We start from the raw sequence: 41,076 nt of genomic DNA, 5'->3' as shown, positions 1-41,076 counted from the left end.
AGACCGAGCGTGAATCTGGAGTTCATTCGGGGGAATGAACCGCTCACCTGCTCCTGTCGGAGCAGCCCTCATCGTCACTTACCGTTCATCTGTCATGCGTCTCGCCTCACTCGGAGGCTCAGAAACAATACCCCCCTTTCCCATTCTTGTCAACTGTTTGTCACTTACAGTTCCACGAGGTGCTTAGGGAAACCCAAAATCCGGCTGTGAAACAGCGCTCAGTCAGCTTTGAGCGCCACGTAAATGCTCTGGCAGAGGGTAGAGATGCCACAACGCTTCGACCCGCCGAACCACCTCTGCGTTCATGTTAATTTTGGGCGGCCAGACGCGCACAAAGCCTTCCTCAGGAAGCTTGGGGGTGCCGTCCCAGACGAGCAAATCACCTTGCACGCTGACGTCGCGTTCAGGATCAATGTTGTTGAGAATCGTCCACCACACATCGCCCGCATCGTGAACGTCGGTCTGGTCGTCGGTGATGAGCAGGTGGCGCACGCCTGCTGCCGCCGGATCAGCGGCAAATGCAGCGGCCAACGCTGCCGTTTGATATGGGCGGGTTTTGGTCAGTGAGACGTACCAGTACCCATCTGGGGTTTGAAGCTGATCTTTGACGCCTTCAAAGCTGGGGAGCTCGCGGTTCAGCTGCACAGCGGGAATGCTGGCTTCCTCTCCCAGCTGGTCTTTCCCCGCCTGATCGCCCTGCTGTTCCCGGCTGCTCAGGGCCGAGCCAAGTTCTTCGGGGAGTTTACGGGTGGCGTCGAGAATCAGTTTGCCGCCGTAACTCCAGGTCCGACTGGAATGGTCGAGAGCGTCAATCGGGCCGCGTGACACGAGGCTGTCTCGGCCCGGCTCGACCAGTTGCGCCACCCGCTGCCACACGGCAGACATCTCATTGACCGTCACATCGTCGTCCACCACCACGATGACTTTGGCAAACATCATCTGACCAAGGCCCAGCAGACCGTTGGCGACTTTGTAGGCGTGACCGGGGAAAGCCTTTTTGATGCTGACCACCACCAAGTTGTGGGCTACGCCGACGGGCGGCATGTGGTAATCGCTGATTTCCGGCAAGATCAATTGGGCGGCGGGCAAAAACAGGCGCTCGCTGGCTTCGATCAGGTAAGCGTCTTCCATCGGCGGGCGGCCCACGATGGTCGCCGGGTAGACCGCTCCCCGGCGCATGGTCACGGCGGTGACGTGAAAACGCGGGTAGAGGTCAGGCAGGGTGTAAAAGCCGGTGTGGTCGCCAAACGGCCCTTCCATCACCCATTCTTCTGCCGGGTCGACGTAGCCTTCCAAAATAAACTCGGCGTTGGCCGGCACCTCCAAATCAACCGTGACGCCTTTGATGACCGGGTAGCGCTGGCCGCGCAAGTAACCCGCCAACGCAAATTCGTCCAGACCCGGAATCGGCGGCAGTGGCGCGGTGGCGGCGTAGATCAGGGCCGGGTCACCGCCGAGAGCCACCGCCACTTCCAAGCGCTGGCCCAGCTTCTTGGCTTTCTCCAGATGCTTGGTGCCGGTTTTGTGGCGCTGCCAGTGCATCCCGGTGGTGTTTTTGCCCATCACCTGCATCCGGTACATGCCCATGTTGCGCTCGCCGGTTTCGGGGTCTTTGGTGATGACCAGCGGCAGCGTCACGAAGGGGCCGCCGTCGAGGGGCCAGCACTTGAGGACGGGCAATTTGGTCAAGTCCACTTCGTCGCCGGTCCAGACGACTTCTTGCACGGCGGCGCGGCTCACCCGCTTGGGCAGCAAATGAGCGGCGTCGCCCAGTTTGGGCAAGTTGGAGAGCAGGCCGCGCAGCCCGCCGCTGCCTTTGATGTCGATCAGGGCGCGGACCCGCACCGCCAGTTCGTCGAGGTCGCTGACGCCCAGTGAAAGGGCGGTGCGCTCGCGGGTGCCCACCAAGCCGATCACGACGGGAAAAGCGCTGGGGCTGCCGTCCATCAAACGGACGTTCTCGAAGAGCAGAGCCGGGCCAGCGCCTTTGACCATTCGGTCGGCGATTTGGGTGATTTCGAGGTCGCTGCTGACGGGGGTGCTGATTCGCAGCAACTCACCCCGCGCTTCGAGGAGGGCCATGAACGAATGAAGGTCAGGAAAAGCCATGAGCGCAGTCTAGGGGCTATCCCGCCAACTTCTGTCCGCTCGCTTACCAGATGCATCCAGTTCAAAAATCAGCTTGTAAACTTACATTCCTTGAGTGTGGTTGTGTTAGATTTGGACGATGATGAATCCTTACGTGGAATGGTTTGAGAATCTGCGGGCCGAGTACGGCGAGCAGCTCAAGCAAATGCCTTTGCCCGAAGGCTTGCCCGAACACCTGCGCGATTTGATGGCCAAAGGTGACGACGAAGCGGTTTTGTTTATGCTCAAACTGGCTTGGCAGCTCGGCGCTCAGGCGGGCTTCAGTGCGGGCCACCAGCAATCGGGAGCAGAAATGCCGCACAAAAAGAGCACCAACGTTCAAGCTTGAAGACATGAACTTAAAAGAAGTGCTGCCCACGGTAACGGGCGGCACTTCTCTTAATCACAGATTCAAATACTTGTGCCACTCGTTGCGGTCCTGGGCAAACTGACCCTGCGCGTAAAAGCCGAAGCTGGGGGCGCGTGGTCGCAGTCTCAGCGGCATAGCGGCCTGCTCGGGGGTACGGTCGCCCTTGCGCTGGTTGCAGGCGCGGCAGGCCACCACCACATTCTCCCAACTGTGCCGCCCGCCTTTGGAGCGCGGCTGCACGTGGTCGAGCGTCAGATCACCCTTCTCACCGCAGTACTGGCAAGTGTAAGCGTCGCGCCTCAGCACGTTGCGGCGGTTGAAGGGAATCGGGTGGATGCGCGGGCGGCGGATGTAGCGCCGCAGCCGGATCACGCTGGGCACCGCCAGAACCGTGCTGGGTGAGCGCACCACGTCGTCGCTGTTTTCCAGGACTTCGGCGACACCGTACTGAATGAGAGTGATGGCCCGCTTGGCACTGGTGACGTGCAGCGGTTCGTAAGAAGCGTTCAGCACCAGCACGCGCGGCACGTTCAGATTCGTGGCCACCCGTAAAGGCGCAGCAAAAGTCTCTGGCCCGTTCATTGAATTATTTTAAACGCAAATCGTCAGCAAAATGTTGCGCCGAACAGCTTAGGCGGCCTAAGCGTCAAGGCGCAGGTGTAAGCCGCAGCTTTCGCGGATTAGGCGAGAAATCCCTTGACTCCATCGGCGACGTACTGCACCGCCAAAGCTGCCAGCAGCACGCCCAATACTCGGGTGATGACGTGAATGCCCGACTCGCCCATCAAGCGGGCGATGGGCCCCGACAGCCGCATAGCGAGGTAGCACAGCACCAACACCGCCGCCGTGACCACGAAGACCCCGCCGAGCAGCAGCGCCTGTCCGTGCGCTCCGCCCGCCAAGATCATGATGCTGGCCAGCGTGCCGGGGCCAGCGATCAGCGGAATGGCCAGCGGAAACACGCTGATGTCGGCGGCGCTGCTGAGGTGGGCCTGAGCAGTCGGAGTCGGCGCAGCCTTAAGGGCTTCTGTCTTGGGAGCTTCCGTTTGAGCAGCTTCTCCCTGCGCTTCGTGCGGATCGGGCATCTGGTCTTTTTGCGACGGCTCGTGGCTGAGGTTACCGCGCCCAAAGACCATATCCAGCGCGATCAGAAACAGCAGCACGCCGCCCGCCACTTTGAAAGCGTCGAGGCTGATCGCCAGATAATCGAGCAGCGGTTTGCCGATCAGCCCAAACGTGAAGATGATTCCGCCGGCCACCAGTGAGGCTTTGAGGGCAATCGAGCGGCGATCTGCTCTGGAACGGTTGCTGGCCAGGCCGATGTAGAGCGGGGCCAGCCCGATAGGATCCATGACCACCACCATGGTCAAGAAGGTTTGCAGGGCAATACTGGTGAGGGCAACCGTGTTCATGGCCCTAGCCTATGACAGCGATCCTGGCAGCCGCTACACTTGGCGCATGAGCCAGCCGAGCCTACCCGTTTTCCTCGCCCTCGATGTCAGTAAAAATCGGGTGGGCTACGCCGTCAATAAAGGCGCGTTGGTGTTCGGGCGCGGCAGCTTTGACCGCACCCGGCTGCCCCGCGATCTCAAAGCCATTTTGCACAAGCAGCGCCAAGAGGCCGCCGCCGTGTTGGTCTTGGGCTTGCCGCTGAGCATCGACGGCTCGGCCAGTCCAACGGCTGACCGGGTGCGCTCGTTTGGGCGCGAGCTGCAAAAGGTGGGAGCCGAGGTGGTGTACCAAGATGAGCGCTTCACCACACGCCGCGCCCGCGAGCTTGGCGCAACCGACTTGGATGAAGCCGCCGCCGTGCAGATTTTGGAACTGTACGTGCAGGGGCGTGTGGCGCAGCTACAAACTCAAGCAGAATAACGAAGCTGCAGCATAAAGAAGCTCTAGACTGAAGCATGAACCTACTTTCAGCTGTGCGTTCGCTGCTGATTCGCTTGTTTGCTCGGCCCACCCGTCCCGACGATCAGCAGGGCGACCACCTCGCCGCCGTGACCGCTCCGCACGGCCCCCGCCCGCGCAAGGGCGGAGCGCACGCGCCGCTCCCGAAGGTGGACGAAGAAGTGCTGCGGTAAGCTGCCGAGCTCCGAGTGGTGTACTTCCCCGCCCGACTACACCACTTCTCCGGTGTACGCCTCAAATCAGATAACGCTGTCCAGCACGGGTACAACACGCCCCGAAGCAGCTCAGCTCTGCCAGCATGAGACATTCAAAAGAAGGCCCGACACTTCAGAGAACGGCTCTGAAGGCAGGGACTTCTTTCCCTCACAAGGAGAGCCGACCATGACCAATCCCCGCACGCCCGCCGAGATTTTGGAAAAGACCTGGAAAACCAAAGAGCGCTGGCAAGGCATTCAGCGCAACTACAGCGCCGCCGAAGTGGTCAAGTTGCGCGGCAGCCTCCACATCGAGCACACGCTGGCCAAGCACGGCGCACAAAAGCTGTGGCAACTGATGAAGCAAGAAGACTTCGTCAATGCCCTCGGCGCACTGACTGGCAATCAGGCCATGCAGCAGGTCAAAGCCGGCCTCAAGGCCATTTATCTGAGCGGCTGGCAGGTGGCGGGCGACGCCAACAACGCGGGCCAGATGTACCCGGATCAGAGCCTTTACCCGGCCTCGTCGGTGCCGGACGTGGTCAAGCGGATCAACAACACCCTGCGCCGCGCCGATCAGATTCAACATTCTGAAGGTGAGGGCGAGATCGATTACTTCGCGCCCATCGTGGCCGACGCTGAGGCCGGATTCGGCGGGCCACTCAATGCCTTCGAGCTGATGAAGGCGATGATCGAGGCGGGCGCGGCGGGCGTTCACTTTGAAGACCAACTCGCCTCCGAGAAAAAATGCGGGCACCTGGGCGGCAAAGTTTTGGTGCCGACCAGCCAATTTATCCGCACGCTGAACGCCGCCCGCTTGGCCGCCGACGTGTCGGGCGTGCCGACGGTGCTGATCGCCCGCACCGACGCCGACGCCGCCAACCTCCTGACCAGCGACATCGACGAGAACGACAAAGCCTTTTGCACTGGCGAGCGCACCCCCGAGGGCTTTTTTTATGTCAAACCCGGCATGGAGCAGGCCATCAGCCGCGCCTTGGCATATGCACCCTACGCCGACGTGATCTGGTGCGAAACCAGCGTGCCGAACTTGGACGACGCCCGCCGCTTTGCCGAGGCCATTCACGCTCAGTTTCCCGGCAAACTGCTGGCCTACAACTGCTCGCCCAGCTTCAACTGGCGGAAGAACTTGGACGACGAAACGATCGCCAAGTTTCAAGTCGAACTCGGCAAGATGGGTTATAAGTTCCAGTTCATTACGCTGGCGGGCTTCCACAGCCTCAATCACGGGATGTTCGAGCTGGCTTACGGCTACGCCAGAAACCAGATGAAAAGCTTCGTGGAGTTGCAGGAAAAAGAATTCGCGGCGCAGAAGCGCGGCTTCACGGCGGTCAAGCACCAGCGCGAGGTCGGAACGGGCTACTTTGACTTGGTGTCCAACGCGGCGGCGGGCGGCAAAAGCAGCACCACCGCGCTGGCGGGCAGCACTGAAGCGCAGCAGTTTGGCGAGAGCCATAAGGAGCTGGCCGCCGCACACGACTAAATTTTGAGTAGATAACACAACACAGAAGCGGGAAGGGCCTTTACCGGTCTTTCCCACTTCGACGTGCTGATTCTCAGAGTGCAAAACAAAAACCCCCCGCCAAAAGACGAGGGAGTTTGAGATGGTGGCAAAGGCCGGACTTGAACCGGCGACCCAACGATTTTCAGTCGTTTGCTCTACCGACTGAGCTACTTTGCCATCTGGCGGTCCGGACGGGATTTGAACCCGCGACCTTCTGCGTGACAGGCAGATATGCTAACCGCTACACTACCAGACCAGATATTTCGCGCTTCGGAACTGAACTTCAGACCTCGGCGCAGCCGCTTTCGCAGCGGGTTAAAGGATAGCCGCGCCCTGAGGCATTGTCAACCACGACACCTCCGCGCCGCAAAGAGGGCTTTACCTTGCGCTCCTGTGCCCTTATACTTCTGAGGTTGCCCCGGCGAAGGCCGAGCGGCGAGGACAGCAGCACCCGCGACTGTGAACACATCTGCTTGCCGCGTGGCAAGAGGTGGTGTGATCCGCCAGCGCAAAGGAGAACCAACCATGACCAAGAGCAGCATCCCCAGAATCAACCGTGGCGCTATTTTGCGCTCCATCGAGCAGCCGCACATCAAAGCCGATGCGCCGGATTTCCAAGCGGGCGACACCGTACGCGTGGAAACCAAAGTGGTCGAAGGCACCCGCACCCGCGTGCAAGCCTTTGAAGGCGTCGTCATCGCCATCAATGCTGGCGGCAGCCGCAAAAGCTTTACGGTTCGCAAGATTTCTTTCGGCGAGGGCGTGGAGCGCGTGTTTCCCTTCAACACCCCGCTGATCAGCAAAATCACCATCTTGGAGCGCGGCAAAGTGCGCCGTGCCAAGCTGTATTACTTGCGCGAACTGCGTGGTAAAGCGGCCCGCATCAAGAATGACCGTGGCCGCGTAATGAAAGACGCCGCCCGCGATCAGCGCACCAAAGCCGCCGCCGCCGAACAAGCAACGCTGGACAAAGCCGCGCAGGAAGCCCAAGCTGCCAAGGACGCCGAAGCCGCTGCCAAAGCTGCCCAAGAAGCTGCCGCCGCTCAGGAAGCTGAAGCCGCTGCCCAGGAAGCAAAGGCCGCAGAGCAAGCTGCCGCTCCGGAAGCAGCCGAAACCGAGCAAACTGCTCCCGAAACCAAAAGCGAATAACCGCTTGCGGGCTCAGCTCCACTCTCCACGTGAGGGTGGAGTTTTTTGTTGGCGCTACGCCACGCCGCCGTTACCCACAAAGGAACCTGAACCCGCTGACCTCGCCGGGTGGGGTAGCATAAACGCGCATTCAAATTCCTACGCAAGAACTCAGGAGGAACCATTCATGAAAGAACCTGTACGTGTGGCCGTCACCGGCGCAGCTGGACAAATCGGCTACAGCTTGCTGTTCCGCATCGCGGCGGGCGACATGCTCGGCCAAGATCAGCCGATCATTTTGCAACTCCTCGAAGTCACGCCCGCCCTCAAAGCGCTCAGCGGCGTCGTGATGGAACTCAACGACGGCGCGTTTCCTTTGCTGCACGGCATTGTCACCAGCGACGACCCGATGGTGGCCTTCAAAGACGCCGACTACGCGCTGTTGGTCGGCGCAATGCCGCGTAAGGCCGGTATGGAGCGCGGGGACTTGCTGTCGGCCAACGGCGGCATCTTCAAGCCGCAGGGCGAAGCGCTCAGCGAAGTGGCCAGCCGGGGCGTGAAAGTCTTGGTGGTCGGCAATCCCGCCAACACCAACGCCCTGATCGCCCAGCAAAACGCCCCCAAACTGGACGCCGGGCAGTTCACGGCGATGGTCAGACTCGATCACAACCGCGCCATTTCGCAGCTCGCCGCCAAAACGGATTCGCTGGTCAGCGACGTCAAGAACCTGACCATCTGGGGCAATCACAGCTCCACCCAGTACCCTGATTTGTCGCAGGCCACCGTCGGCGGCAAGAAGGCGCTGGACTTGGTCGATCAGCAGTGGTACGAAGAAGAGTACATCCCCACGGTGGCCAAGCGCGGAGCCGCCATCATCGAGGCGCGGGGAGCCAGCAGCGCGGCGAGTGCGGCGAGCGCGGCCATCGACCACATGCACGACTGGGCGCTGGGAACCAAAGACGGCGAGTGGGTCAGCATGGGTATTCCTTCGGACGGCAGTTACGGCATTCCCAAGGGCCTGATCTACGGCTTTCCGGTCACCGTCAAAGGCGGCAAATACGCCATCGTGCAGGACTTGCCTGTCAGCGACTTCAGCCGCGCCAAAATGGACGCCACTGCCAAGGAACTGGAAGAAGAGCGGGACGCCGTGCGGGATCTGGGCTTAGTCAAGTAACCCAATCCACCTGAGCAGCAAAGCAGCGCCAAGCGGCTTCCAAAGTGGGGCCGCTTTTTTGGGCTTGCAACTCTGAACGCCCTTCACGCATAGTCGTAAGCATGAACAAGTTGCTTCTCACCGCCCTCCTCGGCATCACTTTTGGTTCTTCTACTTTGGCTCAGACGACCACAGCTCAGACGACCGCCCAAACTGCTGCGCCAGCGACCAGCACCGCCGCTCTCACACCGCAGGCCGCACTGACCCGCTTGGCAGCGGCGGACAAAGTGGAAGCTGGTTGGTTTACGCCTGATTTTGCCAGCGCTCTGCCGCAAGTGGCGGGCGGCTTTCGGAGCTTTAAAGAGCAGTACGGCGCGTTCCAGAGCGTGGACGACCTCGGTAGTAATCGCTACCGCCTGCGCTACGTGGGCGGCACAGTCACGGTGGAGACCCAGCTCAACGCGGCAGGCCAATTCACCAGCTTGTTTTTGCGGGGACAGCAGGCCAACACCGCGCCCACTTCAGCTGCCCCCGCTCAGCCCGCGCTTGCAACCCCCACGGCCCCGCCCACTTCAGCCGCTCCGACTTCAAACGCGGCAACCACTGTGCAAGCCGCCCTCACGCGCCTTTTGTCAGCCAAAACGCTCAGCCCCGAGTGGTTTTCTGCTGACTTCCTCAAGCAGGTGCCGGTGACGCAGCTCTCCCCCATTTTGGCGAGTGCCAGCAGCGGCCTCGGCACCTTTCAAAGTGTGGAAGCGGGCAAGGACGGTGGGTTCACTGCCAAATTCACTGACGGGACTTTACCGATCAAGGGAGCGAGTGTGGACGCGCAGGGCCGCTTCACTGGACTTCTGCTCGGCGCGGGCACACCCAACCAAAAACCGAACTTGGCTGAGTCCATAAGCGCTTTTGGCAAACTGGCCGGGCAAAACAGCGTGGTGGTCGTCGAAAACGGCAAGGTGACGGGCAGCCTCAATCCAGATCAAAAACTGGCGGTTGGCTCGGCCTTCAAACTGGGCATCATGGCCGAGTTGCTGGCCCAGATGAAAACGGGGCAGCACCAGTGGTCGGAAGTCACTACGGTGCAGGCACAGGATAAAGCCTTGCCCAGCGGCTTCTTGCAGACGTGGCCCGACAACGCCCCGCTGACCTTGCAGAGTTTGGCGACGCTGATGATCTCACAGAGTGACAACACCGCCACCAACGTGCTGCTGCGTTTGGTGGGGCGCGGCGGCGTGGCCAAGCGGCTTGGACAAGCAGCCTTGCCCAACACCCGCGAATTTTTCGCCCTCAAGAATCCGGCCAACAAAGCGCTCTTGGACGCCTACCTCAGTGGCAACGACGCCCAGAAGCAAGCGGTGCTGGAGCAAGCCGCCGCCGCGCCGCTGCCGAGCGTGAGTTTGTTTGCCGCAGACGCCATCACCTCGCCGCAAGTGGAATGGTTTGTGCCGGTCACGACGCTGTGCGGCCTCATGAACGAAGTCGCTGCCCTGCCGCTGATGCAAGTTGAAGCGGGCGTGGCCGATCCCAGCTTGTTTAAGACGGTCAGTTACAAAGGCGGCAGCGAAGGCGGCGTGCTGAACTTGACCACGCAGGTGACGACGCAAGACGGGCGCACGGTTTGCGTGAGCGCCACCAGCAACGACAGCAAGTCGATTGACCAAGCCGCCTTTGCAGGGGCGTACAGCAAGGTGCTGCAAGCGGTGCGGTAAATGGATATGGGGAGCAGGCTTGCCACTCGGCCCGCTCCCCACTTCTATGCGTCCACTGCTCAGGGACGTCTACAGCCCCAAATACCCCTGATAAGCCTCAATAATCGCCGCGCCCCACAGCAAGGCCACCACCGCGCCTATCGCCAAATACGGCCCGAATTTGAGTTTGTTTTCGCCACCGGTAAAGCGCTGGATCAAGCCCAGCACCGCGCCCGCCACCACCGCCACTGCCAGGGCCACCAGCAAGCGCTCGAAACCCAGAAATGCCCCGATGACGGCGGCCAGCTTCACGTCCCCAAAGCCCATCGCGGTGGGGTCGCTGGGGCTGTCGTCGTCCTCGGCGGTGTCGTTGGAACTGCTCAGCCACCAGTACGCCCCCGCCAGCAGACTGAGAGCCCCCGCAGCGGCGAGGCCACCTTGAAGACCCGTCAGCAGCGAAAGGCTGCCACGTGCGCTGAAAAAAGCCAGACCCAGCAGTGAGCCGCCCAGCGTCAGCAGTTCGGGAACGCGCACGACTCGCCGGGCCGCGACATTGATGACAGTGGAAATGACGCCCAGTGCCGCGCCGCCCGCCAAAGCCGCCCACCAACTGCCCCACAGTCCGCCGAACAGCACGCCGCCAAAGAGGGCCAGCGCGATCTGCTGATAGCCAATCGGCACCTCGGGGTACAGGCGCTCACGAAAGCGCCGCAGTACCCAACCGCCCAGCAAGCTGATGACGACCAGCACGCCCGCGCCCATCAATGCTCCGCGTAGGGCCGCTTCAAAATTGGGCAGAGGGGAGAGGGCCGCGCCGTTGACCGCGCCAAAAATCAGGCCGATGGCGGTGCCGGGGATGGTCAGCTCATCGGGAATGGTGTAGGTCTCAAAGTCAACGATAGAGGCGACCAGCAAAATGGTAAACAGCAGGCACAGCCCGACGACGCCCGCGCCGAAGCTGCTGAGCGGAAACAGCAGGGCGATGGCCGCATAACCGAAGCCGCTGATCAGCTCGATGATGGGATAGCGGGCACTGATCGGCGCTTTACAGTAGCGGCACTTACCGCCCAGCAAGGCCCACGACACCACCGGCACCAGATCTTGCGGGCCGAGCTGGTGGTTGCAGTTGGGGCAGTGGCTCGGCGGAAAAGCCACGTTTTCGCCTCTGGGCAAGCGCCAGATCAGCACGTTGGAAAACGAGCCGATCAGCAGGCCCAGGACAAACAGAACGATGACGACGTACACATCCAGATTCACGGGTGAATTCTAGGGCGTGAAGTCTTACAGACCACTTGTGTGGCGGGCGGCTTAGATGAAAAGTGGCGACCCCACCTGTGAAAGTGGAGCCGCCGGGGCATTCGGGGAGGGTGGAAGCTTAAGGGACTTTGGTCTGGAAGCAAACGGTACCTTTGCCGCCAGCCGCCAATCCAGCTGTGCCGAGGTCAAGCGTCATGATGCCTTTGCCCAGGCCAAGAGTAGTGGTCAAGCTGCCCTTATCGGTGTCAGTGTCAATGCTAGTCAGGTCGCTGCCTGTGGGGGCAGCAGTCGCGCCCACCGCAATGACAGTCCCGTCGGCCCAGCGGACACCTCGGCCTGTGGCGTACCCATCAACTAAAGCGTTCAATTCGGCAGGCACGTTGTCGGTCAGTTTGAAGTTGGGTGCTGCGCCGCCCGTGTTGCTGTAGACGACGCAGTATTCCACTGTATCGCCAGGTTTGGCCCCGATGCTGCCCACGCTGCCAATGAAAGGTTGAGAGGGCGATGCGCTGACATTGCGCCCCAGCTTGAGCAGGGTGATCACCGGGTACTGAGCACAGGCATTGATCGACCTGATGATCACGCCGCCGTCGTCGTCGGAAGAGCTTCCGGGGGCCACACCAAGAACCCAGCGAACCTGCACCGACGAGATGGCGGTCACACTGGTGGGCAGCGTCACGTAAGCGTTGGCAGCAGCGGCACCGAGCCCAGCGGTCCGTCCCATCTCGCTGCCCGCGATGGTGGCTCCATTAAGGGCAGCAAATGTGGCGTAGCCGCTGTAACCGTCGTTGGTGGTCAGGGTGGCGTACACGGTGCCGTTGATTAGCAAGGAAACGGTGCCTTTGGGTGATAGGGCGTTGCCAGTTCCGTTGTTCCACCCCCAGGACATGTCGACCACATAAGCCTTTCCAGCACCTGAACCCCGACTCACATAGTTGGGCGAGTTGGCGATCAGCGGAACATTCCGCGTGATGTTCTGTCCATTGACGGAATCATAGAAGCTGTACGTCCCTGTCAGCAGGTTGGTGGTCTGAGCAGGAGTCGTGCAGACCGGCGGCGACGCGACGTCGGTCACGGTAACGGGGTTCGAGGTACACAGCTCTGTGGGCGTGCATGTGGCACTGGGGGTCGGGGCCGCGCCAGCGTTGCGCGAATCGCCGCCGCCGCCCACCGAGGCGTAGTTCACCGCAGAGCCGACCGCGTTGGGATTGACTTCGACCGGCAGAGTGATGGTTGCGGTTCCGCCGGACGCGATAGTGGCTGAGCTGGTACACGTCACTGCGTAGGTCTGGTCTGGGGCGGGCGAACCCGTCGCCAGTTCGTCAGGGTAGGTACAGGTGAAGGTGCCGCTCGTGAAGCCACTGATGCTGCGCGGCGTGATGCCGACCGGCAACTGGTCCTGCACGGTGATCACACCGCTCGTCGCGCCGGGACCAGCGTTGCTCACCGTCAGGGTGTAGGTCGCGCCCGCCTGATTGGCCACCCACGGCCCGTTGTTGGTCTTGCCGATGCTCAGGGAAGGCAGTTTCGCAGTGTTGGTCAGGGTGCAGTTGATGACGTCGCCCAGTGCTGGTGTGAGCGTGAAGCTCTGACCAGCGCCGGTTGGCAGGGTGGTGAGGCCGCCAACCGTACTATTGGTGCAGGAGGCTGCGGTGGTGTAGGAGGTCAGGGACGAGATGCTACCGGCTGCCATGACCTCGGTCAGCGTATAGCTGGTTCCACTCAGCAGGGAAGTGATCCCGGTGGCCGCTGTGGTGCCGGTACCGGTAGTATTTGCACTGGCTGTGACGGTAGCCCCGTTCTTGATCTGCACCGTGAACTGGTCGGCAGGGTTCACGCGGCCAGGAGCGGCGATGGTCTTGCTAAGCGTGAGGGTCGGCAGACGGCGCACGTTCACTGTCGTCGGATCAACGCTGGCCACTTGGGTCTGGGCCACGCTGCCCGCCGGAACCGTACCAAAGCCGGTGGTGGCCGCCGTGCTGGGCGGAAAGACTGTGGTGGAATCTACGTTGTCGGAGTCGGCTGCCGGGGCTGGCAGCGAGGTTCCAGCGGCATTGGTGTAGCTGCCGCTGCTGTTCGTCTGATTGCTCAGGACAGTGTTGTCAGCGGCGACCGCATTCACGGTGACCGGAATACTCACGCTGACCGTACCGCCCACTGGGAGGGTGCGCCCCGCCGCCAGCAGGCCAGTCTTGCCTACTGCCCCGGTGTAGCCGGTGTTGCGTGCGCCCGCCGTGACCGTGCCGTTCAGGCGCACCGTCTGAGCGCCCGCCGCTGTGATGGTCACGCCCGCAGGAAGCGCGTCGGTAATCTGAAAACCCGTCTCGGCGGCGTTGCCGGTGTTGGTGTAAGTCACGGTGTAGGTCAGGGTGTCGCCGGGGCTGACCACCCCGTTGCCGTCGGCGTCGGTGGTCAGTTTGACCGACTTGGAGCCGTCTACGCTGGGATAGAGCACGACCGAGTCGGCCACCTGAAAGCTGTAGGCGCTCAGGCGTTCACAGGCATCAGAGCAACTTGATGCGCCCTGCCGCGCACCCACCGCGAACTTGACGATCCCCGGTGTAGCGAACTGAGCGCTGGCCTTGTAGGCCGCGCCGCTCCCGATGGCCGCCTGATTGGCGTCAGTAATGGCTTCGTAGTTGGTCCCACCGTCTACAGCGGCCCCCAGCTGATCGGCGCTCGCTGGATTGGACGAAATACCGCTGGCGCTCGGGCCCACAAATTCGATGAACTCGCGCAGCGTAGAGGTATTGCCGTCGGTGTCGAAGCTGGTCATGTAGAACGTGCCCGGAAGTGGGGTGGTGGTGGTGCTCACACCCCCCGTAGGCACGAACTGGAAGGTGAATTCGGCCCATGCAGTAGCGCCTGCCGTATTGGGAGACGTCACAGTAGGCGTGAAGAACTCCGGACGAAAAGCTCCGACTCCGTCAAGCTGCAACTTGTCGTTGTCCCAGGCGTCCGGATTGGTGGTCGTACCTGCAACCACCGCGCCGCCTGTCAACTTGCTCAGCGTCACGATCACGTCGCGCTGGTAGATGGACGCTGCCGGAAGCGGAGTGCCTGCATTGTCGACCACCACGTTGGTGTAGCGGCAACTGCTGTTCAAGGCTGCGTTGGCACCGTTGACATTGGCAGGGCAATTTCCGGGATTGACAAACCTGAGGTTGTAGTTGGCCGCGCCCGACATGCCGGAGGCCAGCCCCGAAATCACCGCCAGCAGGATCAACAAGCGTCGGAGAGGTCGTCTTTTGTGGTGCAGATTCACTTCTTTTCCCCCACGCTGTCGTCCAAAGTCATATCAAGCCGCACGTAAGCTCCCTTTTTGGTGTATTGATTGCCGATCCCATCGAAGCCGGTAGGGTTGTAGCCCAAGGTGGCCCAGGTACCGGGCGGAACGCGTACCGAGCCTCTGATGCCGTAGCCGTAGACGGCGCTGCCACTGCCATGAAGTTGCGACGCGGCGCGGACGCGGGCCGCCGGGCAAAGAGGTTCAGATTCATCGGTTGTTCTCCTGAAGCAGCAAGTCGAGGCGCAGGTAAAAGCCCTGGTGGGTGTCGCTGCCGATGCCGTTAAAGCCGGTGGGATTGTAGCCCAGGGTGGCCCAGGTGCCGTCGAAGACCCGCACGGTGCCTTCCAGACCCAGGCCCCACTGCACTTGCTGCAATCCCGGCTGATAGAGGGCGCGGCCATAGACTCCCATGCCCAGCCAGTCGGTGAGGTAGAGCGTGCCGCCGAGTTGCGGCTGAATCAGCAGGCCGTGATCCACCCCCAGCGTATCGAGGGTATTCAGCGCCCCACGCACCTGAAACTGCGGCTTGCGGTAGGTCAGGCCAAGCTGCGAAGTCACTTCGCCGCTGCCGGTGCTGTTTCCTTTGAGGCTGCCGTCGGCGTAACGCACGTAAGCCAGTCCTTCGAGCAGGCCGTCACGCAGCGCTGCCGAGACGGTCAAGCGGTTGCCGCTGACGGCTGAGCGCTCACTGGTGGCGTCGGCGGCCAGGGTCCAGACCCGGCCAATCGAGCTGCTCAGGCCGCCCTTGTAGACCAGCTTGGCGTCGCCGTCGCTCGGCAAGTTGGCACTGATCCCGGCGCTGGCCGTGAACTGATCGCCCCGGTAGCTCAGGTCGACGCCGCCCTCGGTGGTGTTCTTGCCCTGGGCCAGATCTGCCGAGTAGGCTGCCTGGACATTGGCGCTCAGGCGGTCGGTGATCGGCACCTGGGTATTGGCCCCGAAGCGGGCGCGGTTGCCCTGGCCGCCGCTGCTGGGCAATTCGTAGTTGGCGCTGAGGGTGGTGTTGCCGAATTTGTTTTCCACACCCAGGGCGGCCTGGTTGCTCTTGCCCCAGGTCAGCAGATCAGTCAGCTTGAGGCTGAGTTGAGGTGTCAGGGCGTAGCGCACACTGAACTGCGTCTGCGGATCGCCCTGGCCGCTCAGCACCTGAGCGTGACTGACCTCGGCTCCCAGCTTCGGGCCGTTGTAAGCAGCCTTGGCGGTCACGAAGGTGGCAGGACTAGACAGCAGTTGCTGGCGTAACCCGGCTCCCACCGTGAAGGGCGCGAGCGTGTAATTGGCCGACGCCGCGAGCGAGGCGTTGTTGCCCGAAGGGGTCTGTCCGTAGAGGCCTGACGCCTGCACGCTGAACTGCGGCGTGACTTTGTAGCTGGCGTCTACCGCGACGTCCGTGCCGATGCTGCCCTTGCCGACACCGTCGTAGCCTTCCGACTGGGTGCGGGCACGGGCGCTGACCGACAATGCCTGGGTCTGGGTCTGGGCGCTCAGCGTCGCCTGCACCCCGTGGGCATAGGCCAGATACGCCTCGGCGGTATTGGTACCCTGGGTGTAGTTCAGCCGCGTGCCGAAGGTAACGGTGTTGTGGTCAGCGTCCTGGCGCAGCGAGACGATGGCCGCCGAAGCACTGAAAGGCCCCTGGGTGGTCTTGACCTGCGCGCCGCCGATCACGTAGCGGTGGCCCAGCGCGTCGGTCGTGCGGTAGGTCAGTTCCAGCGACTGTGGATTGAGCTGTTCGTCCGTCGAGGTCAGTGGGCGCACAAATTCCAGCACGCCTGAATCGGCGTCGAGGGTGTACTCCACCAACCAGGTGAGTGGCTTGCGCGAAAGTTCGACCCCGGTGGTGCGGTCGGTGGTGACCAAGACCAGATGCTCTGAGCCGTACTCGACGGCCTCGCCAATCTTGAGCAGGCGGGTGCCGTCTGGCGTCAGGGTTTTCTGGACGGTGCTCGAAGGCACGGCGGCAACAAAACCGGAAACCTGCACAGCGCCCTTGGTCTCGGCCGTCAGGGCCGTGTAGCCGCCGCCCGCCGCCAAAGTCGTGATGGGCAAGGCCACCTGGCCGTAGCTCACCTGGAAACGGGGATGCTCGTAGCGCAGCGCCAGCGGGTCGATGCCTTGCAGCGGCACCGAGGCGCTCGAAGAGTCGCCGTAGACCGTGTAGCCGTCCACCGTCGTCTCGTTGGTGGGCAAACGGCCCCCCGAGGTGGTGGTCTGCCAGCTGCCAGCTGCCGAGCGGGCCTGGTATTCGGCGGCTCCGGCCACGTAAAGCTTGCCGCCAGCCAGCGGTCCCTCGTAGTAGCCGCGCCCGGTGACGCCCACCGAGAAGGGCTGGAGGCCCACCGTGGCGCTGAGGGTGCCAATGCCCACCTGGGTGGCGTTGGGCCGCACGTCAAAGCTCACGTCGCGGCGCAGTTCACCGATGGCCAGCTTGAGGTTGAGGCGGGTCGGTACGGCTTGGGGGCGCAGATGCAGAATGCCCACGCCGTTGACCAGTTGGACCTGGTAATTGGATTCGGTGGGATTGGCATCGGGGTCGAGGACTTCGAGGTTGCTGTCGACGGTCATGAAGCCGTCGCGTCCGGTGGTGCCGCTCTTGTCCACTGCGCTGACCCTGATCTCCAGCGGCGTGAAGCCGTCGGCCACGATCTGCTTCGGCTCGGCTTCCAGGCGCACCGGCGCACCAGCCAGAAACACCGTCACCTGTTCGCCGCCGACTTCCAGCACATTCTTGCCTTCCTGAAGTGGCAGGCCGAAATATTCCAGGTGCAAGCTGTGGTTTTTGGGGTCGGTGACGGTCTTGCCCAGCGCGTCTTCCGGCAGCGGCTGACCGTTGAGGGTGGCGCTCAGGTCGGTGGTGTCGCTGCCTTCGAGTACCACGCTGATACGGCTGCGGTCACGGAACACCGTACCGTCCAGCGGCAACTTGATAACGCCGGGGTTGACGCTGGCCGCCTCGGACTGGCTGGCCTTGGCCAGGTCCTGGGCATCAATCTGCCCGACCAGGGCCACATCGGTGTTACCAGGAAAGCGGGCTTGCAGCGCCGGAGCAGACAGGGCCGGAAGATCGCCGCTATGCGACACCTTGTAGCGGAGCACGAAGGAACGCTGTGCTCCCCTGGGAAGCGCCGGGTCGGCAGGCGGTAGGCTGACGGTCCAGTACAGCATATTGTCCTGGCCCACTTTCGGATCGGTCAACGGCGCTTCAGCAAGTGTGCTTGAGCCGGGCCGGTAGACAGTGCCCTGCGGCAGACGCTGGGCCACCACCACGCTGAGCGCTTCCTGGGAGACCCTGAACGGCAGCGAGAGATCAGATTCCCGCGCCGCTCTGAGCGCAGGCAACACGTCCAGGGAACTGCTGGTCTGCGCCTGCACGTTCTCTTCGGCCAGTCCTTCTGCCGGTGTGCTCTGAGCGACCACGCGGCCCCGCACCTGGAAGGTGCCCACCTGGGACGGGGTTGCCGTGACCTTAAGCACTCGGACTTCATGGGGTTGCAGCGTCACGTCGAGGCTGCTGCTGCCCAGCGTCACGGACGCGTCGGCATCAAGCAGGAGGGTGAGCTGAGCCGGAGCCTCGCCCAGATTGCTGAGGGTGAAGCTGAGGTCAGTGGAGGTATTGACCAGTGTCCGGGAAGGCGCACTCACTTCCAGACGCTGGACTTCAGACTGAGGCACGGCGGGAACGGGCATCTGGGCCTGGCCAACGCCCAGCGCCAGGGTTCCAGCCATCAAGAGCGAAAGGACACGCAGCGAACTCATGGGTATCTCCAGTCCATTTGAGGATCGGTCAGGGTGGGCAGCGCCTTCCCGGACCACTCAAAGGTGTAGCGCCACTGCTGCTGACCGGCAGGCACGTCGAGACGCAACTCTGACGCGCCGTCCGTCATGCTGGCCCCAGTCGGCAGAGGATCGAGGATGTGGAGCTGGCTCAGGGCCTGGGGCGTTTGTAAGCTTAAGGTGACCTGGAAGGTGTTGAGGCTCATTTGCAGCATCGACTTGCTCAGCACGGCGCTCCCGACCCGCAAGGTGGTGACGCGCTCGGCATAAATGTCACCCTGCGGCTTTTCGAGCGGGAAGTCTGCAACCGTCAAAGCGAAGACCGACATGTTGCGGCTGCCCAGCAGGCCTCCATCATTGACGTCACGTTCCGGCACGAACGGCACCGAGTTGGGATCGAGACGCAGCCCCCACATGCCCTCGGGCAAACTCTGGAAGTGGTAGCGCCCCTCCTTGTCGGTCAGGACGCTGCGGCCATCCGCCAGAATCAGGCGGGCATTGGCCAGCGGCAGATCCTTACCGAACGTAAAGGCCGCGTCTGCGTTGAGGTCGAGGTAAACCCGGCCCAGCAACTCACCGCGCGGCGCGAAGACACGCGGATTGATCCGGACCACCTGGCTCCTGGCGACGTTGGAAGCCACAGCGGTCAGGGCGGCAGTCAGGGTGTCCTGGCCTTTGCCCTCGACCTGGGCCGAGTTGATAATGATCTCGGGGCTATCGACACCCACCCGGGTGCGGAACGTCAGGGTCACGGTGGCGTTCGCCTTGATCGGGGTCGGCAAGTTGAAGTGCAGCAGCTGACCCTGGATCACCGGATCTGTCAGGATCTCACCGTCGAGCTTGGCGCTCCCCGGCACGAAGCTCAGGCCAGTCGGCAGGGTGTCGTTGAGCATCAGGTCGATCAGGACGGCGCTCTTAGAGGTGTTGTGGATGTGCAGGGTCCAGCCCAGTTCGCCGCCAATGTCCACCTGGGCGCTGTCGGAGCGCTTATCGAGAGTCAGAGTTGCGCTCCAGATCAGGCTCTCGACCTCGTTGGAAGGTGTCGGCGTCTGCACTTCTCTGCTGCTGAAGACAAAGCGGTTGACCACCAGCACGCCGTCGGGGGCGTCCTGTTTGACCTTGGCACTGACCGTCAGGGTGCGGGCGCTCTGAGGATCGAGGTGATCAAGCGTCCAGATGACCGTCTTGCCTTCCAAGCGGCCACCGTCAGAGATCTCCAGTGTGGCCGGGTCGAGGTAATCGCTGAGCGTGTCCTGCACCGTGATCTGAGCGAGCGCGAAGGGGAAAGGATTCTCGGACTTGAGGCTGTAGGTCAGCCGCTGGCCCTGGGCCACCGGGGTGCCGCTGGCCTGATCGACCACTTTGGTCAGGCGCGGCAGGCCACTGTAGAGGCTGAGCACCTGATCGCGGGTGGCATTGGACGCAGCACCCAGCGCCGAGGTGGCCTTGAGCGTCAGTTGCAGGGCCGCCGCACCGCTCGCCGAAGCGCTGGGCGTGACACAGACGCGGAAATCGAGGTGGTCGCCCGACTGACCGGCGGAGGTGAGCGCGACGGGCTGAACCAGGGGGCTGCCGTCGAGGTTTTCCAGGGTCAGTTCAGCGGTGCCCAGATCAATCACACCGCCGATACTCAGCTGATCGGGTACGGCGGCCAGGTTGCTGACCGTCTGGGAGAAGCACAGCCGCTGGTTGAGAAGGCCGTTGTCACGCACCTGAAGGTCATCGGCGCTGCCCTCGCCGCCAGGGTTGGCCTGCGGATTGCCGATGGGGCCGAGCGCGATTTGTGGCAACACCACATTCAGAACGCGGTCACGAGTCAGGTTGGTCGGGCCATATTTCGAGGTGGCGGTCAGCAGCACTTCCAGTGTGCCGGGTTGCAGCGGGGTGAAGCACACCGTGAAGGTCACGCTCGCGCCGGGAGCCAGATTCAGAGGCTGCTCAGCCTTGATCTCGGTGGTGGCCGCGCCCTGCACCTGACTGGCACTGATGGTGTAGCTGTCCGGGTTGGTGCCGGTGTTCTTGAGGGTCTGCTGAAAGCAGTTCGGCTTGCCGACCAGGGCCAGAGGCTGGCTCTGGGTGTCAGTCTCACTCAGTTCCGGCGCTTCCGGCGCGTTGACCGGGCCGAGGGCCACGCCCGGCACCACGAAACTCACCACGGCGTCGATGGTCGAATTGGACTGGGCCTGGGCCGTGCTGGTGGCCGTCAAACGGGCCTCGAACGGCTGATTGCCAGCGGCGCGGTAGCAGGCCAGGAAAGCGGCAGTCTGGTTGGGAGCCAGGGTCACCGGGAACACCTGTGCTGCGCCGCCGAGAGTCCGAAAGACGGCATTCGGTGCGCCCGCCTGCGCCGCAACGCTCAGGTTGTCGGTGTCGGGGCCGAGGTTTTGCAGCTCGTGCTCAAAGCAGACCTCCTGATTTTGCAGGATGTCACTCTGGCTCTGCCGGTCCGAGGCGCTGCCCTCGCCGCCGGGAGCGGCCTGGGCGTTTTTGGCTGGCCCCAGCGCAATCTGTGGCGGTGGCCGAACGGCGATAGTGGCCTGCGCCTGCGCGGTGGGCAGCGCGTTGCCCTGAGCATCCTGGCCCTGTGCGGCGGCCTGGTTGATCTGCTGACCCACCTTTGCGCCGGGCAGGGCACGCAGCCGAAAGCTGAAGCTCAGAGCCTGCTGACGTGCCAGCAGCGGGACCCGCCAGCGCACACCCGCAGCGACCTGCTCATAACCGAGCGTGGGAGCGGCGCTGCCTGCCACCAGCTCAAAGTTCTTGTTTCCAGCATTGAGGCTCTGCTCGAAGAGGTCTTCGACGATCACGTTCTGGGCGTCGAAGTCGCCAGTGTTCACAGCCCGCAGGGTCACCGTCACGTCACCGTTGGGCTGCACAGCGGCAGCGGAGAAGCTCTTGGACAGTTCCAGCTGTGCGCCGGGCCGGGCGGTCTGCTGTCCGGTGGTTGCCGTGCCGCCGTTCGGGCAGGCAGCACTGAGGAGGCCACTGATCTGGCCGCTGGCATTGGCAGGCACATCGACTTCGAGCAGCAGCGACTGGGCCTCACCGGCGTTCAGGCTGAGCTGCTCCGGCGCGGTCAGCAACGCGTCGCCCGCGTCTCTGATGCTCAGGGGCGCAGCGTCGCGGTAGAGCCTGACTGCGCCCAGTGGCGGTGTGGTTTTGCCCTGAAGGCCGAAGCTGTAGCGGTCATTGCCGTTGTTGCTGACGGTGAAGGCAAAGGCCAGTGGGCGGCCCGGCTGATAGCCCAGCGCCTGAGTGCTTGCCAGCACCGAAACGCTGCACACCGGAGAGATGCTGGTCTTGACGATGTTGGACTGACTGGTCTGGTCACCGGCTAGCAGGTCTTTGTAATTGCCAGTGGCCTGGTTGACGATCTGTGTTCCGGCAGGCACCGGCTGCGGCTGGGCCTGGGCAGAGGCAAGCCCGGTCCACAAGCACAGTAGAGGGAGAATGGATTGAAACGCTGTTCGCACGGGGCCTCCTGAACAAATTACAGCTGCCCTCAAGCGAGGGGAAAATGCAAAAAAAAGAGTGTAGGGAAAATCTTGAATTCAGTCTAATGTTGAGATTCGTACAAAATTCTTGCTACAAAACGGGCGTGTTCCCACGAGGAAACACGCCCGATAACGATTAGTTCACTTTGACCGTGAAAATAACGGTGATGGTCTTGCCCGTATTGAGCACATCACTGCCGTCAATAACGGCGTCGCCGTTGGTGTTGAGGCCGATCCGGAACACGGTAGTGGCCACACTCGTGGGGGCCGTGGCGAGCCACGAAAGGCCTCCGTCTGTGGAGTAGAGGATGGTGCCGGTCTGATCCGAGGTGGCGCTCAGGCGGGTGAAAGTGGTGTTGGACGGCACAATGTCAAGCACGAAGACGTTTTTCAGGTCAGCGGCGCTCAGGCGGTTGTTCTTGGTGACGATGGTGTACTGGAGGTAGTTGCCAGGCTTAGCCGTGAGGCCGGAAGCATCGTTGACAACGGTGCAATCTGCGTCGGCGCAGGTCTTGACCGACTTGAGCGGCTTGAGGGCATAGTCGGCAGGCGTGGAGGGGTCGGTGGGCGTGCCAGCAAGTCCATTCACCCTGACCAGCGTCACGTCCTCGACGTACTGGGCCGCCGGATTCGTTCCCAGATTGAAGATCGGGGCTGCCTGGAACACCACGTCGTTGACCGCGCTGACGTTGTTATCTTTGGTGTTGACCACCTTGACGTACACGGTCTGGCTGGCACCCGGTGCGAGGGTCGAGATGGCCGGAAGGCTGCTGGTGTAGGTGCCGCCAATCGTCGACGAATAGGTGAGCACGAAGTCGGTCTGGGTGCCGCTGTCGAGCGAGGAGCCGGTGTCGCTGAGGCCCGAACCAGTGAAGTTGGCGGTGGACGTGCGGTTGGTGTCGAGCGCCACGCCGAAGCTGCCGCCGGTGATGGTGGTGTTGGCACTGGTGTTGGTCAGGGTGTGGGCGTAGATCACCGAGCCGACGGCCGTGATGCGCGAGAAGTTGTCTGCTGTGAAGGTGAAGCTGTTGTTGGTACCGATGGTCAGCAGGTCGCCCTTGGTGAAGGTGCCGGTGTCGGTGGTATCGGGGTTGAAGTTGACGGTCCCGTTCTGGGTCGAGGTGAAGGTCTGATTGAGCGCCAGGCCGGTGGTGCCGGTGGTCGGCACGGCATTGGCAGGCACCGTCACCACGGCCAGGATGGTCTGCTCCGTGCCAGCAGGCACAGTGGTCGACGTGATCAGCGTTCCCGGCGTCACGCCGTCGGTGGTGGTGTAGTACTGAACGGTGGTGCTCACGCCGCCGGGGGTGGTGACAGTGGGGATGAGGACGGTGCCTGACAGGGTCACGGTGTCGCTGGTCGCGCCAGTGTTGACCAGGTCAACCGGGTAGCTGACGGTCTGGGCCGAGCCGTTGGGCGTGACGTTCTTGACCAGCTTGGTCAGGTCAGGCGCACCGTTGTTGTCGATGACCTGCGCTTTGGTGTTGTCGTTGTTGCCCACCAGAGTGGAGCGGCGATCGGTGGAGGTCAGCGCGTCTTTGGTCACGTCGCTGACACCGGCATTGTTGGTCGAGGTCGCCGTGACGGTCAGGCCCACGGCGGGGTTGAGGGCGGTGCCGGTATACGTGGGGGTCGCGGCGGGCAGCGTCACCTTGACGTAGTAGTTGGCGAATGCACCAGGCATCAGGCTGATGGGTCCGGTGATGGGGATGGTGGCCGCCGCATCGCTGTAGTAGGCGACGGTGGGGGTGCCGCCGATGTTGTTGCTGGTGAAGGTGCTCGAGAGGATGAAGGTATCGGTCGCCGTACCGATGTTCCTGACCGTGCCGGGGAAGACGATGTCGGTGGTGGTGCCGTTGGCATTCACCACGGCACTGGCAATTGTCGAGGTGTCGTCGCCAGGAGCGCCGCTGCCGTCGTTGGCGATGCCGGTGCCGGAGCGGGTGACGGTCAGGCCAGGAGCGTTGGGAGCTGACTCGGTGGTGGTAATCGTGCCTGACGCCGTGCCAGTGGCAAATGCCAGGGGACCGACACCCACGCCAGCCACGTTGGTGGGGTCAGAGGAAGCGTTGGTGCTGGTCGCAGGCAACGAGGGGTCTTTGTAGGCGACGGTCGCGCTGTTGACCACCGGATCGTTGATGCCGTCGGGAGTGGCAGAGATATCTTTCAGCGCCGTGATTTGCGCCACCACCGTGATGGCGATGCCCGATGACTTGGCGATGAGGCCGCTGGTCGGGGTGATGGTCAGGGTGTTGCTGGCGTTGACCACTGTACCGGTTCCGGTGGTGAAGCTGGCAGCGGTGTAGGTGGTTCCACTCGGCAGCACGTCCGTCACCACGACATTGCCCGCAGCGTTGGTGGTCGAGGAGTTGATAGCGGCGATCGAGTACTCGATGTAGTCACCGATCTTGGGCTTGTACCCTGAAGCCAGGGTCTGGGGAGTGTTGACGCTCGACGACGTGTAGGACGTGTAGTATTTGGTCACCGTTTTGGTGGCAGCCACCAAGGCACTGGGATTGACGGTCAGCTTGTTGTACTGGAAGTTGTTGTTCGATTCACCCGCCAGCGGCACTGTAAAGGTTCCGCCGCCGACTTTGGGCACGCTGGTCACGGTGGCCGTACCGACCGGATCGGCGTAGGCGACCTGACCGTTGATGGCACCGACCGGCACCGTCACGACCATGTAGAAGGTCTTGGACACGCCCGCCGCCACCGTAACGCTGGTGATGGGGGTAGTGCCAGCCACATCCGAGGTGAAGCTGTAGTCGCTGGCGCTCAGGCCAGCTACGGTAGCGCCAGCGGCCAGCGTGGTCGTCAGGTTATAGGTATCGTCGTAGTTACCATCGTTGGCAACGGTGTAGGTGTAGATGACCTTCTGTCCAGCCGACCCGGTGAGCTTGAGGGTGCTATCAATGCTGGTGTCATTGCCAATGCTTGGAGCGGTCTGTGAAGTCTGGTCGAGCGTGATCGAGAAGCCGCCCTTGGGCTGCACCGTGGTCGTGACCGTGTTGGAGCTGGTGGTCTGGGTTGCGGCATCGGGGTCGGTATAGGTGGCCGACGCGGTGTTGATGATGTTGGTGCCGGGCGCAGTACCAGCGGCAAGGGCCGACCCCATGGCGAGGCCGACGAGTAGGGCAAGGTGCTTGAATCGGTTCATGTCTTCTCCTTAAGTGCAGCCCGGCTGGGCGACAACAGCGTAATGGGGGGGGCAAACAGCTTGGTAGTTCGGTTGAGCAGCGCTCAGTTGACCTTGACGCGGAAGCCGAGCTTGAGGCTGTCGCCAGCGGCGAGTTCGCCCAGCATCCAGCGCACGTTGGTGTACTCGGCGGGCTTGACCTCGACTTCTTTCTCAACGGATTTCCCGTTTTCAGTGACGGTGATCATTTTCTTGAGCGGCGCGGCAGCAAAGGTCTTGCCCTTGTCGATGCTGAAAAGGGTTCGGACAGTTTCACCGGACTTGAGGGTATTCAGGTACACGGTGCCAACCGGAACCGGCAGATTGACGCTCACATTGGCCATGATCTTGCCGAGAGTGTTGGTGGCGGTCACGGCCTGCTCCAGTACCGCGCCGGGCAGCACCGACTTGGGATCAGGAGCCAACTTCTCGACGGTCTTGCCGTCCTGGGTGGTGGTCTGCACCAGGGCCTGCGACAGCACCAGTTTCAGCGGTGAACTGGCTTGGGCGAGCGCAGCGCTGGTCACGAGGCCAACGAGCAGGATGGGAATGGAAGCTTTCATGAAGTTCTCCTTAAAAATATGGGCTGGTAAAAGGGTGCCCGGCGAGTCGGTTCAGGGGGGCTGAGGACTAGCGAAGATTAGGAGGAGTACTCTTACCTCTGCCTTACATCTGCCGAAAGAATGGTGTGACAAATTCGGCATCGATAGAACGGGTCAAGAAACACTTAAAGCGACAAAAGCGCAGTTAACAGCGTTATCGGAGTGAAGAAACCGTCATAAAGAGGCGACAAATTGTCAGCTCGGATACAAGAATGTTCTGGTCGCCTACCCCCATTGTTGTTCCCCTATAGAGGCGGTCAGGCCGTGCCCAGCCGCAGGCCAAACAAGACGCTGCCGTTACAAACGCTGCGGCGAGGTTGCGCCATGCTGAAGGCCAGCAACGCCGCACCTGAGCGTGAAGCCCGCTCTTTTACAAGCAGGCCCGCTGCTCTCCTCAAGCTCTGCCCAAGCAGAGTTCAAGACGCCAGCTTCACCCACTGACCTTTCCTTCCTCACCGGAGGCTCCAACATGACCATTCACGCCCGCGTGACCCGCTACAGCAAATTTGAAAGTGAACTCGACAATGTCGACAGCGGCGAGCTGATGCAGATGATTCAAGAAGCGCTTTTGGGACAGGGCATGAACGATCCCTACGACCCTGATCCCAACGCCCGCCCCAGCATGGACGATTTGTTTGACGCCATTCTCAACGCGCTGGCCGAGCGCAACCTGATTCCCGAAGACATGCTGGCCGAAGCCATGCAGGGCGAGGGTGAAATTCAGAAATCGAGACTGGGCCAGCAGATTCAGAAGATGATGGACAAACTCCAGCAAGACGGCTTTATTCGCAAGGAATTTGACGAAGACGGTCAGGGCGGCGGCGCGGGCGAAAGCGGCGAGAGCAAGTTTCAGCTTACCGACAAGAGCATCGACTTTCTGGGCTACAAGTCCTTGCGCGACTTGATGGGCGGAATGGGCCGCAGCAGCGCCGGAGCGCACGACACCCGCGACTACTCGTCGGGCATCGACATGATGGGCGAACTCAAGAGTTACGAGTTCGGCGACACCCTCAACCTCGATACCACCGCCACCCTCAGCAACGTGATTGCCAAGGGCCTAGAAAACGCCGAGCAAGAAGACTTGATCGTGCGCCAAAGCGAGTACAGTTCCTCGGCGGCCACCGTCGTCTTGCTCGACTGCTCGCACAGCATGATCCTCTACGGCGAAGACCGCTTCACACCGGCCAAGCAAGTCGCTTTGGCGCTGGCCCACCTGATCCGCACCCAGTACCCCGGCGACACCCTCAAGTTCGTGTTGTTTCACGACAGCGCCGAGGAAGTGCCGCTGGCCAAACTCGCTCAGGCCCAGATCGGGCCGTATCACACCAACACGGCGGGCGGGCTGCGGCTGGCCCAGCAACTGCTCAAGCGTGAAAACAAAGACATGAAGCAGATCGTGATGATTACCGACGGCAAACCCAGTGCGCTGACCCTGCCCGACGGACGCATCTATAAAAACGCTTACGGCCTTGACCCCTACGTGCTGGGCGCGACTCTGCGCGAGGTGGCCAACTGCCGCCGCAGCGGGATTCAGGTCAACACCTTTATGCTGGCCCGCGACCCCGATCTGGTCAGCTTCGTGCGGCGGGTCTCGGAAATGACGCGCGGCAAGGCCTACTTCACCACCCCGACCAACATCGGCCAGTACGTGCTAATGGATTACATGAGCAACAAAACCAAAGTGGTCAACTGAGCGACCTCACCAGACTCACCACTGAGCAGAAAAAACGGAGCCCCGAAGCTCCGTTTTTTGATGATGAAACGGCTGGCTGTGTAATTCACTGGCCGCAGTCTGCGACGTCGCTCATAAGTCGCGGCTAAAAAGAGCGGATATGAACTGGAATACGTCGGAGCGGGGCCGCAAGACTGAACTGCTTAGCTTCAGTGAGACGGGCCGAGAGCCTCTGAAGCCAGTGGATCACGCCCATTCCAGCTCCCCTGTCCAGACAGCACGGCGAAGCGGACAAACAGCTCCTCGCTAAACCAGTTGTCCCGTTTGGCCTGAGCCATAGCCCCCCGGTGGCCCGCTCCTCTATAGGCGTAAGCCAGCATACTGGCGGTGTCTCGCCAGACGCTGAAGGTGGCCTGATGCAGCAGCGGCACTTCGCCCAGCCCCACCGAGGCCAGTAAACCCGGCTGCGTGGGCAAACCTGCTTGTGAAGCGGGCACGCTGCGCCAGAAAGCGGCCAATCTGGCAGGGCGAATGGCAGCGCGGGTCAGGACGGCGATCCGGCCTCCCTCCGGCGGACAGGCCTCAGAATGACCAGCCGTTTTTGGCGGCTTAGCAGGCGGCGGAGCGAACAGGGTCTGGCCGCCCCACTGCCCGTGCCAGCGCGTAGGCCGCAGCATCAGGGTATAGCTCTCCTGCGTCAGAGCCAGTTCCTGCCGCCGCCAAAGACTGTCCTCGAAAAGCTGATAAGCGGCTGGCGACGACCACACCGCCAGTCTGGCCCAGCGCCGCAAATCTACGCCCAAACCGAGGTCGTTTCCGCGCCCGCTGCCCAACAAGCGGTAAAAGTCTAAGCCCGGCACGCCGCGCAGGTGCGGGTGATCGCGCCCCATCTTGCTCATGCCGGCCCGGGCATGAGACCAGGTATAGCGGTTGAGAGTCAGGCTGACCACCGGGCCAATAGGGGGAGCTTGCACCCCGCTATCGTACCGACGTTCCGAAGCTGGCGCAGTAACCGGGCATAGTCTTTTACTGTGCAGTCCGCTATTGATAAACAGCCAAACTTCCAGTTGGTTTCTGGTGTGGGTTGTAGGTCAAGAGCCGCGTCCAAAGAAATTTTAAGGCACGTGCAGATATGACGCAATCGCGCCAGCAATCGCTCCGGCAATCTGGTCGCGGTAAGCGGCTGAGGCAAGTTTGGGGCCTTCGGTGGGGCTACTGCCAAAGCCGATTTCAGTCAGGATGGCGGGGGTGGTGGGGTGCAAGATCACCACGAAGGTGTCCGAACGCACGCCCCGGTTGACGGCTCCAGTGGCCTGCACCAGATTTTGCTGCACTTTGGCGGCCAAGTCCCGCGAGAAAGTCAGCTTGGCCTGCGCCACGAGGTCGCCCAGCAGATTTTGGGCGGTAGTGCTGGCCCGCTTGGTCAGCTCCAGACCCAAACTGCCGCCGCCGTTTTCTTCCACGGCCAAGCTGCGGCTGCTGCCCGCCATCGGCGCACCGAAGTAATACGTTTCTATGCCCTGAGCGCCGGAACCGCCCGCGTTGACATGAATGCTGATAAACGCTCCCACTTTGCCATTGTTGGCCAGTCGCGAGCGGGCGTCGAGATCGGTAGCGAGATTGGTGCTGATCTGGGTATCGCCGCTGCGGGTCAAGATGACCTTGACGCCCCGCGCTTCCAACTTGCTGCGTACCCGCAGGGCCACGTCCATCGTGATGTTTTTTTCGACGACCCACTGACTCGACATCCCCGGAAAGACCCCGCCGTGACCCGGATCAATCACCACCGTGACCGGCGAATTAAGAGACGTGGGACGGGTGACTTTTTTATCGGCAAAGGTCTTGGCACTGATCGGCACGTCAATGACGAGGCGGGCGGCTTGCCCAGAAGCGGCAGGCAGCGCCGAGAGCTTGGGTACTCCGCCGCCGCGCAGATTCAGGGTGATGCGCTGGCCTTGAATGGTCCAGCGGCTTAGCCCCGGCGCACTCACCACGCCCGACTCGCTGGGCAGAGCGCGGCTGAGCTGCACGGTGTAGGTTTGGCCGCTAAGCTGGCCGCTGGTTGGCAAGCTGGTCTTGGCAGGCAGCTCAAACACCAGGCGGGTGTAGCCGTCATGGCTGCCAATTCGGGGAGCCGCCGCGCTGAAACAACCACACATGGCCAGAAACAAACTCAATACGAAACGCGTCACAGTTAAAGCTACTCTACTGCCTGTGGACGGGGCCCGCCGCTGCACCGCATTACGGGCAGCCCTCTCATCTGAGTATCAACCCTCATCAGAGCGTCAAACAGCCGTCAGCCAGAAGCATTAAGGTGAGCGGCATGAAACGCGCCCCCCTCCTACTGATCTCCGCTCTCCTGATTCCCCTGACCGCTCTTCCCAGCCTGGCGCAAAGCAGCTCAGCCTTCGGGTTGCAAATCACGCCGCGCGGCGCACAAAAACTCAACCTCGCCACCGGCACCACCGATCTCCCCGGCGGCGGCACGGTGCGCGACAACAAAGCGGGCCTGACGGTGGTGGCCGGTTTTATCAGCATCAAAGCGGGCGAGAGCCTAAGTGCCAGCGGCGCAGTGGTCACAACCCGGCAAGGCGGCACCCTCAAGGCCCAGCAGATCAGCTACAACCAAAAGGCCTCATTGGTCACGGCCACCGGCAACCTGAGTTACAGCGATTACCGGGTCAAAAACCTCAGCGCTCAGACCATCTATGTAGACACCCGCACCGGAGCTGTCACCGCCGTGGGCAATGTCAGCGCGTCGACGCCAGCCGCCAGCGCCGCGCAGATGGTCGCCCTGCCCACCAAGTCGGCCATCTTGCTGCGCGGCGCAGCCAAAGTGAGCACGCTTGGCAAAGACATCAGCGGCGAAACCATCTCGCTCAACTTGGTCACGGGTGTGGCTGACACCGAAGTGACCAGCAGCGAGCAAGCCGAATTTGCACCTTACTTACGCTGAGCGCGGCGCAACAAGATTTCTCAGAACGTATGTTTAGGATACAAAGATGAACGCTTTTTGCTCACGTGCAACGCTGACGAGCCTCGTGGTGTTACTGGCCAGCAGTGCAACGGCTCAAACGAAGGCTCAGCAGAGTAGCGTCACCGTTCAAATCCCTGCCGGAGCCAAATCGCTGATTCTTTCGCGCAGCACCATGAATCTTTCCGTTCTCGCGCTGCCCGCCGGAATAAAGCAGGTCGCCCTCACTCTCAACCTCAACGCCGCCCGCTATCAAGAAGGCGTCACGCTCGGCAAACGTTCTTCCTCGTCCAGCATTATTGGCCCCTTCGAACGCGGCAGCTTAAAAAGCAGCTCGCTGGCCTCGGCGCTGAACACTTGGGTATTGCTGCTCAGCGCCACTCAGCCCGGAACCAGCAGTTTCAGTTACAGCGTCGGCGGCAAAGACAAAGTTGGTCGGGAAGCTGACCGGCTTTTCCGGGTTCGGCTGCTCTTTAGCAGCAAGGCCGCCAACCAGATTAAGGTCAGCGTCCGTCCACCCGCCAAGCCTTAAACAGTGGGTGGCGCAGCAGCAACGCCAGCTTCTATCGGCGGTAACATCAGCGGCGTGATGAAGCCGTGATTGACCTGATCGTCCACAAGAAGCCGCCTGCGGGCCTGCGTCCGGCGCTGCGCTCGTCTCTCACGGCCACCATGCGCCACTTTGAAGTGGAGGACAAAGAAGTGACAGTGGTGCTGGTTTCGGACACGGCGATTCGGGCGCTCAAACTCGAACATTGGGGCGAGGACACGGCCACCGACGTGCTGAGCTTTCCGACTTACGAGCCGGGCGACCCGTTCGTGCCGCCGCATTTGGGCGACATCATCATCAGTTTGGATACCGCCCAGCGCCAAGCCGAGGCACGCGGCCACAGCCTGACCTACGAGGTGGCTTTGCTGGCCAGTCACGGCCTGACCCACTTGGTCGGCTTCGACCACCCGCATGCCGAGGGACTGGGCTTCGAGGAAGGAGCGCAGGGAGCAGAGTGGCAAGTGTTCCACGCGGCTTGGGACGCCGCACGCGCTGGCCTGACCAGTCAAGCTCAATCGCAGCCACCTGCTCCCCCTCCAACTGCGCCGTGAAGCCCCCGCCTGCCGCTTCCACTTCGGCGCTGAGTTGGCGGCGCTGGCAGCGTTCGGCGGGCTTTGCTTGGGCTGGCCTGCGCCACACTTGGCAAACCCAGGCCAACTTCAGGGTTGAAGTGGTGCTGGGGAGCTTGGCCGCGACGCTGTGCTGGGCGCTGCGCGTCTCCCCCGCTCCGGTGCTGCTGTGCTGCGCCCTAGTGCTGAGCTTAGAGCTCGTCAACACTGCTCTGGAAGCCCTCACTGATCTGATCAGCCCCGAACACCACCCCGCCGCCAAGATCGCCAAAGACGCGGCGGCGGGCGCGGTGCTGCTGGCGAGCATCATCAGCGTGGTGGTGGGCCTAGCTGTTTTTGTGCCGCCACTTTGGCGCGTCTTCTCGCCCTTTGTCTTGTCACTGCCGCGTTGACAGCTCGGTTCATCAGCGGCCAGCAGCGTGCTAACATGTGCTGAGATGGACGAACCTCCCAGTCGTGAATTAGGTGCTTCACTTCACGCTGCCAGAGGAACGCCGGAGCGTGGGCCGCTCTTTGGGATTCGCAAGCTGCGACGCCGAACTGTGGCCCTTTGCTCTGCCGTTTTTATCCTTGTAAGAGTAGACAGCGGCACGCCTGGTGGAACTTTATCCCCCGTGTTGACTGAGGCGCTTTGGAGTGCGCCGCTTAAATGAACGATTGGTTTGGGGTTGGAATCCTCTTTTTGTTGGTGCTGCTCAACGGCTTTTTTGTGGCGGTGGAATACGCTTTGGTCAGCGTCCGCCACACCCGCATCGACCAACTCGCCGAAGCCGGTTCGGGAGCGGCCCGCACCGTGCAGCGGGTACTGGCCCATCTCGATCAGTACATCGCGGCTGTGCAGCTCGGCGTCAGCATGATGAGTCTGCTGATCGGCTTTATCGCCGAACCGGCCATCGAACACCTCTCGCACCCGCTGTTTACCGCCATCGGCGTGCCAGACGCCTGGCTGACGCCGTTTTCGTTCGGGCTGGCTTTTATCTTGTCCACCACCCTGCACATCGTCTTCGGCGAACTGGTGCCCAAGTCGGCGGCCTTGCAGCGCAGCGAGCGCTTTGCCATGCTGCTTGCTCCACCGCTGGTGGCCTTTACCGCTGTGTTCAAGCCGGTGATTTTCGTGCTGAACGCTTTCGGGCGTGGGGTGCTGCGGCTGTTCGGCTTCCAACCGGTGGCCGGGCACCACACCAGTTATTCGGAAGAAGAAATCCGCATGATCGTCTCGGCCAGCTCCAGAGAAGGCGTGCTGGAAGAAGACGAGCGCGAACTGGTCTACAACGTCTTTGATCTGTCGGACACGGTGGTTCGCAGCGTGCTGACGCCGCGCGGCGATATGGTGGTGGCCGACGGCTCCGCTCCGATTCGGCGGCTGCTCGAACTCAGCACCGAGCACGGCTACTCGCGGGTGCCGGTTTACCAAGACACTCCCGACAACATCGTGGGCGTGGCGCACACCAGCGACGTGCTCCAGCACCTCGAAGAACTCGATCAGATGACGGTGGCCCAGCTGATGCGCCCCACCTTTTACGTGCCTGAAAGCATGAGCATCAAAGACCTCCTGACCAAGATGCGCCAGCGCAAATCCCACCTCGCCATCGTGGTGGACGAGTTCGGCGGCACCTCAGGACTGGTCACGCTGGAAGACGCCCTAGAAGAAATTGTCGGCGAAATCTATGACGAAACCGACGAGGAAGAAGTATCACCCGTGGTCGAAATCTCTGAAGGCGTGTATATGATGGACGCCTCGTTGACGGTAGACCAAGCTGAAGCCTTCCTCGGCGACGCCCTCGAGGACGAAGAAGGCGAGTTTGAAACGCTGGCGGGCTTTGTGACCAACCACTTCGGCGATATTCCCGAAATTGGAGCGGAGTTCGTTCACGAAGGCTGGACATTCCGCGTAGAAGAAGCCGACGAGCGCCGCGTGTCTAAAGTTTTGGTGTCCAAATTTATAGAAAGCGGCGATGAGGAACCGAGCAAACCGGAGGAAAGTCATGAGTCAGCCCCCAAGTCAGACGCCAGTCCAACCCAAAAAGCCGCTTCCCAATAAGGAGCAACCCCGTGAACAGCCCGATGCTGAGCTGCTCAGCGCCGCTAAAGCCGCCTTCACAAACGCCTACGCGCCTTACAGTCACTTCAAGGTGGGCGCGGCCATGCGGACTTCCGGCGGGCAAATCTACGCTGGAGCCAATGTCGAAAACGCCAGCTACGGCCTGAGCCGCTGCGCCGAGCAGTCGGCTGTTCAGGCGATGGCCAGCGCGGGTGAGCGCGGCTTTGACGAGTTGGTGGTGTACTCCGACGCCTCGCCGCCGGCCAGCCCGTGCGGCGCTTGCCGCCAGATTTTGTTCGAGTTCAGCCCGAAGGCGCAGGTCTTTTGCGTCAACGCTCAGGGTGACGTGCTGGCCTACACCGTGGCCGACTTTTTGCCACACGCTTTTGAGCTGGAACGCAGTTAAAGGGTCAAGCGCCATACCGTTTAAGAGATGAGCAGTGCATGTGGAGAATTTTCTCACAAGCACTGCTTTTTCGTCGTTGCCATCGGCCTTTCTAAAGAGTGAGAAAATAGCCTTTATTTTAACTCATTTTCCACATGAGACTCTGCTTAAATGCAGACATGACTTCAACCCACCTCTGGCGCTCGGCGGCTTTTCTTGGTTTGGCTCTCAGCTTGGCCGCCTGCAGCACGCTTCCGACTCCCCGTACTCCGAGTTCTCAAGCAGGTGGGTCTCAAGCCAATCTGCCTCAAGCCAGTAGTCAGTTGACGCTCAGTCCCAGCAAAGTGCAGACGTTGGGCTTGGGGAGCAGCAGCACGCTGGTGGTGGGCCAAACCCAGACCTTCACGGTGTACGTGGGTGGTAAGCCCGCTGCCCCTGGCCAACTCATGTGGACGACCACCAACGCGGGCGTGGTGAGCGTCACGCAGGGCGGCGGCACCATCACGGCCACCGGCGCGGGCAGCGCCACCGTGCGGGCCGCCCTCACCGCTTCCCCCAGCGCTTTTCTCGATTTTCCGGTGACGGTCAACGCGGTTGGTGCCCCGACGCCCACTCCGCCCCCCACGACCAGCGCTTATGCCCAGCGGGTCTTGCAACTGACCAACGCCGCCCGCTCCACGGCGAGGACTTGCGGCAGCGTGAGTCTGCCCGCCGTACCCGCCCTGAGCATCAGCGCCCAGCTCACTGCCTCCGCGCAGGGCCACGCTAGTGACATGGCCGCGCTGAATTATTTCAGCCACACCAGCCAAGACGGGCGCACCTTTGATCAGCGCGTCAGCAACGCCAGCTACCTTTGGAGCAGCGTCGGTGAAAATATCGCCGCTGGGCAGCCAACACCCGAAGCGGTGGTGTCGGGTTGGCTGGCCTCGCCCGGCCACTGCACCAACTTGATGAACGCCCGATTCACCCAAATCGGTGTGGGCTACGCTCAGGGCGGCAGCTACGGCTCGTATTGGGTGCAGGATTTCGGCAGACCACGCTGAGCATCTGCACCGTGCTGTGAACGCCCTGTAACGGGACGGAAAACCCGAGCCAACACCAAACAAAAAGGAGGCAACCTAGAGTCGTTGCCTCCTTTTTGTTTGTCTTTATCGGTGCGTAGCACGGCTGGCCCCCTAGCGCTCCCCACCAGTACCCCCACACATTCCGCACTGTCTCACACAAATGCGGCGTTCCACCACCAAAAATAAGACTCAGTCATTGTGAAATTTTTCGCTCCTCTAGAGGTACTCGTCCAGTGAAAACCATATTGCAAGTTGATAGAACCGATTGCGGGCCGACCTGTCTGGCGATGATTCTTCAGCACTGGGGCCGCCAAGAGCCGCTTTACCATCTGCGCGAGTTGGCGGGTACCACGCAGGGCGGGACCAACCTGCTGGGCTTCAAAAACGCCGCGCTGGCGCTGGGCATCGAAGCCTCGGCTTACAGCGGCGACCTCGAAGCGCTGGGGCAAATTGATCTGCCCGCCATTTTGCACTGGGAACACAACCATTACGTGGTGCTGTTTAAGCTGAGCGAGCGCTTTGCTTGGTTGGCCGATCCGGCGTAGGGCACCCGGCGCGTCAGCCTCGCCGAACTTGAGAGCAAGTGGACCGGCAAGATGATGGTGTTCCGGCCCAGCCCCAGCTTTCAGCGCGGTGTTTTCATCGGCAAGCGCGGCCTGCGCGGCTTGTTTGCCCACTTGCAGCACTTCAGAGGCACGCAGGGCGTCCTAATGGAAGTCACGGTGGCGACTTTGCTGCTGGGCCTGCTCAGCTTGGTCGCGCCGCTGCTCTCACAAGTGGTGTTTGACCGGGTACTGACCTTCCGCGAAGTGCAACTCCTGCCCTACTTGCTGGGCGCAATCTTTGGCCTAGCCGCCCTGCAAGCCGGATTCGGGGCGCTGCGCTCGTACTTGTCCAACCACCTGGCCATGAGCCTGAATTACCGCCTGCAAATCGGCTACCTCGACCACTTGCTGCGCTTACCGCTCAAAATTCACGAAACGCGCCTCGTCGGCGACTTTTTGCAGCGTTTCAGCGACCTCGATCACGTCCGCGAGGTGCTGACCAGCTTTATGGTGGGCGTGCCGACCTCGGTCGTGACCTTGATCGTCAGCGCCGGAATGCTGTTTTTCTACAACGTTCAGTTGGCTTTGGTCGCTTCGGTGGCGCTGATTCTCGACGTGGCGTACTTGCTGCTGGTGGCTCCCAAGTTGCGCGAAACCAGCCGCAAGATGATGAAAAAAGCTGGCGAACTCGACAGCTTCATGATCGGCAACCTCGAAGGCATCTCGGCGCTCAAGGCTTACCGCGCCTAGGGCTGGGCCCTGTTCAAAGGCCGCAACCAGGTCTCGGGGCTGATGGATCAAAAGTGGAAGAACTTTTCGATTCAAAACAACAGCGGCATCATCTTCGCTTTGCTGGGCAACTTGTCGAGCATGATCACGCTGTGGTACGGCGCGACCCAGGTGCTCAATCTCAAGCTCTCGGTGGGGCAATTGGTGGCCACTTACGGCTTGGTGGGCAACGCGGTGGGCGCACTCTCCAGCATCATTCTCAACTTGCAGGCCATGCAGCAGGGCGCGGTGTCGTCTGACCGCTTGGCCGAGATTCTGGAACTCACCCCCGAAAATGAAACCGACGGCAGCCAAACCCAAGGCGAGTTACTGCCGCTGCAAAGTGCTCTGCGGATCAGCAACCTCAGCTTCGCGTATATGCCGCAGCGACCGCTGCTCAAAGAAGTCAGCTTCAGCTTGCCCAAAGGCAGCTATGTAGCGCTCCTCGGCAGCAACGGCTCAGGCAAAAGCACACTGTGCAACTTGCTCAGCGGCATGCTCACCCCCGTCAGCGGCGAGATGTTCTGGGACGATTTGCCGCTGAGCGAGTACCCCCCCAGCGCCGTGCGTGCCCGCATCGCTTATCAGCGCCAGGAAGTGGCGATCTTCCTCACCACCGTGCAGGACAATCTGTGCATGGGCCCCACCGTGCCCGACCAGCAACTCAGCGACGTGGTCAGTGCGCTGGGCTTATCACAGGTCATCCGCCGCTTGCCCGAGGGCATGAACACCATGCTGGGCGGCAACAGCCCGCATCGCTTGTCGAGCGGCAAGCGCCAGATGTTCGGCCTGGCACGGGCGCTGCTCAGTGACGCGGACGTACTGATTCTCGACGAACCCACCGCCACGCTGGATATGGAGCGTGAAGCGCGGGTGGTCAATTTGCTGACCCACCTCAAAGGCTACAAAACCATCTTGGTCATCACCCACCGCCCCGCACTGATCGGCCCAGCCGATCACGTTCTGGAGCTGCACGACGGCGTGCTGAGTCCTTCCAGCTCGACGTTGGCCGTGATGAACGCGCTGTTTGCCGGAGACAGCGCATGGTAAGCAGCGGCGCAGGAGGAGTAACATGGTAGAGACCTACCGCTGGGAACAGCCCCTGCAAGGCTCGCCGCGCATTTTGATCTGGCTGCTCACCGCCGGGGCCGTCGGCTGGTCGGCGTTTGCCAAAGTCAGCGTCTACGCCGTGGTCAAGGGCACGCTGACGCCGCGCATTCAGCCGCTGACGGTCAGCATTCCCAACACCGGGCGGGTCGTCGGCGGCAAAGTGCAGCTCTGGCAAAAAGTCCGCAAGGGTCAGGTACTGTTCACGCTCGACTTGCTGGCCCACGACGCTCAGGACGCCAAACTTCAACTCGAAGTTCAAAAAAGCGCCGCCGCTCAGGCCGGTCAGGGCATCGACAGCGCTCAAATCGACCTTCAGAGCAAGCAGCAGGCCGCCAAGAGTGCCCGCGCCATTTTTGATTTGGGTGGTCTTTCGCGGGCCGATTTGGAAGCCGCCGTGGCCGCTGAGCGCTTGGCCGAGTCCAATCTGCAAAGGGCCAAATCGCAACTCGGCTCGGCGCAGGCGCAGTTGTCGCTGCAAGAACGCAACCAGCAGGTCAAGGTCATCAGTCCGGTGGACGGGCAGATTATGCAGCTCTCGGATATTCACGTTGGTCAGGCCGTCAACGGCGGCCAGAGTGTTCTGTCCATTTTGCCAGAAGGCGAGAGATTGATCTTCCGGGGCAAAGCGGCGGAATCCGACCGGCCCAAGCTGAGAACCGATTCACGGGTGCAAATCGCTTGGAACGGCTACCCGCGCCAGAAGTACGGCGTGACCAACGGCCTGCTTCAGGGCGTCGCGCCCACCAGTGACACTGATGCGGCCAACGGCAACGTCACCTATCAGGTGGAAGTGGAACTGCCACTTGAAGGTGGCCGCCTGCAACTGGCAGGCCGCTCGCTGGTGCCGGGAATGGTCGGCGAAGCGCACGTGCTGTCCTCCGAAAAAACCGTGTTGGCCTCTTTTGGGACTGGGTGCGCGGCGCTGATCCGTGGAGCTGAGTAGACGCGGCGAGCGCTGAGCCGACACGGGGCATTTTGCTGCTGAATTTGCCGAGCGCCTGTGCTTGAATGCGCTTATGTCCGGTTCTCCCCTTCCCATCCAAAGCGGTCAAACCACCACCCGCACGCTGCTCTTGGTTATTTTGCTGACGGCTGCCGTGCCGGTAGCCGCAAAATGGGTACAGGGCGACTTCGCCCGCTGGCTGAGCAACGCGCTGATTCTGGTGGCCTCGGGTTGGCTGCTGCTCAACGTGGACAAAGGCTCGGTGCTGGCCTGGCGGGTGACCATCTCGCTGAGCATCGGCCTCGGCGTGCTGGCCATGTTGGTCGGCTTGGTGGCGGGTCAGGGCGCGTGGGGCGGCTGGATCGTCACTTTGGTGGGCCTGATTTTCATGGGCTGCGGGTTGATGCTGGTGGGACTGCCCGACGTGCGCGAGTACCTCAATACGCGCTGGGCGACGTGGCGGCGCAGCCGGTGAAGCTCGGATGACCCGCCGCTTTACCGTCTCCGGCACCAACACCGCTTTCAGTTGCGCCCACTGCGGCCTGTCAGTTTTGCCGCTGAGCAACGGCTCGGTGCGCAACCACTGCCCGGCCTGCCTGCACAGCCTGCACCTCGACGTCTTTCCGGGAGACCGGGCGGCCAATTGCGGCGGCTTATTAGAGCCGATGGAAGTGGAGCAGCACCCCAAAAAAGGCTGGATGATCGCTTACCGCTGTCAGAAGTGCGGCCACACCGGGCGCAACAAAGCCGCCCTTGACGACCCCAACCAGCCCGACGACTTTGAAGCGCTTCTGGCAGTGTCAGCCCGTCAGCGCGATTAGCAGCACAGCGCAGACCCAGCGGTGAGCGCACCCCACTGAGCTGTATTTGTTAAGCTCAGGGCATGATCCTGTGGGCACTGGTGACGTTGATTTTGTTTTCGGCTTTGCTGCTGAGCTTGGCCGCGTTTGGGCCGCTGAAGGGCACGCCTTCGGCTGGGCCACTGAGCTGGACGGCGGGAGCGCAGGCAGTCCTCGGCTTGGCGCTGGTGGGCGCACGCCTCACGGGGATGGCGTAAGGTGCCTTTTTCTGACGCTCCTTATATTCCGAATCTGCCCAAACCCAGCCTTGGGGCAGGCGCAAACCTGATTGACCTCGACTTTATGGGCGTGGCAGGGAGCATCGCTTGTTACGTCTTCGACACGGGTGACGGCTTGGCCTTGGTAGACACCGGCCCCAGCACCACCTTGCCTGCTCTGGAGCGCGGACTCAACCGGCTGGGCAGAGACCTCAGCGAAGTGCGCCATATTTTGCTGACCCACATCCACTTTGACCACGCGGGCGCGGCGGGCCACTTGGCACAGCGCCTGCCTGACGCCAAAGTGTATGTCCATGAGCGCGGCGCGGGCCACCTCAGCCGCCCGGAGCGCTTGCTGGCCAGCGCCACCCAAATTTACGGCGATCAGATGGAAACGCTGTGGGGCGACATGCTGCCGGTTCCCGAGGGACGCTTGGTGATTTTGAGGGGTGGCGAAACCTTAGCGTTCAGCGGCTTGCCGCAAGGCGTAAAGGTGCATTACACGCCGGGGCACGCCGTTCACCACTTGGCTTACCACGCCGAGGACGATTTGTATGTGGGTGACGTGGGCGGTATCCGCATTGCCATTGCCCAGACGCCGCGCCCGCCCACGCCGCCGCCGGACATTGATCTGGAAGCCTGGGCCGCGAGCGTCGCCCTGCTGCGTAACTTGCCCGCCCGCCGGATTCACCTGACGCACTTCGGCAGCTATGTCCACACCGCCGCGCACTGGGACGGACTGCTGGCCAGCATCCACACCGACGCCGCGCGGGTGGGTCAGCGCCTCGCGGCAGGCGAAGACCTGGAGAGCATCACGCGGGCCTTTACCGCCGAGCTGCACACCAATCTGAGCGCCGAGATCCCGGGCCTCACCGAAAAGTTCATTTTGGTCTGCCCGCCTTGGATGGGTGTGCAGGGCCTGGCGCGGTACTTCCAGAAGCGGGCGAAACGGCCGATGGAAGACCAGGCGTGAAAGTGCTCGTCATCGGCAGCGGCGGGCGCGAACACGCCATCGTGGAAGCGCTTTGCCGCGCACCCAGCGTCAGCAGCGTACTGTGTATGCCGGGCAATCCGGGCGTCGCGGCGCTGGCCCGCTGCGTAGCGGGTGAGCCGACGCCGGAAGCTGTCAGCGCCCTCGCGCAGCAAGAACAGGTGGACTTGGTGATCGTCGGCCCCGAAGCGCCGCTGGCCGCTGGCGTAATAGACGCGCTGCAAGCTGCTGGAATCGCAGCTTTTGGCCCCACCCAGGCCGCCGCCAAGCTGGAAGGCGACAAAGCGTGGAGCAAGGCCTTTATGCTGCGCCACAGCATTCCCACCGCCCAGCACCGCAGTTTTGCCGAGTTGCCGCAGGCGCTGGAGTACGCCGCCGCCCAGCCGCTGCCCACCGTCATCAAAGACGCGGGCTTGCGGGCAGGCAAAGGCGTCACGGTTGCCCGCAGCCACGCCGAAGCCCAAGCCGCGCTGATGTCTATTTTTGAAGTGCCGGACGCGCAGGCGGTCATCGAAAAATTTATGACCGGCCAAGAAGTCACGGTGCTGGCTTTTTGCGACGGCGTGCGGGCGGTGATGATGCCGCCCTCGCAAGACCACAAAACCATCTTTGAAAATGATCTCGGCCCGATGACCGGCGGTATGGGCGTGATCTGCCCGTTTCCCATCTCGGAAGCGGATCTCAGCCGCGTGCAAAGCGAAATTCTGGACGCGGCGCTGC

At 62.0% G+C, this 41,076-nt stretch carries 34 protein-coding genes, 2 tRNA genes and 1 pseudogene (1 of these 37 cut by a window edge); 24 read left to right on the top strand and 13 right to left on the bottom strand.

The window, feature by feature from the left end; genetic code table 11:
• Nucleotides 1–222 precede the first annotated feature (222 nt).
• Entirely contained in the window at nt 223–2,109 is a 1,887-nt protein-coding gene (locus tag FNU79_RS12220; RefSeq protein WP_143721104.1) for a menaquinone biosynthesis decarboxylase, read from the bottom strand.
• Nucleotides 2,110–2,227: 118 nt separating this feature from the next.
• Between FNU79_RS12220 and FNU79_RS12215 the strand changes: the two genes are divergently transcribed.
• Nucleotides 2,228–2,476: a DdrH gene (locus tag FNU79_RS12215; protein ID WP_143721103.1), complete on the top strand. Its 249-nt coding sequence runs from the start codon at nt 2,228–2,230 to the stop codon at nt 2,474–2,476.
• Nucleotides 2,477–2,530: 54 nt separating this feature from the next.
• On the opposite strand, the gene FNU79_RS12210 is transcribed toward FNU79_RS12215, so the two are convergent.
• Together FNU79_RS12210 and FNU79_RS12205 are read right to left on the bottom strand one after the other, a co-directional pair.
• The gene (locus FNU79_RS12210; RefSeq protein WP_124869307.1) at nt 2,531–3,079 is read right to left on the bottom strand and encodes an HNH endonuclease; all 549 of its coding nucleotides are present in this window, start codon (nt 3,077–3,079) and stop codon (nt 2,531–2,533) included.
• 98 nt (nt 3,080–3,177) lie between these two features.
• On the bottom strand, nt 3,178–3,909 hold the full coding sequence (locus FNU79_RS12205) for a MarC family protein (protein ID WP_143721102.1): 732 nt from the start codon (nt 3,907–3,909) through the stop codon (nt 3,178–3,180).
• 46 nt (nt 3,910–3,955) lie between these two features.
• Between FNU79_RS12205 and FNU79_RS12200 the strand changes: the two genes are divergently transcribed.
• The 3 genes from FNU79_RS12200 (at nt 3,956) to aceA (ending at nt 6,103) form a co-directional block, all read left to right on the top strand.
• Entirely contained in the window at nt 3,956–4,369 is a 414-nt protein-coding gene (locus FNU79_RS12200) for a RuvX/YqgF family protein (RefSeq protein ID WP_143721101.1), read from the top strand.
• 35 nt (nt 4,370–4,404) lie between these two features.
• Nucleotides 4,405–4,581 (top strand): hypothetical protein, encoded by a 177-nt coding sequence (locus FNU79_RS19150; RefSeq protein ID WP_185974699.1) that lies wholly within the window; start codon nt 4,405–4,407, stop codon nt 4,579–4,581.
• Nucleotides 4,582–4,789: 208 nt separating this feature from the next.
• Nucleotides 4,790–6,103: an isocitrate lyase gene (aceA, locus tag FNU79_RS12195; protein WP_143721100.1), complete on the top strand. Its 1,314-nt coding sequence runs from the start codon at nt 4,790–4,792 to the stop codon at nt 6,101–6,103.
• Nucleotides 6,104–6,225: 122 nt separating this feature from the next.
• Here aceA and FNU79_RS12190 read toward each other — a convergent pair.
• Nucleotides 6,226–6,301 (bottom strand) — tRNA-Phe (locus tag FNU79_RS12190).
• Between the two features lie 3 nt (nt 6,302–6,304).
• Nucleotides 6,305–6,380: transfer RNA gene (locus tag FNU79_RS12185), tRNA-Asp, on the bottom strand.
• A 269-nt stretch (nt 6,381–6,649) separates the two neighbouring features.
• Between FNU79_RS12185 and rplS the strand changes: the two are divergent.
• The 3 genes and pseudogenes from rplS to FNU79_RS12170 form a co-directional block, all read left to right on the top strand.
• A pseudogene (gene rplS / locus FNU79_RS19455) lies at nt 6,650–7,114 on the top strand (50S ribosomal protein L19); the annotation flags it as partial.
• 325 nt (nt 7,115–7,439) lie between these two features.
• Nucleotides 7,440–8,426 carry a malate dehydrogenase gene (locus tag FNU79_RS12175; RefSeq protein WP_143721098.1) on the top strand — a complete coding sequence of 329 codons (987 nt, stop codon included), beginning with the start codon at nt 7,440–7,442 and terminating at the stop codon, nt 8,424–8,426.
• A gap of 101 nt (nt 8,427–8,527) precedes the next feature.
• A complete protein-coding gene (locus tag FNU79_RS12170) occupies nt 8,528–10,117 on the top strand; it encodes a serine hydrolase (RefSeq protein ID WP_143721097.1) in 1,590 nt (529 codons plus the stop codon).
• 69 nt (nt 10,118–10,186) lie between these two features.
• Here FNU79_RS12170 and FNU79_RS12165 read toward each other — a convergent pair whose 3' ends face one another.
• The 6 genes from FNU79_RS12165 to FNU79_RS12140 all read right to left on the bottom strand — a co-directional run bounded on the left by FNU79_RS12165 (nt 10,187) and on the right by FNU79_RS12140 (nt 25,648).
• Nucleotides 10,187–11,353, bottom strand: a complete 1,167-nt coding sequence (locus FNU79_RS12165) for a prepilin peptidase (RefSeq protein ID WP_143721096.1) — start codon at nt 11,351–11,353, stop codon at nt 10,187–10,189.
• Between the two features lie 118 nt (nt 11,354–11,471).
• Entirely contained in the window at nt 11,472–14,582 is a 3,111-nt protein-coding gene (locus FNU79_RS12160) for a beta strand repeat-containing protein (RefSeq protein WP_143721095.1), read from the bottom strand.
• A gap of 267 nt (nt 14,583–14,849) precedes the next feature.
• On the bottom strand, nt 14,850–18,398 hold the full coding sequence (locus FNU79_RS12155; RefSeq protein ID WP_143721094.1) for a hypothetical protein: 3,549 nt from the start codon (nt 18,396–18,398) through the stop codon (nt 14,850–14,852).
• Complete coding sequence (locus FNU79_RS12150; RefSeq protein WP_143721093.1) at nt 18,395–21,889, bottom strand: DUF7927 domain-containing protein; 3,495 nt, start codon at nt 21,887–21,889, stop codon at nt 18,395–18,397. Before FNU79_RS12150 ends, FNU79_RS12155 begins: the two co-directional genes overlap by 4 nt.
• Before the next feature lie 157 nt (nt 21,890–22,046).
• On the bottom strand, nt 22,047–25,067 hold the full coding sequence (locus tag FNU79_RS12145) for a DUF11 domain-containing protein (RefSeq protein ID WP_143721092.1): 3,021 nt from the start codon (nt 25,065–25,067) through the stop codon (nt 22,047–22,049).
• Nucleotides 25,068–25,150: 83 nt separating this feature from the next.
• Nucleotides 25,151–25,648: a hypothetical protein gene (locus FNU79_RS12140; protein WP_143721091.1), complete on the bottom strand. Its 498-nt coding sequence runs from the start codon at nt 25,646–25,648 to the stop codon at nt 25,151–25,153.
• Between the two features lie 508 nt (nt 25,649–26,156).
• On the opposite strand from FNU79_RS12140, the gene FNU79_RS12135 reads away from it, so the two are divergent.
• On the top strand, nt 26,157–27,380 hold the full coding sequence (locus tag FNU79_RS12135; protein ID WP_143721090.1) for a vWA domain-containing protein: 1,224 nt from the start codon (nt 26,157–26,159) through the stop codon (nt 27,378–27,380).
• A 188-nt stretch (nt 27,381–27,568) separates the two neighbouring features.
• On the opposite strand, the gene FNU79_RS12130 is transcribed toward FNU79_RS12135, so the two are convergent.
• Both FNU79_RS12130 and FNU79_RS12125 read right to left on the bottom strand, forming a co-directional pair.
• Nucleotides 27,569–28,333: a hypothetical protein gene (locus tag FNU79_RS12130; protein ID WP_225430046.1), complete on the bottom strand. Its 765-nt coding sequence runs from the start codon at nt 28,331–28,333 to the stop codon at nt 27,569–27,571.
• 141 nt (nt 28,334–28,474) lie between these two features.
• Nucleotides 28,475–29,551, bottom strand: a complete 1,077-nt coding sequence (locus FNU79_RS12125) for an N-acetylmuramoyl-L-alanine amidase (RefSeq protein ID WP_225430045.1) — start codon at nt 29,549–29,551, stop codon at nt 28,475–28,477.
• Nucleotides 29,552–29,682: 131 nt separating this feature from the next.
• Between FNU79_RS12125 and FNU79_RS12120 the strand changes: the two genes are divergently transcribed.
• The 16 genes from FNU79_RS12120 to purD form a co-directional block, all read left to right on the top strand.
• Nucleotides 29,683–30,315: a hypothetical protein gene (locus FNU79_RS12120; RefSeq protein WP_124869344.1), complete on the top strand. Its 633-nt coding sequence runs from the start codon at nt 29,683–29,685 to the stop codon at nt 30,313–30,315.
• Nucleotides 30,316–30,361: 46 nt separating this feature from the next.
• A complete protein-coding gene (locus tag FNU79_RS12115) occupies nt 30,362–30,865 on the top strand; it encodes a hypothetical protein (RefSeq protein ID WP_143721089.1) in 504 nt (167 codons plus the stop codon).
• A gap of 65 nt (nt 30,866–30,930) precedes the next feature.
• Entirely contained in the window at nt 30,931–31,434 is a 504-nt protein-coding gene (ybeY, locus tag FNU79_RS12110) for an rRNA maturation RNase YbeY (RefSeq protein WP_143721088.1), read from the top strand.
• On the top strand, nt 31,431–31,844 hold the full coding sequence (locus FNU79_RS12105) for a diacylglycerol kinase (protein WP_143721087.1): 414 nt from the start codon (nt 31,431–31,433) through the stop codon (nt 31,842–31,844). Before ybeY ends, FNU79_RS12105 begins: the two co-directional genes overlap by 4 nt.
• A 257-nt stretch (nt 31,845–32,101) precedes the next feature.
• Nucleotides 32,102–33,493 carry a hemolysin family protein gene (locus FNU79_RS12100; protein ID WP_143721086.1) on the top strand — a complete coding sequence of 464 codons (1,392 nt, stop codon included), beginning with the start codon at nt 32,102–32,104 and terminating at the stop codon, nt 33,491–33,493.
• Entirely contained in the window at nt 33,438–33,899 is a 462-nt protein-coding gene (cdd, locus tag FNU79_RS12095; RefSeq protein WP_143721085.1) for a cytidine deaminase, read from the top strand. Before FNU79_RS12100 ends, cdd begins: the two co-directional genes overlap by 56 nt.
• A gap of 158 nt (nt 33,900–34,057) precedes the next feature.
• Nucleotides 34,058–34,921 carry a CAP domain-containing protein gene (locus FNU79_RS12090; RefSeq protein WP_225430044.1) on the top strand — a complete coding sequence of 288 codons (864 nt, stop codon included), beginning with the start codon at nt 34,058–34,060 and terminating at the stop codon, nt 34,919–34,921.
• Nucleotides 34,922–35,175: 254 nt separating this feature from the next.
• A complete protein-coding gene (locus FNU79_RS19450) occupies nt 35,176–35,487 on the top strand; it encodes a cysteine peptidase family C39 domain-containing protein (protein ID WP_225430043.1) in 312 nt (103 codons plus the stop codon).
• Between the two features lie 51 nt (nt 35,488–35,538).
• Nucleotides 35,539–36,237 carry an ABC transporter transmembrane domain-containing protein gene (locus FNU79_RS19445; RefSeq protein WP_225430042.1) on the top strand — a complete coding sequence of 233 codons (699 nt, stop codon included), beginning with the start codon at nt 35,539–35,541 and terminating at the stop codon, nt 36,235–36,237.
• Between the two features lie 42 nt (nt 36,238–36,279).
• Nucleotides 36,280–37,305: an ATP-binding cassette domain-containing protein gene (locus FNU79_RS19440; protein ID WP_225430041.1), complete on the top strand. Its 1,026-nt coding sequence runs from the start codon at nt 36,280–36,282 to the stop codon at nt 37,303–37,305.
• A gap of 22 nt (nt 37,306–37,327) precedes the next feature.
• Nucleotides 37,328–38,308 carry an HlyD family secretion protein gene (locus FNU79_RS12080; protein WP_143721084.1) on the top strand — a complete coding sequence of 327 codons (981 nt, stop codon included), beginning with the start codon at nt 37,328–37,330 and terminating at the stop codon, nt 38,306–38,308.
• 73 nt (nt 38,309–38,381) lie between these two features.
• Nucleotides 38,382–38,783 carry a hypothetical protein gene (locus FNU79_RS19145; protein WP_185974698.1) on the top strand — a complete coding sequence of 134 codons (402 nt, stop codon included), beginning with the start codon at nt 38,382–38,384 and terminating at the stop codon, nt 38,781–38,783.
• Between the two features lie 7 nt (nt 38,784–38,790).
• Nucleotides 38,791–39,129, top strand: a complete 339-nt coding sequence (locus FNU79_RS12070) for an RNHCP domain-containing protein (protein ID WP_143721082.1) — start codon at nt 38,791–38,793, stop codon at nt 39,127–39,129.
• A gap of 62 nt (nt 39,130–39,191) precedes the next feature.
• Nucleotides 39,192–39,365 carry a hypothetical protein gene (locus tag FNU79_RS19140; RefSeq protein ID WP_185974697.1) on the top strand — a complete coding sequence of 58 codons (174 nt, stop codon included), beginning with the start codon at nt 39,192–39,194 and terminating at the stop codon, nt 39,363–39,365.
• A gap of 1 nt (nt 39,366) precedes the next feature.
• Nucleotides 39,367–40,338: an MBL fold metallo-hydrolase gene (locus FNU79_RS12065; protein WP_318636147.1), complete on the top strand. Its 972-nt coding sequence runs from the start codon at nt 39,367–39,369 to the stop codon at nt 40,336–40,338.
• Nucleotides 40,335–41,076, top strand: the 5' portion of a protein-coding gene (gene purD / locus FNU79_RS12060; RefSeq protein WP_143721081.1) for a phosphoribosylamine--glycine ligase. Its footprint extends 518 nt past the window's final position; the window shows 742 of its 1,260 coding nt (coding positions 1–742); its start codon is at nt 40,335–40,337; its stop codon lies off the right edge, out of view. The genes FNU79_RS12065 and purD overlap by 4 nt, the downstream gene beginning before the upstream one ends.

Source organism: Deinococcus detaillensis (genome assembly GCF_007280555.1).
GTDB classification, from domain to species: domain Bacteria; phylum Deinococcota; class Deinococci; order Deinococcales; family Deinococcaceae; genus Deinococcus; species Deinococcus detaillensis.
This window is presented reverse-complemented; position numbering and strand designations above follow the sequence as displayed.

Coding starts and splice junctions, on each gene's coding strand:
- FNU79_RS12220 (WP_143721104.1), bottom strand. CDS start 2,109: ATGGCTTTTCCTGACCTTCATTCGTTCATGGCCCTCCTCGAAGCGCGG.
- FNU79_RS12215 (WP_143721103.1), top strand. CDS start 2,228: ATGATGAATCCTTACGTGGAATGGTTTGAGAATCTGCGGGCCGAGTAC.
- FNU79_RS12210 (WP_124869307.1), bottom strand. CDS start 3,079: ATGAACGGGCCAGAGACTTTTGCTGCGCCTTTACGGGTGGCCACGAAT.
- FNU79_RS12205 (WP_143721102.1), bottom strand. CDS start 3,909: ATGAACACGGTTGCCCTCACCAGTATTGCCCTGCAAACCTTCTTGACC.
- FNU79_RS12200 (WP_143721101.1), top strand. CDS start 3,956: ATGAGCCAGCCGAGCCTACCCGTTTTCCTCGCCCTCGATGTCAGTAAA.
- FNU79_RS19150 (WP_185974699.1), top strand. CDS start 4,405: ATGAACCTACTTTCAGCTGTGCGTTCGCTGCTGATTCGCTTGTTTGCT.
- aceA (WP_143721100.1), top strand. CDS start 4,790: ATGACCAATCCCCGCACGCCCGCCGAGATTTTGGAAAAGACCTGGAAA.
- FNU79_RS12175 (WP_143721098.1), top strand. CDS start 7,440: ATGAAAGAACCTGTACGTGTGGCCGTCACCGGCGCAGCTGGACAAATC.
- FNU79_RS12170 (WP_143721097.1), top strand. CDS start 8,528: ATGAACAAGTTGCTTCTCACCGCCCTCCTCGGCATCACTTTTGGTTCT.
- FNU79_RS12155 (WP_143721094.1), bottom strand. CDS start 18,398: ATGAGTTCGCTGCGTGTCCTTTCGCTCTTGATGGCTGGAACCCTGGCG.
- FNU79_RS12145 (WP_143721092.1), bottom strand. CDS start 25,067: ATGAACCGATTCAAGCACCTTGCCCTACTCGTCGGCCTCGCCATGGGG.
- FNU79_RS12140 (WP_143721091.1), bottom strand. CDS start 25,648: ATGAAAGCTTCCATTCCCATCCTGCTCGTTGGCCTCGTGACCAGCGCT.
- FNU79_RS12135 (WP_143721090.1), top strand. CDS start 26,157: ATGACCATTCACGCCCGCGTGACCCGCTACAGCAAATTTGAAAGTGAA.
- FNU79_RS12120 (WP_124869344.1), top strand. CDS start 29,683: ATGAAACGCGCCCCCCTCCTACTGATCTCCGCTCTCCTGATTCCCCTG.
- FNU79_RS12115 (WP_143721089.1), top strand. CDS start 30,362: ATGAACGCTTTTTGCTCACGTGCAACGCTGACGAGCCTCGTGGTGTTA.
- FNU79_RS12100 (WP_143721086.1), top strand. CDS start 32,102: ATGAACGATTGGTTTGGGGTTGGAATCCTCTTTTTGTTGGTGCTGCTC.
- cdd (WP_143721085.1), top strand. CDS start 33,438: ATGAGTCAGCCCCCAAGTCAGACGCCAGTCCAACCCAAAAAGCCGCTT.
- FNU79_RS12090 (WP_225430044.1), top strand. CDS start 34,058: ATGACTTCAACCCACCTCTGGCGCTCGGCGGCTTTTCTTGGTTTGGCT.
- FNU79_RS19445 (WP_225430042.1), top strand. CDS start 35,539: ATGATGGTGTTCCGGCCCAGCCCCAGCTTTCAGCGCGGTGTTTTCATC.
- FNU79_RS19440 (WP_225430041.1), top strand. CDS start 36,280: ATGGATCAAAAGTGGAAGAACTTTTCGATTCAAAACAACAGCGGCATC.
- FNU79_RS12080 (WP_143721084.1), top strand. CDS start 37,328: ATGGTAGAGACCTACCGCTGGGAACAGCCCCTGCAAGGCTCGCCGCGC.
- FNU79_RS19145 (WP_185974698.1), top strand. CDS start 38,382: ATGTCCGGTTCTCCCCTTCCCATCCAAAGCGGTCAAACCACCACCCGC.
- FNU79_RS12070 (WP_143721082.1), top strand. CDS start 38,791: ATGACCCGCCGCTTTACCGTCTCCGGCACCAACACCGCTTTCAGTTGC.
- FNU79_RS19140 (WP_185974697.1), top strand. CDS start 39,192: ATGATCCTGTGGGCACTGGTGACGTTGATTTTGTTTTCGGCTTTGCTG.